The organism is Faunimonas pinastri (genome assembly GCF_900110915.1).
Lineage (GTDB): Bacteria > Pseudomonadota > Alphaproteobacteria > Rhizobiales > Afifellaceae > Faunimonas > Faunimonas pinastri.
Genome location: NZ_FOFG01000011.1, coordinates 1 through 55,806 on the forward strand (window position 1 = coordinate 1; position 55,806 = coordinate 55,806).

A 55,806-nucleotide genomic window follows, 5' to 3' on the forward strand; every position below is an offset into this window, starting at 1 on the left:
GCTGCTGATCACCGCCGGCCAGGCTTCGGACAAAACCGCCGTTCCGGACCTGCTGGTCGGCCTGCCCGCAGCCGGAGCACTCGTTGCGGACCGCGGTTATGACAGCCGCGCTATCCTCGATCTTGTCGCCAAAACAGGTGGACAGGCGCATATCCCCACCCAGAGCCGGGTCCGTGTGCAGCGCTCCGTTGAGCCAGCCCTCTACCGCCGGCGCAACCTCGTGGAGCGGTTCTTCTGCAAGCTCAAACACTTCCGCCGTGTCGCAACGCGCTTCGACAAGCTCGCCCGAAACTTTCTCGCAGCCCTCCTGATCGCCTCAACACGCCTATGGCTGAGAGCTTATGAGTCTACGACCTAGTCGGCCGGTTTCTCGGGGCTTGGCCCCGGCCGTCAGTGAAGCGCGACGGCATAATCCGCAACGGGCGGAGCCTGCTTGATCAACCCTTCGTCCTTCATGAACTGACCGAACCGCTCGTAGCGCGCGACGTCGAGACCCGCAGGGCTCTTGGAAAGACGCGGCCAGGTGTCGGCGTAGGCTCGGCGGTTCAACTCATTCGCCAGATCCGGATGTGACTTGGTGAACAGGGCGAAGGCCTCATCGGGATGGTTGGCGATGAAGAGGTCGGCCTTCTCCACCGCCGCGAGGAAGCGCCGCAGGCGATCATCCTGCAATTCATCCTTGCGCGCGATGAAGATCACCTCGTCGAAGGGAGGCACGCCATGCTCCTCGGGGTAGAAGGCGCGGGCCGGCTTCCCCTGCAACGCCAGTTCGGTGGCCTCGAAATTGCGGTAGGCGCCGACAACCGCGTCGACGCGCCCGGCGAGCAGGGCCGGCGTGAGCGCGAAGTTCACGTCGACGAGCCTCACATCGGACAGAGACAGGCCGACCGTCTCCAGCATCCGCTTGAGCAGGATGTCCTCGAACCCGCCGATGGAATAACCGACCGTCTTGCCCTTCAGGTCGGCAAGCGTCCTGATCGGCCCGTTTTCCAGTGCCATCACCGTATTGAGCGGCGTGTCGACCAGCGTGCCAAAACGGACGACCGGCAGCCCTTCGGCGACTTGCAGATAAAGGTTCGGCTGGTAGGTGATGGCGATGTCGCCTTGGCCGGCGGCGAGCAGCCGGGGCGGGGCGCTCGGGTCCGATGGCGGCACGAGGGTGACGTCGAGGTTCTGCTCGGCGAAATAGCCCTTCTCCTGCGCAACGACCAAAGGCGCGTGCTCGGGATTGACGAACCAATCCAGGAGCAGGGTCAGCTTGTCGGCTGCGGCGGCCGGAGCGACGGCCGAGAAGAACAAGGCGAGGGCGAGACAAAGGCGCAGCACGAACGGCTCCCCGAATTTGGATGCGGATTACCGGTAATCCGATGGGGCATCAGCGCAAGGGCTCCGGACCGGGAGCTCTGTAACATGCGGTAACAATTGTTCATTGCGCTCCTGGGGGAACCTATATTCGCCACGCCCCGTTCAGTTGCCAGTCGAAACAATCAACGGAGCACATCGTGCGTAAGATTATCGCCTCCACTGTTTTCACGGCAGCGACGCTGGCCAGCACGCTTGCCTTCGCCCAGACTACCACCACGGTTCAGTCCACTACCGCACAGCCCGCTCCTGCGGCACAGGGCGCCCAGACCGGCGCTGAAGTCGGTCACGGTGCCGGCAATGCCGTTGGCCATGCGGTCGGCGCGGTCGTCGGCGGTGCCGCCGGTGTGGTCGGTGGTGTAGCAGGCGCTGTGGTCGGTGGCCTGACGCCGCCCCCGCCGGAGGTGAAGACCTACGTTGTGCAGCAGCAGCAGCCCTCCGTCGTCTATCAGGAGAAGGTAGTCGTCGGCCAGCCGCTGCCGCAGACTGTGACGCTCTACCCGATCCCGCAGTACGACGACTACGAATACGCCGTCGTGAACAACCAGCGCGTGATCGTCGACGGTCACAGCCGACAGGTTGTTGAAATCGTCCAGTAATCCTGCACGTCAGCGCAGGTATGGAGCCCCGTCGGCGATGGCCGGCGGGGTTTTTTGTACGCGGCATAGGCTGTGTGTGGCCGCCTTGCCACAGAGGGCAGCGGGAAGGGAAATGTTGATCTGGATCACATGAGGGCCGTGGCGCGACTGCTACCCCGATCCTGCGCCGGCATCGGATTGCGGGATCTTCGTTGCCGCCGGTGCCCGGAGATCCCTGTGGGTTTTGAGATCATGTGGTTCCGTATTGCAGCCCTTTGCTCTGTCGCGCTCAGCCTCGGCGTGACTTCGAAGGTCTTTGCCGCCGACCTGCCGACGCAGCAGACGTCCTTTGCCGGCGACGCCCAGCCGATCGCCTTCAATCCCTGGATGCTGCGGGTCCGCGCGCTCGGTGTGCTGCCGGACGGCGATTCCAGCCTGAAGCTCAACGGAACCAGGCTCGGCGGCGACAAGACCGACATCACCAATACGGTCGTTCCCGAACTCGACATCACCTATTTCTTCACCCGGCATATCGCGGCGGAGCTGATCCTGGGCGCGACGCGGCACAAGGTCGAGGGCGCCGGCTCCATCAAGAGCCTTGGCGATGTCGGCGATGTTTGGCTGCTCCCCCCGACGGTGACCTTGCAGTACCACTTCGACCTGACGCCGAAGATCAAGCCTTATGTCGGCGCCGGCGTGAACTACACCTTCTTCTTCGGTGAGGAATCCAAGGGGATTTTCTCCAACTTCGACGTGCATAATCAGGTCGGCGGCGCGCTGCAGGCCGGTGTGGACTACATGATCAACGATCATTGGGGCCTGAACGTAGACGTGAAGAAGATCTTCCTGAATCCGCGCGTCACCGCCGATATCGACGGCGTCGGCCATGTCTCCGGCCACGTGAAGATCGACCCCTGGCTGGTCGGCGCGGGCGTCACCTACAAGTTCTAAGCAGGAAAAAGGGCACCCGCAGCATTCCTGCGGGTGCCCTTTCGACGATTGGAATGCGCGGATCGGGCCCGCGTGGAAGAAAAGGGCGCCGGATACGAGCTGGAGTAGGGGCCGAGGCCGCAAGGCAAATGGCGCGAATGTCTGGTGACCCCGGCAGGAATCGAACCTGCGACCAATAGCTTAGAAGGCTACTGCTCTATCCGCTGAGCTACGGGGCCAAATCAGACGACTAGTGCGTCCAGGGCTGCCGGCGGGTACGGCTGAAATTGTCGGAATAGGAGATCGTGAAGCGCTTGCGCTCGTGCGGCTCGGCCACGCGATAGGCGACGCCCATGCGCTCGGCGGCGGCGATCGCTTCTTCCTTGGTCGGGAACTTCATCCGGACCTGGGTCTGCGTATCGTCAGAGGAGGTGTAGCCCATCAGCGGCTCGATCGACGGCGCCGACTGGCGCTCGAACTCGAGAACCCAGAGATGGCTCTGCGCCATACCAGAACTCATCGCAGTTTTTGCAGGTCGATAAATCCGGGCAACCATGTCTCAATCCGAAGCAACTGGTCGGGGCAGCAGGATTCGAACCTGCGACCCTCTGCTCCCAAAGCAGATGCGCTACCAGGCTGCGCTATGCCCCGACGCCTGACTGTCTAAGGCTTTCGCCGATTGTGGCTCCTCCGTCAAGCTGAAGCACGGGAATTCGCCCAAAAGGCTTCCATGACGCCCCGGAAAGGGAGGGGAACGGCAGTGGCATGCACCCGTTGTTCCTTCAAACGCCGTCAGGGGCGGGGGGGAGGACCGGGCGATGACAGTGCTGAACGGCAGGAAAGACGGGCCGGCGAAGGTGATCATGCTTCCTTCCGCCGGGGGCGGCATCGGCCACATCGCCCGCACGGCCGCACTGGCGCGGGCGCTTGTGAAGCGGCAACCGGATATCGCGATCGAGTTCGTGCTGGATGCGGAGCGGCTGCGGCCCTTCAATATCGACGCGACGATGGACATGGGCTTCCGCCCGCGCCTGCTGCCGCCGCGCAATTCGGAAAACAGGGCGGGCTTCGTGCGTGCGTGCCTGGGAGATGCCGACCTGGTGGTCGACGATGTCGCGCGCTACCTGCTGCCGCTCCGTCACCATATTCCGAACGCCGCGTGGGTCTCGATCCTGATGCATCCGATCGGCGACGAGCTTTTTCTGGACTGGCCGTTCATCGCGCAGATGGACGCGCTGATCTGGCCCTACGCGCCGGCGATCGGCTTTCCCCAGGAGCTTTCCGGGTTTGAGGCGAAGCTGGTTCATACCGGCCCCTTTCTGGAAACCTCCGAAGTGCCGGAAAAGGCGGCGGCGCGGGAAAGCCTCGGCTTCGGCGCCGACGAGAAGCTCGTCGTCTATGCTCCGCGGGGCTTTCCTTTCGGGCGCGAATTCGGTCACCGGCTTCTCTCCAGTCTCTATCGGTCCGTGGAGAAGCTTCGCACTGAAGCGGACGAGGCGATCCGACTGGTGCTGATCGCCGTCAACGACCGCGAGGATCTGCGTGGCGTTTCCCATCTTCCGGCGAGGCTACCGGACTGGGTGACGGTCAAGGGCGTGGTGCCGGCGGCGGATTCGCTGCTCTACGAACGCGCCGCCGATATCCTCGTCGCGGAAGGCACCAGCACCATGCACGAGGGCGCGGCGCTGGGCACGCCACTCCTCGTCGTGCCCGGCCCCATCAAGGAAACGCAGAAGGTCGCCGCCAGCCTGAGCGAGGCCAAGGCGGCGCGCGTGATGGCGATCGGCGAGGTCACGGCCGAAAGCGTGCAGGCCGTCATGGCCGCCATGTTGTCAGGCGATCAACGTGCCTACACCGACAAGGCACGATCTCTGGTCATGGGAGGTGGCGGAGTGGCCGCTGCCGCCGACCTCGTTCTGGACATCCTGTCCCGGCCCCGCGTGGCGTGGACGCCGTCGATCTATTCCGGGCGGCAGCAGGCGACCGGCGGCCGCCCCTAACCGCCTCCGGAGGTCAGGTTCCCGGTCTTGGGGGCGTCAGGGGAAGAGGTTGTCCTTTTCCCATTCGGAACGCGGGATTTCCCGCTTCACGTCGATCTTCAGGGCGGTCGCGTGGGTGTGGTCCGGCGTCACCGTGCACTGGAACGCGAACTTGTACCACTTGCCCGCTCGGCGGAAGGCACCGGCCGAGCCCGTAAGGCCGTTTGCCGAGATCTTCAGCGGTGCGAGCGCGTCGATCATGGCGTGCTCGGTCGTGCCTTTCTTTTCAGCCGAGGTCTGCTTCATGACGGCCATGTTGCAGACCTGAATCATCCGTGTGGTGGGGTCCATCTTCATCAGCGCTTTGAGAACGCGGGGATCTTTGGTGGCGGCATGGGCCGGTGACAATGCGAGCGCCAGAACGAACGCGGCGCACGGAAAGAGGGCTTTCTGCAAAACGACGATATTCCTCGGATGCTGCGCCCGATGGGGCGGAGAGAACAGGCGGAGTGGGTCAGCGACGCTGTTCCGCCCGCCCAAAATGCGTGTGGCGCACACGGGGTCAAGTCACGGAGCAGCGAGGAACGGCCGGAGCGCCTGCAACTCCCGTCGAGGGCGACCGTTAATCCCGCTCTCGCAGCGGACAGAGGTCAGCAATCATGGCGATCACAACCACCGTCGATCAGGTTACCGATGACCTCACCCGTCTTCGCTTCGTGATGGTGAACCTGTATTTCCTCGGCACCGCGGACAATTGGGTCCTCATCGACGCGGGGCTGCCCGGCAGCAAGACCTCCATCATCGAGACCGCCGAGGCGCGTTTCGGCAAGGGCGCGAGGCCGAAGGCGATCCTGCTGACGCATGGTCATTTCGACCATGTCGGCGCGTTTCCCGATCTCCTGGAGCACTGGGACGTGCCGGTCTATGCGCATTCCGTCGAGCTGCCGTTCCTGACGGGTGCCGCCGATTATCCGCCCCCGGACCCCACGGTCGGCAAGGGCGTGCTGGCGCTTCTGTCCTTCACCTATCCCAACAAGGGGATCGACCTCGGCAGCAAGGTTCACGCGCTGCCGGAGGATGGCAGCGTGCCCTTCATGCCGGAGTGGCGCACGGTGCCGGTGCCCGGTCATTCGGCGGGCCAGGTCGCGTTCTTCCGCGAGCGGGATCGCTGCCTGATCGCGGGGGATGCTTTCGTCACGACAAAGCAGGAATCGCTCTACGCCGTGATGACGCAGGAAGAGGAGGTGAGCGGGCCACCCGCTTATTTCACGCCGGACTGGAGGGAGGCGCAGCGCTCGGTGGAGAAGCTGGTGGCGCTCAACCCGGAAATCGCGGCGACCGGTCATGGCACGCCCATGCGCGGTGAGGAACTCCGGCAGGGCCTCGCGGAGCTGGTCCACCATTTCGACGAGATCGCCGTGCCCGACCATGGCCGCTACGTGCCGGAAGAGAAGAAGGGTTAGGCCTCGATGATCCCGACCCGGATCCACGCCGTCATCGACTGGCTTGCGGTTCCCGCGGTGGAGCTGATGGGGCATTCGCGCGTCTTCAGCGGCCGCGTCCGGCGCCTTTTGAAAGGGAGCGCACGCGCGCATGCGGTCTACGCTGCCGCGACGGATTACGAGCTGGGGGCGGGCATTTTGCCGATGCGCGCGCATCTGGGTGCGGATGCCGCCATCGGAGTTGGGCTGATCGCGGCCGGCCTGTCGCTTCACCGCGAACCCACGCTTGTGCGAATCATGCTGGCCGGCATGGGCATGACGGAGCTCTTGCTGGTTTCACTGACGGACCGGAGACGTCGATGAGGCCGGCGCGCTTCGCGGTGAGCATCGCTGCGGACCCGGATCGTCGGCGCTCGGTGAGCGAATCGAAGCCGTTCATCCAATCGCGGTGACGAGGCGTCACGCCACGGCCGGCAGCCGATTGATGCAACGGAGTGCAGAGCGGGGAGTAGCTGTCCGGTCGCGCGAACAGCGTCAGGCCGCGCGCGAGAGGCACCGGTTCGGTTGCCGCCGTGAGAGAATTTTCCCCGGCTCTGGATTGATGACATCCTGATGCCTTACGAGGAGCAGGCGGCAGCCCGTCGCGACCGGAGGTCGCGGCCGATCTTCACTCCTCCTTCGCACGAACCCGTTCCAGAGCCCGTATGCGAGTTGCACTCTATTATACCCATGCCGCCGAGAACCCCCTTGCCAGGGCCGCCGCTCACTGGCTCGGTCGGGATGCCTTCACCGGGGAGCCGGTCCGGCAATCTGTCGCCGACGGCATCAGCCCGGAACGGCTGGCGGAACTGACGGCCGATCCCCGCCGCTATGGCTGGCACGCCACGCTGAAGGCGCCGTTCCGACTGGCCGAGGGACGTACGCTGCCCGAGCTGGAGCAGGCCGCGGCCGACTTCGCCGCACAGCGCGGACCGCTGCCGCTGACGCTGGACCTGCAACGGCTCGGCCCCTTCTTCGCGCTGACGCCGGCGGGCGACCCGAGCGCGATCAACGATTTCGCGGCCGATGTCGTCCGTGCATTCGAGCCGTTCCGCGCTCCGTTGACCGAGCCTGAAATCGCCCGCCGACGCCGGTCGCATCTTTCGCCGGAGCAGGATCGCTATCTTCTGGACTGGGGCTATCCGTACGTCTTCGACCTTTTCCGGCTGCATATGACGCTGACCGGATCGGTTCCCGACGGCGAGGCAGGTGCTACCGAGCGGGCGCTTCGCCGCCATTTCCGCGACTTTCTGGGAAAGCCCGGACAGCTCGACGCGCTCGCCATCTTCGTCCAGCCGGACGCGTCGCGCGACTTCCTCGTTCATTCCCGCATACCCTTGATCGCCCACGGAGCCGCCTGATGCAGGACACCCTTTTCCGCAATGCCCGCGTCGTCCTTCGCTATCAGGTCCTGCACGGCGATATCCGCATCGAGGACGGGCGTATCGCGGCGATTGAGGAGGGGAGCAGCCAGGGCTCCGCCGGCGAGGACATGGAAGGCGACTGGCTGCTGCCCGGCCTCGTGGAACTCCATACCGACCATCTGGAAACGCATTATGCCCCGCGTCCGGGCGTGCGGCTCAACCCGGTCGCGGCGGTGCAGGCGCATGACGCGCAGATCGCGTGCTCCGGCATCACCACCGTCTTCGATGCGCTTCGCGTCGGCATGGACGAGGATGCCAATCTCCGCAGCGACGACATGCGCCGCCTCGCCGACGCGATCGAGGAGGGGGCGGCCCGCGACTGGCTGCGCGCCGATCACTACATCCATCTGCGCTGCGAGGTTTCCGCGCCGGATGTGCTGCACGGCTTCCGCCTGTTCGAGAACGACGACCGCGTCCGGCTTGCCTCGATGATGGATCACACGCCCGGCCAGCGCCAGTTCATCAGCCTCGAAACGTACCGGAGCTACTACCAGCGCAAGACCGGGATGAGCGACGATGCCTTCGCGGAGTTCGTGAGCAAGCGGCTCGGCCAGTCGGCGGAGTGGTCCGACCGGAACCGGGAAGAGCTCGCCGGCATCTGCAACGCCCGCGGCATCGCGCTGGCGAGCCATGACGACGCCACCGTGGCGCATGTCGCGGAAGCGGTCGAGCACCATGTGCGGGTGGCGGAATTCCCCACCACGCTGGAAGCGGCCCATGCCTGCCGCGACGCGGGACTGAGCGTCCTCATGGGCGGCCCCAACATCGTCCGTGGCGGCTCCCATTCGGGCAACGTGTCGGCCCGCGCCCTTGCCGAGAAGGGGCTGCTCGACATCATTTCTTCCGACTACGTGCCGCTCAGCATGCTGCATGGCGCGTTCAAGCTGGCGGAAATGGTGGAGGCGATCAGCCTGCCGCAGGCGATCGCGATGGTGTCGGCCAATCCCGCGGAAGCCGGCGGCTTCGAGGACCGGGGCGAGATCGCCGTCGGCCGACGGGCGGACCTCGTCCGTGTCCGCGTGGACAGCGACATTCCGATGGTTCGGTCGGTGTGGCGCGAAGGACGCCGCGTGGCCTGAGGCGAAGGCGATGGAGCAGAACCGGAACTCACGGCAGGGGGCAAGTGGCGGCCTCGTCCTCATCGTCGGGCCGAGCGGCGCCGGCAAGGACTCCCTGATCGCCTATGTCCGCGAGCGGGTGGGGGCGAGCCTGCCGCTCACCGTCGCGCGCCGCGTGGTGACGCGCGCCGCTTCCGCCTCGGACGAGGATCATGACGAACTCTCGCCGGATGAATTCGCCCGGCAGGCGGAAGCCGGGGCCTTCGCGCTGCACTGGTCGGCGCACGGGCTGTCCTATGCCATTCCCGTCGGAATACGGGCGGAGCTGGAGGGCGGCCGCGTCGTGGTCGCCAACGTATCGCGTCGGGTGATCGATGCGGCACGCGGCAGCTATCCGCGTCTCATGGTCGTCAACGTGACCGCCCCGGCCGAGATCCTGGCGCAGCGCCTCGCCCGGCGGGGGCGGGAAAGCGAGGCCGAAATCCGCGCGCGCCTCGCTCAGGCAAGGAGCCGCACGGTGGAGGGTGACGACGTGCTCGCTCTCGACAATTCCGGCCCGCTGGAGACCGCCGGGGAGGCCCTTCTGGCCGCGTTGCGGCGCTGGGCGGCGGATATCGGAACCTCTGCCGCAATCCGGCCGGGCGCTCGTGACGCGGAAACAGGATCCACGCCTCGATCCTGAGGCGCGAAATGCGACTCGGACTGGATCTTCAGCGGTCCCCCGGGGTTGTCGTGCAGATCCATTCGGGAGAACTGCATGATCCGCTCGATCCTTCTCGGCGCCGTGGCCGGGCTTCGCTCCATGACGCCGCTTGCCGTGGTAAGTGCTGCCGCCGCGCGCGGACGCCTGCCCACGGATAATGGCGCCCCTCATCTTCTCGCGCGGCCAGCCGTCGCCTCGGCCGCCGCCGCGATGGCGGTTGCGGAACTCGTGGGCGACAAGCTTCCGTCCGCGCCCGACCGGATCATCCCGCCCGGCATGATCGCGCGGATCGCGACAGGCGCCATCGCCGGCGCCTCGATCGCGCCCCGCGACCAGCGTCTGGCGGCCGGCGCGATGGGCGCGCTAGGCTCGATCGCCGCATCCTATCTGGGCTTCAATGCGCGCATCCGGGCCATGGATCGCTATGGCCAGGTTTCCACCGGCCTGGTCGAGGACGCGATTGCCGTCGGCACGGCGATCTGGCTGGTCCGGGGCGCCCGCTCCGGACGAGGCTGGAGGTGGTAGGGTAGCCTCCGGCATAAAGAAAGGGCGGCCTCGGCCGCCCTTCCGTTATTTGCCCTGCCACCAGGTGGTGGGTTCGGGCCCCCAGAGTGACGCCTGTTCCGGATGCTCGACGCGAGCCCAGCGGCCCATCCACTGGCCCGGCGGGTGGAACAGCGGCACCACGTAGAAGCCGGAGATCAGCACCCGGTCGAGCGAGCGGACGGCGCTGACGAAGTCGCCCTGTCCATGAGCCGCGAGCATGGCGTTGATCATCGCGTCGACCGCCGGGCTTTTCACCCCCGAATAACTGAAGCTGCCGGGAGCGTCCGCGGCGGCGGAAGACCAGCGGCCGGCCTGCTCCGTTCCCGGCGAAAGCGACGCGGGAACGAGGATCTGGATCATGTCGTAGTCGAAGTTCTTCACCCGCCGCTCGTACTGGGCGGAGTCCACGTCGTGGATCCGGACCCGGATGCCCGCGAGAGCCAAAGTGCGGCTGAACGCCAGCGCCAGCCGATCCTGTTCACGGGTATTCGTCATGATCTCGAAGGCGAGCGGCTCACCGGTCTTCAGGTTGACCATAAGGCCATTCTTGAGCCCGTAGCCCGCCTGCTCCAGAAGCTCGACGCCCTTCCGCATGTTGTCGCGGTCATGTCCTGAACCGTCGCTTTCCGGAGGGCGATAGGTGCCGTTCATCACGTCCGGCACGACTGCGTCGGGGAAGGGGGCGAGCAGCCGGCGTTCAGCGTCGGTCGCCGGGCGTCCGATGGCCGAGAGCTCGGAGCCTTCGAAATAGCTGCCGGTCCGCTCGTACTTGCCGTAATAAATATTGCGGTTCAGCCACTCGAAATCGAGGAAATAGGTGAGCGCCTGCCGCACCCGCGCGTCTTCGAATACTGGTCGGCGCGTGTTGAAGAAGAAGCCGTTCATTCCCGCCGGGATCTGGATCGGGAACGTATCGAGCACGACTCGACCCTCATGCACGGCCGGAAAATCATAGGCGATCGCCCATCGCGCCGGATCGTTCTCCGGATTGATGTCGAAGAGCCCCTTCTTGAAGGCTTCGAAATAGGCGCTGGCGTCGCGATAATATTCCACACGGACCTGGTCGAAATTGTCGAAACCGCGCTTGGCCGGAAGATTGCGCGCCCAGTAATTCGGATCGCGCTTCAGGGTGACGCTCTTGCCGGGATCGACGGCCGCGATCGTATAGGGCCCGGAGCCGATCGGGATCTTGAGGCTCGACCGGTCGAAGGTGGCGGCATCGACCGCGTGCTTCGGCAGGATGGGCATCAGGCCGATCAGGAGCGGCAACTCCCGGTTCGTGCCGGGCTTGAGGACGAAGCGAACGCCGTGGTCACCGAGTTTTTCCGCTCGGTCGAACAGCTTGTAAGTCTCCCGGTATGGGCGCTCGCGGCCCTTTTCCCGCAGGAGATCGAAGCTGAAGATCACGTCGTCGGGCGTGATCGGAACACCATCGGAGAACTTCGCCTCGGGCCTCAGCTGGAAATCGACGGTCGAAAGATCCGGCGCCACGTCGACCGTGCTGGCGATGAGCCCATACATCGTGAACGGCTCGGCCTTGCTGCGGACAAGCAGGCTTTCCCAGATATTGTTGCCCCAGGTCATGTCCCAGAGCCCGCGAGGCGCCGTTCCCTGCAGAATGAAGGGGTTGAGGCTGTCGAAGCTTCCGACCCCGGCATAGGTGATGGAGCCGCCCTTCGGCGCGTCCGGATTGGCATAGGGAAAGTGCGTGAAGTCGGCGGGCAGGGCAGGTTCGCCGTGCATGGCGATGCCGTAGGTGGGCTCCGCCCAGGCGGCGCGTCCGGCCACGAGGCAGAGCCCCAGCCAGAGGGTGATTCGCAGGAGGCTCTTGCAGGCCGTGGACGTTCTGGCAGTTCTGAAAACGATCACCGGGTTCCTTTCGGGTGCCGGGGCGGCAGATTCGGGTTCGGTGCGGCAGCAAAAACGATGCGCCAATCTGGAATTGCCTGCAAATGCCCGCTAAGGGAAGACGCACTGGCACGTCAATCTGTCGCCGCAATCGGCGGCCACGCACCACCTGTGAACACGCGCCCGCTGCGGCATGCGACGGGCCGGTCAGATATGAGGATTTTCCATGCTTTGGACGCGCAAGTCGTGTGCACCCATTGAGTTGAGCGCGAAGGCCGGTCTGGTTGCTGCTGCTCTTCTCGCGTTCGGAGCGGCACCCGCTCTGGCGGAGAACGCAAAGCAGGCCGCTCCGGCCGCAGGCGCACAGAACGAAGGCCCGCAGCCCGACTGGGTCAAGCTCTGCAGCCAGAACCCGCAGAACAAGCAGCAGATCTGCGTCACGACGCGTGAGCGTCGTGCTGCGACGGGCCAGCTCCTGGCCGCGCTGTCGATCCGCGAAGTCGACACCAAGAAGTATCTCGTGACGGCCGTGCCCCCGGGCATGCTGCTGCGCCCGGGCCTGCAGGTCCAGATCGACGGCTCCAAGCCCACCAAGGCGCAGTACACGATCTGCTTCCCGAACCTCTGCTTCGCCGAGGCCGAGATCAACGCCGACTACGTCAACAACATGAAGAAGGGCAACCAGCTCATCATCACGACGCTGACGCAGGAAGCCAAGCCGATCAACTTCAACATCTCGCTGTCCGGCTTCAAGGGCTCCTACGAAGGCCCGGCCATGGACCCGGCCAAGCTGCAGGCGCAGAACAAGAAGCTGCAGGACGACCTTCAGGCCAAGGCCGAAGCCGCCCGCAAGGCGCTGATCGACAAGCAGCAGCAGCAGAAGTGATCGGTCGGCCCGGCGCTTCTCGCGAAGCCCGGGCCGGACGGACTGGCCTGTTGAATGCGGGAAGCGGCCTTCGGGCCGCTTTTTCTTTTCAGTTCAGCGACTCGCGGCTTTCATAAAGGCCGCCCCTGAACTCGCCGAAGAGCTCACCGATCTGTGGATGCAGTACGGGCCTGCCGCTCTCGTCGGGCAGGAGGTTCTGCTCGGACACGTAGGCGATGTACTTGGAATCATCGTTCTCGGCGAGCAGGTGATAAAAGGGCTGATCCTTGCGCGGACGGATGTCCTCGGGGATCGCCTGATACCATTCCTCGGTATTGTCGAAGACCGGATCGACGTCGAAGACCACACCCCTGAAGGGGTAGATCCGATGACGGACCACCTGTCCCACCTGAAATTTCGCACTACGGATTTGAACCATCTAGACGACCTCTTTGTCGCTTAGTTTGGTTTCTGCCTCATGAAATCAAGGGGACGGCGACGCGGCCGGGAACGTCCCTGCGTAGCTCGCCAGCGGTCGTTCACCCACATCCATTCGCCCGGACGCTCCCGAATCCATCGCTCGAACTGCTTCTGGATCGCCTGGGTCGCGACCTGCACGTCGATTGCGGCGTCCTCGGTCTGCGGCACCGGGATTTCGACCGCCTCGATTCGAAAGCGAACGCCGGGCAGCCGGATCGCACGGCCGACGATGAGCGGCACTCCAAGGCGACGCGCCACCATGGCGGGGAAGGGGTTCGCCGTCGTCTCCTGTCCGAAGAACTGGACGGCCACCCCCCGCGCTTCGCGAAGATCGGCGAGCATCGCCACGGCATTCCCGTCACGCACCCATTCCATGATCCGCTTGGGCGTTTCCCGGCTCTTGGAGAGCATGCCGCCGCCGAAAACCTGGGTGCGGAGGCCCACGACATAGGTGTCCGACAGGGGATTGGAGAGCCTCTGGTAAAGGCCGATGACGGGGAAAAACTCGGAGATGGGCCGACCGGCGACTTCCCAGTTCGCGGAATGCATGCCGGTGATGACCGCGCCTGTTCCACCGCCGCGGAACCGATTGCCGATCTCATCCGGGATATTGTTGTCGAAACGGGAATCATCGGCGATCAGGCGGTCGATCAGGAAGCTCTCGCCGAAGGTGCGGCCGAGATTCTCCCATTGCTCGGCGGCGATCTTCCGGCGGGCGGCTTTCGTCAGGCCCGGGAAGCCGATCTCCAGGTTCCGCATGACCCGCTCGTGGCGATAGGTCAGCGGCGCGGCAACCCGCCAGATTTTCCCCATCAGCCCCGATGCCCAGCCGAGCGGCAGGCAGCGCAGCAGGAAGGCCGCCATGCGCAGTCCCAGGTATTCCACTCGATGGCTGGCCGTCACGTCGCCGGTGCGCTCGATGCTCTTCTTGTTCTTCTTCACGCCGTCCGCCAACGTCCGTCGACCTGGTTCGCTGCGACGGCCCGGATCGACCGCCAGCTAGGGCAGGTGGAGCAATCCGGTCAGCTTGTCCAGTGTCCGAAACGCCACTCTCAGGCGCGAAAAAGAGGGCGTTGCGCGAGACCCTGCCGCATCAGCAGTCGGCGCAGCGGCGGCACCCGCGAAGCGAGGCCGAGCCCGAGGCCGCGCAGGGCCTGGACGGAGATAAAGTCGGTCAGGAGCGAACGATTCAGGATGTCGACCGCCGCCGTGCGTGTCCGCACATCGATCTGGCGCTGGCGGTGATAGGCAGCGATCGCCTCGTCAGATCCGGGATCGCTGCCCCGCCGCAGGACCTTGTCGAGGGCGGCCACGTCGCGGAAACCGAGATTGAGGCCCTGGGCGCCGATCGGCGGAAAGACATGCGCGGCCTCGCCCACCAGCATGACACGGTTGCGGGCGTAGGCATCCACCGTCGCCGCCTTCATGGGATAGACCACGCGGGGGGTGTCGACCGCCATGGTCCCGACGATGGAAGCGGCGCGCTCCTCGGCCCGCCGATTGAAGGCGTCCTCCTGCAGTTCCGAACGCATCGTGGAGATGTCCGGCCGGTCCATCCAGATCAGGCTCATGCGCTGCCCCTTCATGGGAACCAGCGTGAAGGGGCCGTGCTCGGTGTGGAATTCGGTCGAGACATTGCCGTGCGGACGGCCCACCTTGAATGTCGTCACCAGCGCCGACTGCGGATAGGACCATTCGCGCATCTCGATACCGGCGGCGCGGCGCGCCGAGGATCGGGCACCATCGGCGCCCACCACGAGCCTGGCGCGGATCGTCCGATCCCCGGCGAGAATCGACACCATGTCCGATCCCGTCCGGATGTCGTCGGCCGTATGGGGAAGGATGCTCAGCCCATCCTCCGCTTCCGCGGCCTCGGCCAGCGCGGCGACGATCGCCTCGTTGGCGATGTTGTGGCCGAAGGCGGGAAGGCCGATCTCGGAGGCATGGAAGATCGCCTCCGGCGCGCGGAGCAGCCGCCGCGTTCCGTCGACGATGCGCATGCCGACCATCGCCGCCGCGTCGTCCGTCATGCGGTCCCAGACCCCGAGCCGCCGCAGGAAATCGACGGAGCTGCCGAGAAGGGCCGCCGTCCGGCCTGGCGGAAACCGCGCGGGCGGTGCGATGAGCACCGTGCGAAGGCCATGGCGGGCCGCCACGAGAGCGGATGAATATCCGGTCGCGCCGCCGCCGATCACTGCTACGTCGAAGAGGTCTTCAGATCGCTCGCTCATGTCTGAGGCATACCGCTTGTGCAGCCGGACGAAAAGGGAGCCGGGGGGCAATCTGGCCGGCGCCGCCGTCCTTGCTGGCCGGAACCGTTGCAGGACCGGTCCATTGACTCCGCAGAAGGCCTACAGGCGCGAACGCCTGCCGAACGGGAGGTTTCCATGCCAGGAATGCCGAACAAACTTCGCGAAGCGCGGGACCGAAGCGAGGTCAGGGGCGAGGCCATCGGAGCGGTGACGCCCGCGGGTAACGCGACGTCGCGGACGAGGCGGCTCGCGATCATCGGCGCGGGGCTTTTCTGCATCGTCGCGGGAATCGCGACCGCCGCCGCGCAAACGACCGTACCGACGCCGACCCCCGGCGCTCCCGGCGACAATAACGCGGCATCGCCGGTTCCGCCCGCCGCGCCCGGGACGCTCACGCACCAGCTCAGCCAGAGCAACGGCGTCATCGCGCCGCCCGCGACGAGCGATTCAGGGATCAACAAGCCCGCGCCGCAGACCGGCACGACGCCGGTCATTCCGGCACCCGGCGCCGGCTCCAATGGAGCCCAGCCCAAGTAAGCTGGCGCGACATGCATGTTCCGCTCTGCGGCAACGGCCTCCTTCCCGGTGGCCGTTGCTGTCGCATGACGTTTTTAGGGCTGTTCAGTCACGAACTCTCGACTATGAGATAGTCGTGAAAGCTGGCCAGGATCCGCTGGGGCGGCTTCGCAGGACGGGACGAGGGGGCATGCCGTTTCATGGTGAGTTCAGCAGGAGCCGGTTCCGGCGGATCGCTCGTCTGGAGGAGCCGCTCAGGCGGTTGCGGCCGGCCGTTCTGGTGCGGCAACGGCAACTGGAGCTGAGCGTGCGGCAGGGACCTCTCTTCGCCATCCACCTGTTCACCGCGGTAGGCGCGGCGCTCGCGCTGTTCTCCATGGTGGCGGCGCTGCACCATGACTGGAACGCGACCTTCGCCTGGCTGGGTATCGGGCTGATCGTCGACGGCATCGACGGGCCGCTCGCCCGCAAGGCGCGACTGCGTGAGCGTCTGCCGAAATGGGACGGCGCGGCGCTCGATTTCGTCATCGACTACACGACCTATGTGTTCATTCCCGCCGTGATCGTAGCCGAGGCCCTTGGGCTTCCCGGCCTCGTCGGCGCCGGCATGGGTGCGCTGATCACGGTCACCGGCGCGCTTTATTTCGCCGACACCCGCATGAAACAGCCGGATAATTCCTTTCGCGGCTTTCCCGCCGTGTGGAACATGCTGGTCATCGTTCTCTACGCCCTGATGCCGCCTCCTGCGGTCACCATCGCGGCCGTGATCCTGTTCGCCGTGATGACTTTCGTGCCCGTCAGCTTCGTGCATCCGGTGCGGGTCGTGCGCTGGCGGCCGCTGACGCTTCTCGTCATGGCGGTGTGGTTCGTGGCTGCCGCCTGGCTGATCGTGACCGATTTTCAGTCGTCACATACCTTGCGACTCCTCCTCATCGTCACCAGTCTTTATCTCGCGGGCGTCGCTGCCGCGCAGCAGGTGTTGCGTTCGAGATAGGGGAAAAGATGATCGACCTTCTGGCGAATCCAGAAGCCTGGGCCGCGTTTCTGACCCTGACAGTCATGGAGATCGTCCTCGGCATCGACAACGTCGTGTTCCTGTCGCTGCTCGTTGCAAGAGTTCCCGAACCCCAGGCCCAGCGTGCGCGACAGATCGGCCTGGCGCTGGCTTTCGTCTTTCGCGTGATCCTGTTGCTTGGCCTGAGCTGGCTTATCGGCCTCACCCAGCCGGTCGTGACGGTTTTCGGCCAGGGCTTCTCCTGGCGCGATATCATCCTGATCGCGGGCGGCCTTTTCCTGCTCTACAAGGCGACCACCGAGATCCATGGGGACATCGAGGGGCAGCATGGGGATAGTGCGGTCGGCTCCGTCGCCCGATCCTTCGCGCTCATCATCGCCCAGATCGTCGTGGTCGATCTGGTCTTCTCCATCGACTCCATTCTCACGGCGATCGGCATGGCCGATCACGTGGAAATCATGATCGCTGCCGTTCTTGTCGCCATTGTCCTGATGTACGTCGCGTCAGGCCCGATCGCCGGCTTCGTTCACCGCAACCCCACCACCAAGATGTTGGCGCTGGGTTTCCTGCTACTGATCGGCATGGCGCTGATCGCGGATGGCCTGAATTTCCATATTCCGCGCGCCTACATCTATTTCGCGATGGGCTTCGCAGTGGTGGTCGAGGTGTTCAACCTCCTTGCCAAGCGCAGGCGTGTCGCCGGCGGGTAACGCTTGGTGAATTCCTTCGAAAGCCTCTAATTTAAGCTGGCGCGGAAGCGGGCACTTGCCTAACGTCCAGCCTGAATTGAGGGACTTAGAATGCAGGACCTTGCAGCGGCTGCCGCAGATCATGGCGTCCAGCCCTTGCTGCGGGCCGACGGCCTGACCAAGCGGTTCGGCGCGCTCACCGCTTGCGATCACATCCGCTTCGAGATCCAGCCGGGGGAAGTCCATGCGCTGCTCGGTGAAAACGGGGCCGGCAAGTCGACCCTGGTCAAGATGCTCTATGGCGCGCTGGAACCGGACGAGGGGCAGATCGTCTGGAACGGCCAGCCGGTGCGGATCGGCTCGCCCGCCGAAGCGCGACGTCTCGGCATCGGCATGGTCTTCCAGCACTTCTCGCTTTTCGAGGCGCTGAGCGTCGCGGAAAACATCGCGCTGGCGCTGCCGCATCTTCCACGCCGGACGCTCGCTGACACTATTTCCCGCGTCTCCAAGTCCTACGGTCTGCCGCTCGATCCCCGCAGCACCGTTGCCGATCTGTCCGTCGGCGAACGGCAGCGGGTGGAGATCGTCCGCTGCCTTTTGCAGGAACCGCGCCTCATCATCATGGACGAGCCGACCTCGGTCCTGACGCCGCAGGAAGTGGACCTGCTTTTCGTGACGCTCCGCCGCCTTTCCAGCGAAGGCGTGGCGATCCTCTACATCACGCATCGCCTCTCGGAGGTGCTGGCGCTCGCCAATCACGCGACGATCCTGCGCCGCGGCAAGGTGGTGGAGACCGCCGATCCCGCGCAGGAAACCGCCGGCAGCCTGGCGCGCATGATGGTGGGCTCCGAGGTTCTCGGTATCGAGCGTCCGCCGGCCGTGACCGGAACGCGCAAGCCGCGCCTCGTGCTGAGCAATCTTTCGCTGTCGGCGGAAGGCCAGTTCGGCACGCCGCTTTCCGGCATAGACCTGACCGTTAACGCCGGCGAGGTCGTCGGCATCGCGGGTGTGGCCGGCAACGGGCAGCAGGAATTCTTCGATGCCGTGTCTGGCGAGCGTACCGCCGCGACGGACCAGGCCATCCTGATCGACGGCGTCCAGGTCGGCCGGCGCGGTGTCAACGCGCGGCGCAAGCTGGGCGCGGCCTTTGTGCCGGAAGAGCGAATGGGGCATGGCGCCGTGTCCAATTTCCGGCTTTCCGAGAACGTGATCCTGACGCGCCACGCGACCGACAATGAAGTCGCGCGCGGCGGCTTCCTGCATCGCCGTATCGCGCGCGACGTCGAGGAGCGGGTCGGCGAGCGCTACGACGTGCGCCGGTCCACCGCCGATCCCAAGGCGGGCTCGCTGTCCGGTGGCAACCTGCAGAAATTCGTGGTGGGCCGCGAGATCGACCGTTCGCCCGGCGTGCTGGTCGTCAGCCAGCCGACCTGGGGCGTGGACGCGGGCGCGGCGCGGACGATCCGCTCGGCGCTCGTGGATCTCGCCCGCGGCGGTGCGGCGGTGCTGGTGATCAGCCAGGATCTCGACGAGATCTTCGAGATCGCCGACCGCATCGCGGTGCTCTCGGAAGGCAGGCTTTCGACGCTCTATCCGGCGGAAAGCTTGACGATGGAGCGGATCGGCCTGCTGATGGGCGGTATCCATGGTGAGCAGGCCGGTGAGGATGCGCCGGCTGCGTTGAAAGACAGTTCGCATGCGTCTTGAGCTTGTTCGCCGGCCGGAGCCGTCCCGGCTGATGTCCGTGCTGTCGCCGGTGATCGCCATCGTCATGACACTGATCCTGGGCGCGGTGCTCTTCACGGCGCTGGGCGTCAATCCGGCGCAGGCGCTGTACGTCTATTTCGTCGAGCCCGTCACGCAGCTCTGGTCGCTTGAGGAACTCGTGGTGAAGGCGGCGCCGCTGGCGCTGATCGCGATCGGCCTTGCGCTGTGTTACCGCGCCAATGTCTGGAATATCGGCGCGGAAGGTCAATTCACGGCCGGCGCGATCTTCGGCTCGGCGATCCCGATCCTGCTTCCCGACTGGGATTCGTGGATGGTTCTGCCGCTGATGCTCATCCTCGGCGTGATCGGCGGCATGCTCTACGCCGCGATCCCTGCCATCCTGAAGAACCGGTTCGGGGCCAACGAGATCCTGACCAGCCTCATGCTGAGCTATATCGCGCTCCTTGTGCTGGACTGGCTCGTTCGCGGGCCGTGGCGCGATCCCGGCAGCTTCAACTTCCCGCAATCCGTGACCTTCAGCGATGCCGCGACCCTGCCGTTGCTCGTCTCGGACGGCCGGCTCCATGTGGGCGTCCTCTTCGCCGTGCTTGCCGCGCTGATCGCCGCGATCCGGCTGTCCTTCTCCGTGCAGGGCTTTGCCATCGAAGTGGCCGGCAACGCGCCGCGCGCCGCGCGCTTCTCCGGTTTCAGCCAGAAGCGGATCACGCTTTCGGTGTTCCTGATCTCCGGCGGTCTCGCGGGTCTTGCCGGCATCTGCGAGGTCTCGGGCGTGCTGAACCAGCTCCGCCCGGAAATCTCCCCGGGCTATGGCTTCGCCGCGATCATCGTGGCCTTCCTCGGCCGGCTCAATCCGCTGGCGATCCTGCTGGCGGCGCTGTTGCTGGCGCTGAGTTACATCGGCGGGGAGGGCGCGCAGGCGGAGCTTGCCGTATCCTCCACCGTGACCCGGCTGTTCCAGGGATTCCTGCTTCTGATGATCCTCGGCTGCGACACTCTGATCGCCTACAAGATCCGCCTCGTGACGAGCCGGAGCCATGCGAGCGGGGAGGCTGCCCGTGGTTGATTGGCCCGTCGTCGCCGCCATCGTCCTGACGATTGTCACCGCCTCCACGCCGCTGCTGCTGGCGGCCCTGGGCGAAGTCGTGGCCGAGCGATCCGGCGTCCTGAACCTCGGCGTGGAAGGAATGATGGCGATCGGCGCCGTCAGCGGCTTTGCCGCGACCCATGCGACCGGCTCGACCTTCGCCGGCGTGATCGCCTCGGCCATCGGCGGCATGATCCTTGCTGTTCCCTTTGCCGTGCTGGTGATCAATCTCTCGGTGAATCAGGTGGCGACGGGACTTTCGCTGACGCTTTTCGGCCTCGGCGCCTCCGCGATGATCGGCGACAAATATGTCGGCGTACCCGGCATCAAGCTGCCGCAGCTCCATATTCCCGGCCTTTCCGACATCCCGTTCATCGGACCGGTGCTCTTCGGGCAGGACGGGCTGGTCTATTTCTCCGTCGTGCTGACGATCGCAATCGGCTGGTTCCTGACCCGGTCCCGCGGCGGGCTCGTGCTGCGCGCCGTCGGCGACAACCACGATTCCGCGCACAATCTCGGCCTCTCCGTCCTAGGCGTCCGCTGGGCGGCGGTGCTCTTCGGCGGCGCCTGTGCCGGCCTGGGCGGTGGCTATCTGTCGCTCGGCTACACGCCGCTCTGGACGGAGAACATGACGGCGGGGCGCGGCTGGATCGCGGTGGCGCTGGTCGTCTTCGCCAGCTGGCGGCCGGCGCGCGTGCTGGTCGGCGCTTACCTCTTCGGCGCGGTGACGATCCTCGGCTTCCATGCGCAAGGGATGGGCCTGGCAATCCCGTCGCAGTTCATCTCCGCTTTGCCATATCTCGCGACCGTCGTGGTCCTCGTGATCATCTCGGGCAACAAGGCGATGCTCAGGGCAAACACGCCCGCCTGCCTCGGCAAGCCGTTCGTGCCGACGCGATAAAGCTTCTCTGCGGCGACGGGCGGCGGTCGCGGCAGACGATTACGAGCCGTAGGAGTGAGGATAGGTCATGCGTTCAATTCTGATGGTGACGGTTGCCGCCGCCGCGCTCGCGATGGGAGCGACGGGGTCGTTCGCGGCCGACAAGCTGAAGGTCGGCTTCGTCTATGTCGGCCCCCACAATGACGGCGGCTTCTCGGAGCGCCACGATATCGGGCGGCAGGACGTGGAAAAGGCGTTCGGCGACAAGGTCGAGACGAATTACGTGGAAAGCGTCGCCGAGGGCCCGGACGCCGAGCGCGTCATCGAGCGCCTGGCGCGCCAGGGCGACAAGCTGATCTTCACGACGTCCTTCGGCTTCATGGACGCCACGCTGAACACGGCCAAGCGCTTTCCGAACGTGAAGTTCGAGCATGCGACCGGCTTCAAGACGGCCAAGAACATGGGCGTCTACAATGCGCGCTTCTATGAAGGTCGCTACGTCGCCGGCGTGATCGCGGGCAAGATGACGAAGACCAACGTCATCGGCTATCTCGGCTCGTTCCCGATCCCGGAAGTCGTGCAGGGCATCGACGCCTTCACCATGGGCGCGCGCTCGGTCAACCCGAACGTCAAGACCAAGGTCGTCTGGGTCAACACCTGGTTCGATCCCGGCAAGGAAGCCGACGGCGCGAAGGCGCTCTTCGACCAGGGCATCGACGTGCTGATGCAGCATACCGATTCCCCGGCACCGCTGCAGGTTGCGGCCCAGCGCGGCGGCTTCGGCTTCGGTGAAGCCAACGACATGATCAAGTTCGCGCCGAAGAACCAGCTGAGCGCCGTGATCGACAACTGGGGTCCTTATTACGTGAAGGCCACGCAGTCCGTGCTGGACGGCACCTGGAAGTCTGAAGCGGTCTGGGGCGGCTTCGACAGCGGCATGGTGCAGATGGCGCCGTTCACCAACATGCCTGACGATGTCGCCAAGGTCGCGCAGGAGACGGTCGACAAGATCAAGAGCCACCAGCTCAACCCGTTCGCCGGTCCGATCAAGAAGCAGGACGGCAGCGTGGCCGTGGCCGAAGGTCAGACCTTGAGCGACAAGGACCTGACCGGCCTGAACTGGTACGTCGAAGGCGTCGAGGGCGACCTGCCGAAGTAGGCGGCCGATACGCTGCACGATCACGAAGCCCGGCCTCGCGCCGGGCTTTTCTTTTTTTCCCCCGGCACTCAGGCGTTCACTCAGGCGTTTGTCGGTTGGCTCATCGGCGCCAGCGATCGGACCGGCGAATGGGCAAGACGCTCCGTCGCTGCGTGAAGCAGTTCGATCTGCTGACGGATGCGGCCCTGCTCGTTCTCCAGCACTGAGAAACGGTACTCCTCTGAAAAGCTCGGCAGCGGTGCGGGACCGAGTGCCTGAGGGGAGGCGCGTGTCTCCACAGACGAGGCCAGGGCGGAGAGGTCAGCCTCGATCCAGGCGGCGATATCTTCCGTTGCCGCCGTGATCTCGCTGTCTTCCATGTTCTCCTTGATCAGGCTGATCGTGGCGGCCAGGCCTGCCAGCCTCCTGAGCGCGGCGAGGATGGTCATGACGGGCTCGATGATTTCTGCCCGCTTCAGGTGCCGCTCGCTGAGGAGCCGCTGCATCGAGGCTTCGGCATTGTTGCTGGAAAGGCCGGCCTCGCGGCGAACGCGATCCAGCGCGGCGCTCTTGCCGGGAACGAAGCACAGCGCCGCCTTGAGATAATCGCGGTGGATGCGGATCGCGGTGGCGATCTCCGCGGGCAGGCGCGGACCCTGCCAGTTCGGCCAGAGCACCAGTCCGGCGAGAAGCCCGAGCACGCCGCCGATCACCGTATCCAGCGCCCGGATGCCGGCGAGGTTCCCGCCCGTCAGCGTGCCGCCGGTCTGGAACAGTTCGGCGACAAGAATGAATTGCGGCGTCAGGCAAAGGATGAACAAGGCGAAGTTGATCAGCCGAACTGCCATTGCCGCCACGCATAGAGGAAAGATCAGGGCGGTGAGAAGCAGTGGATCGTGGACGAAGTACAGGATCACCGCCGCGATCAACCCGCCGAGGATGGTGGCGAAGACACGTTCGAGCGTCCGCCGCCAGGTATCGACCATGTAGGGCTGCAGCACCGCGACCGCCGTGATGCTGATCCAGTAGCCGCGCGGCAGATGGGCGAAATGCGTGATCAGGACGGCGATCGCGCCGGTCACCGCCACGCGGAGCGCGTGGGAAAAGGCGAGGGACCGAAAACCGAGATTGCCACGAATGCGGGAGATCGCATCGGCCAGCGTCAGCTTGACCTCCGTGGCGTGGCCTTCGGGGGGCGCGGCCAGCGATCCCTCGTGCGTCGTGCCGGCAAGGCTCAGATAGGCAGCGTCGATCCACTGGTCGATGCGATCGAGGAGGCTTGCGACCTGAAGGTGAACGGGATTGTCTCCCGCGATCCCGATCCGGCGGCGCAGGACCTCCATCGCCGTGCCGACGTCGCGAATACCGGTCGGCATCGTGCCGGATACGATCTGCGCGACACCGTCCGCACGGACGGAAAGCCGGCCTAGCACGTGGCGGACCGCGCGTTCCACCTTCAGCCCGGAGGGCTGCGCGCCGTTGAGTTCCAGAAGCTCGCTGAGCGCGATCAGGGAGACGAAGATCTGGTCGGCCTCGGTCACCAGCGCCAGCAATTGCAATGCGCGCTCCGAGCGGCCGGCCCGCGAGCGACGGGTCGCTACCAGCACGTCACGAGCCTGGTCGATGGCTTCTCGCGTCGCGCGCCGGCGCTCCCTGGCGATCTCGCTCCAGCGCTCCGCCGGCACCGATCCCCGGTAGAGGCGACCGATGGCGGCGGCGAAGCCGGCCACCTCCTGCCAGGCTTGCGAGGTGGCGTGCCGGGCCGGGCCATAGGGATAAAGCCGCCAGATGACGAGGGCGAGGAGCATCGCCCAGATGCCACCGACAAAGGCGGCGATCGCCAGGGTGACCGCCGCGTCGAGGCCTCCTCCCGGAGTGGCGACGGCGACCAGGATGGCGAGCGTGGAAAGCAGTCCCGACTGGGCGGCGGCGCTGCCGAAGATGCGCCCCATGTTGACCGCGAATGCCCACAGGAAAACGGCAGTTACGGCCAGCCACCAGACGGGCTCGATCAGCGCACCGAGGAAGGAGGCGAGGGTGGCCAGCACCGCGAAGCCGCCCATGGCCACCACGCGGTCGCGGCCGTTGCCGCCGGGGTCCACGATGCAGGCCCAGAACCCGATGATGGCCACCCAGTTGAAGCTTGGGATATGGGTGATCTCGCCGAGGAGCACGGGAAAGGCGCAGGCGCAGGCGGCCCGCATTCCGGCGGCGATGCTGAGCGCACGCATGTTGAGCGGCAGTGCCCCGGTAATGTGCGGCCGGACGCCCATTGCCCAGGATCGAGTCTTCTGCGGAAGGGTAAAACGCCGCGCTGTCACCGGTTCGTCATTCTCCGTCAATTCGAATCCATGGTGGTCGGCAACGCGCCCCGACGCAATGCTCCGGCTTCAAAGCTGGACGCATCGGCACCAATTCCCGAGCCAGAAAAATGGGCTTCGGGGTGGAACCAAGTAGAGGGAGGGAGATTAGGGGAGCGTAAGCCCGGAGGGGCATTCGACTACGAGGAGTCCAAAATGAAGAAGATTCTGCTCGCTGGCATTGCTGCCCTTGCTATCACTGGCTGCACCACGCAGGATCGAGATACCGGTACGGGCGCTCTGGTCGGCGCAGGTGCTGGCGCGATTATCGGCGGCGTGGCGACGGGCAATGCGGGTGGCGCGATTGCCGGCGCGGCGATCGGCGGCGCGACGGGCGCCATTATCGGTCATGTCTCCAGCCGTCCCGGCTACTGCTATGCGCGCGACTCCTATGGTCGTCGCGTCGTGGTTCAGTGCCCGGCTGGCTACTGAGAATTCCGCTCTGGCCGCTTGGCGGCCAGAGCGTTTTCCTGAGATCTGGAGCCGCCCTCGGGCGGCTTTTTGTTTACCCGCGGTCCGCGCATGACTGCCATGCTTGGTCGCTGCGCGCTTAAGCCGAATGAACTTTCGTCCCGCTCCTTCGTTCATCTTGCCGGAATGCCGGAGCCGGAAGGCTGGAGATGAACATGCGCGCTATGCCGAAAAAACGAGCCTGGATTGTCGGCCTTCTGACATCCGCTGCGATGCTGGCTCCGATCGGCATGGCAGGGCCGGCCGGCGCGGCCAAGCTGCTCCCGAAGGATCGTCCCGCTCACGTGGTGCCGGTGGCCGCCAACGCCACGGACGCGGCCCCGACGCCCGTGCCGGCGACACCCGCGCCCACCGATCCGCAGGCACAACCTCCTGCAGCCGATCAGGCTCCCGCTCCCTCAGATGCCGCTCCCGCCCCTACCACTGAAGGGGCCCAGCCCACCCAGCCGGCGCCGAATGCTCCATCTCCCGATCAGGCGACGCCGGCCCAGCCGGCTCCGGCGCCTTCCGGGCAGGCCGCCGCTCCCGATCAGCCTACGGCACAGACTGCGGGTGCCCAAGGCGTTCTCGCGCCCGATGCCGTCAACAGCGCGCAGTTCGATCCCAAGGCGGAAACGGACAAGAAGCCCAATGCAGTCGTGCTGAAGGCCGAGATCCTGCTGGACCGAGCCGATTCCTCGCCCGGCGTGATGGACGGTATCTTCGGAAGCAACGTGGAGAAGGCGGTCAAGGCCTTCCAGACCACGCATGACCTCAAGCCCGACGGCAAGCTCGGACAGGACCTCTGGAACGCCCTCGGCGCGGATCATGCGGCCCCGCTTTTGGTTAGCTATACGATCACGCCGCAAGATGTCGCCGGACCGTTCACGCCGAACCTGCCGACGGACTATGCCGAACTCGCGAAGCTTCCGCAGATCGGCTACCAGGACGTGGCGGAAATGCTGGCCGAGCGCTTCCATATGGACGAGGGCTTCCTGAAGGCGCTCAATCCCGGCCGCGACTTCAACAAGGCCGGAACGCAGATCGTCGTGGCCGCCGTGAAGCGCCAGCCGATCACGCGCAAGCTCAAGCGCATCGACGTCGACAAGAGCGTGGGCCAGGTGCGCGCCTATGACGATCAGGACAAGCTGATCGTCGCCTATCCCGCCACGATCGGCAGCCCGGAACTGCCGTCGCCTTCCGGCACCCACAAGGTGAAGGGCGTCTCCTGGCATCCGATCTATTATTACGACCCGGACAAGAACTTCAAACAGGGCAACAACACCGAGAAGCTGAAGCTTCCGGCGGGGCCGAACAATCCCGTCGGCGTCGTGTTCATCGCGCTGACGAAGCCGACCTATGGCATCCACGGCACCCCGGATCCCGCCAAGATCGACAAGGCGAGCTCGCATGGTTGCGTGCGGCTGACCAACTGGGACGCTTTGGAACTTGCTCACGCCGTCAAGTTCGGCCTGACCGTCCGCTTCATCGGCAAGGACTGAGCGAATTCAAAGCGGCCCGGGGCGCCGGGCCGCGAAGTCTCAATCGACCGGCAGATCGGCCGGAGGGGAAACCTTCCATCGCATTCGCGTCCGGCCCTTCTGCTGGTTGTGGCGCCAGCGGTCGTTGACCCACATCCATTCGCCCGGGCGATCGCGGATCCAGCTTTCGAACTGATCCTGCACCGCCTGCGTGGCGTACTGTACGTCGCGGAGAGGGTCGGAGCTCCTGGTAATCGGGATCTGCACGGCATCGATGCGAAAGCGGACGCCGCCGAGCCGGACCGTCCGCGCGGCGATCAGCGGAACGCCCAGACGGCGCGCGACCATTGCCGGAAACGGATTGGCGGTCGTCGCCACGCCGAAGAAGGTGACGGGATTGCCGCGTTTCTCCCGCTGGTCGGCAAGCATGGCCACGGCCTTTCCCTCCCGCACCCATCGCATGACAGCAGCCGGAGTGGACGCCACCTTCGGCAGGAGCCCGCCGTCGTAGATGCCGCCCCGAAGGGAAAGCAGGAAACGCTCGGAAGCGGGGTTCCGAAGCTGCTGATAGATGCCGATCAGCGGGTAATGGCGCTTCACGGGCTTCGCCACCAGCTCCCAGTTCGCCGAATGGAGGGAGACGAAGACCGCACCCCGGCCGGGGGCCGACAGCGACGTCAGCAGCTTGTCCGCCTCGCCGATTTCGAACCGGCGCTCGTTCCCGGCGATCCGGTCGAGCGCGAAGGTCTCGGCGAAAGTCTTGCCGAGGTTCTCCCATTGGTCGTGGGCGATCCGTGAGCGCTCAACCGCCGAAAGTTCCGGCATCGCGAGGGCGAGGTTGTCGAGGACGCGTTTATGGCGACGGGTCAGCGGCGCGATCCAGCGCCAGAGCTTCCCCACGGCGGCCGAAGCGACCGATACGGGCACGCATCCGAGCAGAAAGGCGCCGGTGCGAAGCGCCGCATACTCGAGGTTATGGTAGCGGCTGATCTGAACCTCCGGCATCAGGCCATACGAGCACCGGCAGCAGTTCGACTCCTGTCAGGGCTAACGGCTTGTAGGTCGGAAGTGTGGAATCCGTAAGGTGGCATATTGTTACGAACGGTTGCAGGCGTCCGTGCTGGCAAATGACGGGGCGCTGCCCGCGCGCTTTCCGGCGTTCCACCGGGCTGAGGAACTCACCCGGCCTGACGGGTTCCCGCGCCGAGGCTCTGCCGGAAGGCCTCCTTCAGGATTGCGATGAAAGCGAGCGTCAGCTGGCTCTGCGGCGCCTGTGGCGGGCGGACGATGCTGTAGGAAAGGCGGAGGCGCGGGCGAAACGGCCTCACGGCAACCGCGGTGCCATGCTCCGAGGCGACCAGCGGATCGAGCACGGTGACGCCGAGACCCTGCCGGGCCAGCGCACAGCAATTGGCCAGAGACGCCTCGATGGGCGTGCGCGGCGTGATGCCGGCTTGCCGAAGCGCCTGGTCGATCAGCAGGCGGAGGGGGGATCGCCGACCGGGCAGGATCATGCGGTATCGGTCCAGATCCTCGATCCCGATCTCGTCCTGTGAGGCCAGCGGATGGTCCGGCGCCATGACAGTCACCGCCTCGGCTCCGGCGATTTCCTCGCAGGGCAGGTCGTTGCGCTCCCCGCTATAGACCAGCCCGAGGTCGTAGTGCCGGATCGCCACGAGATCGAACACGCGCTCGGTGCTTTCGGTGTCGAAAAGAACGGTGACATCGGGAAAGCGGCGCGCGAATTCCGGCACAACCAGGCGCATGCAGATGCCGTTCAGGGAGGTGACGCTGCCGACGCGCAGCACACCGCCGCGCACGGCGCGAATGTCCTGCGCCACGCGGCCGATCTGCTCCAGCCCCACATAGAGCTGCTCGACTTCGCGATACAGCAGAACGGCTTCTTCCATCGGAATGATCCGGTTGCCGTCGCGCTCGAACAGGGAGAAGCCGATTTCGGCTTCGAAATCGCGTATCAGGCGACTGATGGCGGGCTGCGTGACGTGCATGAGCTGGGCGGCCGCGCTGAAGGCGCCACTGATCATCACCGCCCGAAATGCTTCCACCTGTCTCGGATGGATCCTGAGGGTCATAATATCTGGTGATCGCTTGCCAAGGAATTGCGATTTGCCATCGCGCTGGAGCCCTTTCTACAAGCTCTTCCAGTAAAAAGCATGCGTCGCGCCACGAATGTGCGACCTGGGAGACTGTATGAGAAGGTTGACACTGGCCGTCCTCGCGACCGCCACGATGCTGGCAACCCCGTCGATGGTTCTTGCAGCCGATCTCACCATCGGGCTCGCGGCATCGCCGACCTCCATGGATCCGCAATTCTATGTCGTCGGGCCGAACAGCGCGATGGCCCGCAACATCTTCGACGGCCTCGTCAATCAGGACGAAGCCCAGCGCATCCAGCCGGCGCTCGCGATCTCCTGGAAGCTGGTCGACGACACGACCTGGGAGTTCAAGCTGCGGCCGGGCGTGAAATTCCACGACGGCTCCGACTTTACCGCGGCCGACGTGGTCGCCAGCATCCACCGCGTGCCGCTGGCGGCGAAGAACAGCCCCAGTTCCTTCGTGCCCTACGTCAAGGGCATCGCTTCGGTGGAAGCGGTGGATCCGCTGACGGTGCGCATCAAGACCAAGACGCCGGACGCGCTGCTTCTCAACAATCTCTCCCGCATCGCCATCCTGCCGGCGGCGGAAGAAAAGGTGCCCTCGGGCGATCTGAATGGCGGCAAGGGCGTGATCGGCACCGGTCCGTTCAAGTTCGTGTCGTGGTCGCCGCAGAACAATGTCGTCCTGCAGCGCAACCCGGACTATTGGGGCGAACCTGCCGCATGGGACAAGGTGACGTTCCGTACCTACACCGATCCGAGCGCGCGGGTCGCGGCCATCCTGGCGGGCGACGTCGACATGATCGAGAGCGTGCCGACCGCCGACGTCGGCACGCTTAAGAAGAAGGATTGGCTGCAGGTCGTTTCTGCGCCCAGCAACCGGGTGATGTACCTGCATCCCGACCAGGATCGGGACGTCTCGCCCTTCGCGAAGGGACCGGACGGGTCCAACCCCCTGCGCAAGCCCGAGGTGAGGCGCGCCATGTCGCTGGCGCTGAACCGGCAGGCCCTTGTCGACAAGATCATGGACGGGGAGGGTGCTCCCGCCGGCCAGCTGGTTCCCGAGGGCTACTTCGGCTACGCGCCCGCGCTCAAGCCCGATCCATACGATCCGGGCAGGGCGAAGCAGCTCCTGGCCGAAGCGGGCTACCCCAAGGGCTTCCAGCTCACCTTCCACGCCACCAACGACCGCTATCCCAACGACTCGCTGGTGGCGCAGGCGATCGGCCAGCTTTTCACCCGCGTCGGCATCCAGACCAAGATCGAAACCCTGCCGGGCAGCGTCTATTTCTCCCGCGCCTCCAAGCGCGAGTTCTCGCTGATCATGGGCGGCGCGGCGGTGGAGACGGGCGAGGCTTCCGGCGTGCTCGGGCCGCTGCTGGAAACCTACGGGCCCGGCGCCGGGCAGGGCAATCGAGGCCGATATTCCTCGCCGGAATTCGACGCGGCGCTGCGGGAGGCACGTGCCACGGTGGACGACGCAAGGCGTTCCGAGCTTCTGCAGAAGGCCGCGACCATTTCCATGAACGATCTCGGCGTCATCCCGCTCTTCTTCCTGTCCAATGTCTGGAGCCTGAAAGCCGGGCTCCATTTCGGCGGCCGCACCGATGGTTACACCCTCGCCTATGACGTCAAACCGGGCCCGCAAGCGGAGGCGAAGTAGACATTGAGCGATTTCCGCGGCGTTTTCCCCTATCTCGTCTCGCCGGTAAACCCGGACGGGACGATCCGGCGCCAGGTGCTGGCCGACCTGACCGAGCAGCTGATCGCCTCCGGCGTGCACGGTCTGGTGCCGCTCGGCAGCACCGGCGAATTCGCCTATCTCTCGCACACCCAGCGCTACGACGTCGTCCGCACCGTGGTGGAAGCCGCGAATGGGCGGGTGCCCGTCGTGGCCGGCGTCGCGTCCACGTCCATCGTCGACGCCGAAGCGCAGGCGCGAATGATGGTCGACCTCGGCGCCGACGCGATCGTGGCGATCATGGAGGCTTATTTCCCGGTTCCCGACTCGGGCGTCGAGGCGTATTTCCGCAGGATCGCAGCGGCCGCGAGCGGCCGGCCGGTGGTGCTCTACACCAATCCCAATTTCCAGCGTTCCGACCTCACGTTGCCGGTGATCGAGCGGCTCAGCCACGTTCCCAACATCGAATATATAAAGGATGCCTCGTCCAACACCGGGCGGCTCCTGTCGATCATGGGACTGGTGGAAGACCGCATGAAGGTCTTCGCCGCCTCCGCGCACATTCCGGCCTGCGTGATGCTGATCGGCGGCGTCGGCTGGATGGCCGGTCCGGCCTGCTTGCTGCCGCGTCAGAGCATCGCGCTGTACGAGGCCGCGCGTGCCGGCGACTGGAGCCGCGCGATGGAGTTGCAGCGGCCGCTCTGGCGCATCAACGAACTCTTTGCCCGCCACTCGCTCGCCGCCTGCATAAAGGCCGGACTTGAGCTTCAGGGCTTCCCCGTCGGCGATCCCGTGGCACCACAGGCGCCGCTCGGCGATGCGGCGCGGGCCGACCTTGCCGACGCGCTTCGCGATCTCGGCGCGCTCTGACGCGCCGCTCCTCATTCAGGCTGGATCGATCTTGACCTCTCTCCCCATCATCATCGACTGCGATCCCGGCGTCGACGACGCCATCGCGCTTCTGCTGGCGCTTGCCTCGCCGAAGCTCGACATCCGTGGCGTCACGGTCGTCTGCGGCAACGTCCCGGTTTCCGCGACCTCGCGGAACGCGTTGCAGATCCTCGAACTCGCGGGCCGGTCCGATATCCCGGTCTATGCCGGCTGCCCTCGTCCGCTGGTCGTCGCGCCGATCTACGGCCAGTTCCACGGTGTGGGCGGCCTCGGCAAGACCGAGTTGCCCGCCCCGTCCCACGATGTCGCGCCCGGTCACGCCGTGGACTTCCTGATCCGCCAGCTGGAGCATGCGTTGGCCGCGGACCAGCAGATCACGATCTGCACGCTGGGGCCGATGACCAATATCGGCGTGCTCCTCCGCATGCGGCCGGATCTGGGCCCCGCGATCGCGCGGATCGTTTCCATGGGCGGCGCCTACCGCGAGGCGGGCAACCGCACCATGACGTCGGAGTTCAATATGCTGGCCGATCCGCACGCGGCGAGCATCGTTTTTTCCTCCGATATCCCGATCGTCAGCATCTCGCTGGATGCCACGCATCAGGTCATGGCGACGCCGGAGCGGGCGCAGCGCTTCCTGCCCTACAAGGGTCGGGTGGGCGAGACGGTCTCCGCATTCCTGTCGCACTGGGACCGCAACGATCCGCGCCGCTACGGTTCGCGCGGCGGTCCGATGCACGACCCGCTGGTGACCGCCTTCCTGATCGCGCCGCACCTCTTCGAGACGGAGCGGGCGCGGGTTTTCGTGGAGCATTCCAGCCCGCTCTGCCTCGGCCAGACGGTCGCCGACCGCTACGGCAAGTCCGGCGAGACACCGAACGTGGATATCGTCACGAAGGTCGATGCCGAGGGCTTCTTCGCGCTGTTGGAAGAGCACCTTGCGCGCTATTCGCCGGTCGAGGCGTAATGACCGCGATCATCATGGACGCCGATCCCGGCGTCGACGATCTGGCGGCGATCCTGCTGGCGCTGGCGAGCCCGGAGCTCTCCGTGCTCGGCGTGACGACCGTGGCCGGCAACGTGCCCGTCGAGGCTTCCGCCGCCAATGCCTGCAAGGCTCTGGCGCTCGCCGGGCGGAAGGACGTGCCCGTCTTCGCCGGCTGCTCCCGTCCCCTGGTCCGGGCGCAGATCTTCGGCAAGCACGCGTATCTCGGCGCTTTTCCGGACCATGTGGTACCGGCCACGGACAAACGGCCCGAACCCGCTCACGCCGTCTCCTTCATCGCCGACGCCGCCCGGCAGGCGGTCGCGTCCGGCACGCCGCTGACGATCTGCGCCACCGGGCCGCTCACGAACCTCGCGATGGCGCTGACCCTGGACGAGAACGTCAAGGCCGGTATCGCCCGGATTGTCATCATGGGCGGCGCCTTCACCGCACTCGGCAACCGTGCGCCGTGGGCGGAGATGAACATGCTCGCCGATCCGCACGCGGCGCATGCCGTGCTGGCGAGCGGCGTGCCGGTCTCGCTGTTTCCGCTGGACGTGACCCTTCAGGCGCTGGTGGAGGACAGTCACCTCCAGCGCATGCGGGAAGGGGCCGGACGGGCGGGCAGGGCGCTGGCCGATCTCTTCCAGCTTTCCGACCGCAGCGATATTGACCGCTACGGCCGGCCGGGCGGCCCGATCCACGACATCATGCCGGTTGCCTTCCTGCTCGCGCCGGAGCTTTTCGAGATGCGTCATGCGGCGATCGGCGTGGAAACCGGCGACCACACGATGGGGCACACCTACGCCGATTTTTCCGGCGAAGCGGCTGCGGCCGGTTCGGCGGAGATCGCGCGCCGGGTGGATGACCAGGCGCTGCTCTCGCTTCTGCTCGATCGACTTGAAACCTATGCGTCGAAGAACGCTTCGACTGCGGAGATCCGGCCATGACCGCCTATCTTCTGCGCCGGCTCGGGCAGACCGTCGTGACGCTCTTCGTCATGTCGCTGCTGGTCTTCATCGGCCTTTACATGATCGGCAATCCGGTCGACGTGCTCATCAGTTCCAGCGCGACCCCGCAGGAGCGGCAGGCGGTGATCGCGGCGATGGGCCTCGATCAGCCCCTCTGGTTCCAGTACTGGACCTTCCTGAGCCATGCGCTCACGGGCGATCTCGGCAAGTCGTTCGTCTATAACCAGCCGGCGCTCCGGCTGATCCTTTCGCGCATGCCGGCGACGCTGGAACTCGCGTTCTCCGCGCTCGTCCTGGCGCTTGTCTTCGGCATTCCGCTGGGCCTCCTGGCGGGGCTGAAGCCGAAGGCGCTGGTCTCGCGCGTCATCATGGTGTCCTCCATCCTCGGCTTCAGCCTGCCGACCTTCTGGATCGGCCTGATGATGATCATGCTCTTCAGCGTGAAGCTCGGCTGGCTCCCCGCATCGGGACGCGGCGACACGGTGAACGTGCTGGGCGTGCCGATCAGCATCCTGACCCTCGACGGCCTTCGCCACATCGCGTTGCCCGCACTGAACCTCGCGCTCTTCAAGATCTCGCTGGTGATCCGGCTGACGCGGGCCGGCGTGATCGAGTGCATGCAGATGGAATATGTCCGCTTCGCCCGCGCCAAGGGCGTATCGGAAGCGCGGATCGTCACCGTCCACGTGCTGAAGAACACGCTGATTCCGCTGATCACCGTGATCGGGCTGGAATTCGGCTCGGTGATCGCCTTCGCGGTCGTCACGGAAACGATCTTCGCATGGCCCGGCATGGGCAAGCTCATCATCGATGCGATCTCCGTGCTCGATCGGCCGGTCATTCTCGCCTACCTGCTGATGACGGTCGTGCTGTTCACGCTGATCAACCTCGTGGTCGATATCTTCTATTCGGTGGCGGATCCGCGCGTCCGCCTTGGGGAGGCCGCAGAATGAGCGCCACGACCGAAACACCGCACGCAGACGCCGCGCTGATCGACGCTGCGCTGATCGACCCGAATGTCGGAGAGGAGATGCCGCCGGAGCCGACGCGGCCGGTCATCCTCTTCCTGCAGCGGCTGCTGGCGGACAGGATCGGCCTTGTCGGCGTGCTTCTCGTCGGCGTGCTGGTGCTGGCCGCGGTCTTCGCCCCGCTGCTCGGCTGGCAGAACCCCTACGACCTGTCGCAGCTTGACTTCCTCGACGGTCGTCTGCCGCCCGGCTCGCATTCCTCCACCGGCATGACCTTCCTGCTCGGCTCCGACGACCAGGGCCGCGATCTCTTCAGCGCCATCCTCTTCGGCCTGCGCACCAGCCTTCTCGTCGGCGTGGTCAGTGCCGTCATCGCGCTGGTCATCGGCGCCGCGGCCGGTCTCGTCAGCGCCTATGCCGGCGGTCGGATCGATACGCTGATCATGCGCATCGTGGATATCCAGCTTTCGTTTCCGGCGATCCTGATCGCGCTGATCCTGCTGGCGATCCTGGGACAGGGCGTCGACAAGATCATCCTCGCGCTCGTGGTGACGCAATGGGCCTATTACGCCCGCACGATCCGCGCTTCCGCGCTGGTGGAGCGCCGCCGCGCCTATGTCGATGCCGCGCGCTGCCTGGCGTTGCCGCCGCGCAAGATCGTCTTTTCCCACATCCTGCCGAACTGCCTGCCGCCGCTGATCGTAGTCGTCACCATGCGCATCGCCTATGCGATCAGCCTGGAAGCGACGCTCTCCTTCCTCGGCATCGGCCTGCCCGTGACGCAGCCTTCGCTCGGGCTCCTGATCGCCAACGGTTTCAAGTACCTCATGTCCGGCGATTACTGGATCTCGCTCTTTCCCGGCCTCGCGCTGCTGCTCCTGATCGTCGGCATCAACCTGATCGGCGACACCCTCCGCGACCTGCTGAACCCGAGGATGCATCGATGACACCCGCAGCCAACGCGGAGAAGATGCTTGTCGTCTCCGGCCTGGAGACCCGCTTCAACACGTCCAGGGGGCCGGTCGCGGCCGTGCGCGACGTCAACATCGAGGTCGGGCGGGGCGAGATCGTCGGGCTCGTGGGCGAATCCGGCTCCGGCAAGTCGGTGACAGGCTTGTCGCTGATGGGGCTCATCGATGCGCCCGGCGAGATCACCGGCGGACGCATCCTGCTGAACGGCGAGGATCTCCGGTCCGTCGGGGGCAAGCGGCTGCGGCAGCTGCGCGGCGACCGCATCGCGATGATCTTCCAGGATCCCATGATGACGCTGAACCCGGTCCTGCGCATCGACACGCAGATGATCGAGGCGATCCGCGCCCATGACCGGAAGATCAGCCGGGAGGCGGCCCGGCAACGCTGCCGGGATGCGCTGGGCCTCGTCGGCATTCCCTCGCCGGACGAGCGGCTTCTCGCCTACCCCCACGAGTTCTCCGGCGGTATGCGCCAGCGCGTGGCCATCGCCATCGCCATGTTGAACAATCCCGACATCATCATCGCGGACGAGCCGACCACGGCGCTCGACGTGACGATCCAGGCGCAGATCCTGGCGGAGATGCAGAAGCTCTGCCGCCAGCGCGGCACGGCGCTGATCTGGGTGACGCACGACCTCACCGTCGTCGCCGGCCTCGCCGACCGCGTCTACGTCATGTATGCCGGCAGCGTCGTGGAGCAGGGGCCGGTGGACGCGCTCCTCGACCGGCCTATCCATCCCTATACGGATGGGCTGATCCGCTCGATCCCCTCGCATAACGAACCCGGCCGGCCGTTGCACCAGATCCCGGGCATGACGCCGGCGCTCGACCGCATGCCCCAGGGTTGCCGCTTCCATCCCCGCTGCGCCCGCCGCACGGAGGGCTGCCTTTCCGAGATCCCGCTGATGGATTTCGGCGGCGGTCGCCGCGCCCGCTGCATCCACCCGCTCGTGGAGGGCTGATCATGACCGAACCGCTTATCAGGGCCGAGAAGCTTTCCCGCCGCTTCGCCAGGACGCCCGACTTCGCCGCCCGTCTAGCCAGTCGCTTCGGCGCGGGCGCCAAGCCGCGCGTGGTCCATGCCGTGGACGAGGTGGATCTCGCGATCGGGCAGGGCGAAGTTGTCGGGCTCGTCGGCGAATCCGGCTGCGGCAAGTCCACGCTCGGCCGCATCATCGCCGGCATCGACCGGCCGACCAGCGGCCGCGTACTTTATCGCGGTGAAGACGTCGCGAAGGCGGAGGGCGACCACGCCCGCCATATCGCGCTCAAGGTGCAGATGATCTTCCAGGATCCTCTGGACTGCCTCAATCCGCGCTACCGGATGGGCGACATCGTCGGCGAGGCGCCGAAGTTCCACAAGGTCGTGCCTGCCCGGGAGATCGACGCCCATGTCGACCGGGTGCTCAGCCAGTGCGGCGTCGACACCCGCATGAAGGATCGCTTCCCGCACCAGTTCTCCGGCGGCCAGCGTCAGCGCATCGGCATTGCCCGCGCTCTGGCGGTGCGGCCGGAGATGATCGTCTGCGACGAGTCGGTGGCCTCGCTCGACGTCTCGATCCAGGCGCAGATCATCAACCTCTTCATGCGGCTGCGCGAGGAACTGGATCTCAGCTACCTATTCGTCAGCCACGATATCGGCGTGGTGCGCCACATCGCGGACCGGGTCGTCGTGATGTATCTCGGCCGCGTGGTGGAGGAGGGATCGGCGGGCGAACTGTTCGCGGAGCCGAACCATCCCTATACGCAGGCGCTGCTGCGCGAAGTGCCGCGCCTCGACAATCGCCATGCGAGCTTCAACCCGCTGAAGGGCGAGCTGCCGTCGCCGCTTTCGCCGCCGTCGGGCTGCCACTTCCATCCGCGCTGCCCCTTCGCGATGGAGCGTTGCCGCGTGGAACGTCCGGCGCTGAAGGAGATCGCGCCCGGCCGCCGCTCCGCCTGCCATCTGAACGACATGGCTGCCGTCAACCGGCCGGCGGCATAAGCGACCGACGCGCGTGGGCTGTACCGGCGGGATGACGAGAACGTCGCCCCGCCGGAATGCCGGTCAGAGCGCGTTGGCGGCGCTGAGGACGGCCTTTACAGACGCGGTTGCGATATCCGTGTCGATGCCGACGCCGTAGATCCGTCGATCGTCCGGCGTGCGGCATTCCAGATAGGCGACGGCCTGCGAGTCGGAGCCGCGCTTCAGCGCGTGCTCGTGATAGTCCACCACCTCGATGCCGAAGCCGCAGCGTTCGTTCAGCGCGGCGACCGCACTGGAGATCAGCCCGTTGCCGCGACCGGTCACGGTCGCTTCTTCCCCATCGATGCGGACGCGGCCGACGAAGACGCGATCCTGACCCGTCCGTCGCGGGCCCGGCTCCTCGTATTCCACGAGGTCGAAGCGCTGCTCGCCGGCGAGATGGTAGCTTTCCTCGAAGGCCGACCAGATATTGGCCGCCGTCATTTCCCGGCCGGTCCGGTCGGCGATGTCCTGCACCTTGCGGCTGAAATCGATCTGGAAGCGGCGCGGCAGCTGCAGGCCCTTGTCCTGCTCCAGCACCCAGGCGACGCCGCCCTTGCCGGACTGGCTGTTGACGCGGATCACCGCCTCGTAGGTCTCGCCGAGATCGGCGGGATCGATCGGCAGGTAGGGCATCTCCCAGACGCCGTCATTGCGCTTGGAATGGGCCGAGAAGCCCTTCTTGATCGCGTCCTGATGCGAGCCGGAGAAGGCGGTGAAGACGAGTTCGCCCGCATAGGGGTGGCGCGGATGGACGGGCAACTTGTTGCAATGCTCCGCCGTGCGAACCACGCGCCGCATATCGCCGAAATCGAGACCGGGATCGATGCCCTGCGTGTAGAGGTTCAGCGCCAGCGTCACGAGATCGACATTGCCGGTGCGCTCGCCATTGCCGAAGAGGCAACCCTCCACCCGGTCGGCGCCGGCCAGGACGGCGAGTTCCGTCGCCGCGACCGCCGTGCCGCGATCGTTGTGCGGGTGGACGCAGATCACCACGGAATCGCGACGCGAAACGTGGCGGCAGAACCATTCGATCTGGTCGGCATAGACGTTCGGCATCGCCACCTCGACGGTGCCTGGCAGGTTCAGGATCACCGGGCGCTCCGGCGTCGGCTGCCAGACGTCGAGCACGCGTTCGCAGATCTCCAGCGCGAAATCCGGCTCCGTGAAGGAGAAGGTTTCCGGCGAATACTGGAAGATCCACTCTGTTTCCGGCCGCTTCCGGGCTTCGCGCAGCATGATCTTCGCCCCGGCGACGGCGAGGTCGACGATCTCCTGCTTTTCCATGCGGAAGACGACGCGGCGGAAGAGCGGCGCCGTGGCGTTGTAGAGATGGACGATCGCCCGGCGGGCACCCGTGAGCGCCTCGAAGGTCCGCACGATCAGGTCCTCGCGCGACTGCGTGAGCACCTGCACCGCGACGTCCTCGGGGATGCGGTTACCCTCAATCAGGCCGCGAACGAAATCGAACTCCGTCTGCGAGGCGGAGGGGAAGCCGATCTCGATTTCCTTGAAGCCGACCTCGAGCAGCATGTCGTAGAAGCGCATCTTCTTCTCGACATCCATCGGATCGGCGAGCGCCTGATTTCCGTCGCGCAGGTCGGTCGAGACCCATCGCGGGGCCTTGGTCATACGGCGGGAGGGCCATTGCCGGTCCGGCAGGTCGATGCCGGATTCGAAGGGGCGGTACTTGGTCTCTGGATTCGTCAACATAGCGGGTCTTCACTGAGCTGGTATTCGGAATGGGGGGTCGAATACGGCAGAGCTACAGCCGTCGGGCAGCCGTCAGTCCCGACGACCGTCGATAAGTCGCAGAGCCCGGAAAAGGATCAGAGACGCCGGAAAGATCGGCTCAAGGCAGGAGATGAAAGATCGGTCGGTGACCATGATGATGTCCGCACAGGCAACGTTCAAACGACAGAGATCCCGCCTTCCTCAGAAGGTCGGGCCGGAAAGTCGAAGAAGTGCACCGTTGCGGAATGTCATGACTTGCCGTTTTTCACAGCGGCGCGTCCGTGTCAACCCGCAGGGAGCCCCCGCGCGTGGGCCCGGTGCAGGCACGAGGCGAGGACGACGAAGCGTCCGCGTTACGCAGAGCAGGACGCTGCCGGGAGAAGCTGCGCGGAAACGGCCGTCTTCAACCGCTGGGGCTCCGCTCTGAACACCGCATTGGGAGCGCCTGCCGCCGCCCAGACGAAGTCATGCTCCAGGAGGCCGGGATCCATGAAAATCGGGATCGGAGCGATGTGCCCCAGCGGCGACACACCGCCGATCGCGAAGCCGGTGACCTCGCGCACCCGCTTCGCGTCGGCCCGCTCCAGCTCTCCGCCCACGGCGTGGCCGGCTCGTTCGAGGTCCACCTGACGATCGCCCGCAACGAGCAGCAGGACGAGTTCGCCTGTCGCTTTTTTCTGGAAGACGAGAGACTTGACGATCTGCGCCTCCGAGCAACCGCAAGCGGACGCGGCCTCGCGGGCGGTGCGCGTGCTCTCCGGCATGGTCAGGATATCGATGTCGAGGCCAGCACCTGCGGCTGCCTCCTTGACGCGCGTCGTGCTTTTCATCCTCGTCCCCATGCACTTTGTTTGAATGTTCCTCCGAACGATAAAAGCGACCCATGCCGCGAGGCAATGCCTTGGCTTGCCCCGACGCTTTGCGATGTCTCGCCTCGCTGCGCGTCAGCTTCCGGGGAACACCGGCGCGAAGCGGAGGCCCACGCCCAGTCTGTTCCATGCGTTGATGGTGGCGATGGCTGCCGTGAGGAAGATCGCTTCCGCCTCCGAGACGTGCAGGCGCAGCCGGCCGAAGGCGTCTTCCGGGGGCGATGCGGAGGGCAGGGCGGTCAGGAGTTCGGCCCATTCCAGGGCGGCTTTCTCCCGGTCGGAGAACAGGCCGGCATCCCGCCACGCGGCGAGGAGGTCGAGTTTGGCGGCCGCGACGCCGATCTTGCGCGCGATGTTCAGATGGTGCTGCACGCAGAAAGCGCAGCCGTTGATCTGCGAGACGCGCAGCTTCACCAGTTCGGTGAGTTGCTTCTCCAGACCGGAAGCGTCGACGGCCTTGCCGAGCGCCAGCAGCCCGGCCTCGATGCCCGGCGCTGTGGACGCGAAGGTCTCGTAATCGACGTTCGCGGCGTGGGACATGGTTGGCTACTCCGGGGGAAAACGGTAATATCAGACCTCGGACATGATATCAGAGTACTGAGAATATGCGCAAGGTGCCGGAGGCGGGCGAGGGCAAGCGGGGCGAGGGCGGCTATCTCGGCTACCTGCTCAGGCAAGCGGCCGCCGCTTATCGTAACCGGGCGGAGCGGGCGCTCTCCGACCTTGGCCTGACGCAGCCGCAGTTCTCGGTTCTCACGATGGTGACGGCCTATCCGGGCCTGTCGAACGCGGACGTGGCGCGCCTCTCGCTGCTGACCCCGCAAACCGCCAATGTGATCGTCGTCAATCTGGAGAAGAGCGGCGCGATCCGGCGCACGCCTCACGCGGTGCACGGCCGCATCCAGCAGATCGAGGTGACCGAGCATGGCGCGGCGCTTCTCGCCGTTGCCAGGGAGCGAATCCAGGCGCTCGAAGGGGAATTGACGGACGACATGCCCCCCGACGAGGAGCGCATCGTCCGCAAGTGGCTCGTCGGGGTGGCGGAAGGCGGCTGATCCGGACTGCCCGGAATTGCGGGCTTTGTATTCGGCTGGAAGAGTACCGACGCGGCGGCCACGACCGCATCGGCAGGATCAGCTATCGCGGGAGACTGCCTTTGCGTCACCGCAGGGCAAAGCGAGCGGCAGCGACCGGTCAGCGCGGTCGGGCAGCGTGCCCGGCTGGCGTTTTCATCGCCACCCATCCGGAAGAGCGGGGCCGGGATCCTGCAACGGGCCGACGTAAAGTCCCGCCTGCTTCCGGGACGAAGCGACGTCCTCCGCACTCATCGAGTCGAAGGCCTTTCTCGCTCCGGCGACATATTCGGCCCGGGTTCTGTCGACCAGCGCGCTCCACAGTTTGGCGGTCATGTTGGAGGGCCGCTCGCCGTAGAGCGGGAAGTGGCTTTCGTAGGCCATAGCCCGCTCCACCACGGCTTTCCAGGCCCCGACGTCGCTGGCGATCCAGCCGTTGACCTGCGGTCCGAGACCGTCGTTGATGGAAGCGCGCAACGCGCTGGCGCCGTCGCCGTTCTGATCGGCGAGCGCCCAAGGCCGCGTGCGCTCCTGGAAGACATAGAACCAGAAGGTTGCCTGCAGACGCGCTCCCTTCGCCCAGAGCGCCTGTACCGCCGTTGCGTAACTGAAGGGGTCGGCAAGCTCCGGGTGGGCGAGGATCTGGTCCGTCGGCAATGCCGTCGTGCTCGGTTCGGCCGCACTCATGTCCGGTATCGGCTCCTCGGCCCGCAGGCCGGACCCGCTGAGGACGAGAATCGCGAGGCCGGTGGCAACAGCCAGTCCTGCTTTCCTGATCGCTGACATCGGCAGATCCTTCCTTGTCCTCTGGTGGGCCGCGCTTCGGCGCCGTGCTGCGATCCCGCGAGGGGCGCCGGTGACGAAAAGGCCGAGCTTCGCCCGACTGCGGACCTTGACTCGATAGACCACAGAGGCTCCTTATAACGATACAACATCCATTATTCTGGAATGGACAGAACGTGGCACTTCCGATCCGACAGCAACTTGGCCTGCGCCCGATCATCAATGTTTCCGGCACGATGACGGGGCTTGGAGCATCCATCGTCGTCTCGGAGGCGGTGGAGGCCATCACGGCCGTCCTGCCGGAATTCGTGGAGATTTCCGATCTCCAGCGCAAGGCCAGTGCGGTCATTGCCCGCCTCTGCGGTTCGGAAGCCGGTTTCGTCACGGCGTCCTGCAGCGCCGGTATCACGCTTTCGGTCGCGGCCTGCATGACGGGCAGCGATCTTTCGGCAATCGAGCGGCTGCCGGATACGACGGGCCTGAAGAACGAAGTCCTGATCCAGACCGGCCATATGGTGGGCTACGGCGCGCCGGTAGAGCAGGGGATCCGGCTGGCCGGGGCCGGGGTGGTGCCCGTTGGGCAGGCGACGCATGTCGCGGGCTATCAGCTTGCGGGCGCCATCACCGAGCGGACCGCGGCGGCCGTCTACGTGATTTCGCACCATGCCGTTCAATACGGAATGCTGCCGCTGAAGCAGTTCTGCGACATCGCGCATTCCAAGGGCGTGCCGGTGATCGTGGACGCGGCATCGGAATACGATCTCAGGGGCTTTCTGGAGGCGGGCGCCGACATCGCACTCTACTCGTCCCACAAATTTCTGGGCGGTCCGACCGGTGGCATCGTCGCCGGCAGCAAGGATCTGGTCCGCGCCACGTATCTCCAGAATAATGGCATCGGCCGTGGCATGAAGGTCGGCAAGGAAGGCATGGTCGGCACGATCGCCGCGCTGACGGCCTGGGAGAAGCGGGACCACGAGGGCATCCGCAGGCGCGAAAAGGCGGCGCTGGACCTTTGGCTTCAGCGGCTGAACGGACGACCGGGGGTTGTCGTGACGATCGATCCCGATCCCACGCATAACCCGCTCGACCGGCTCAAGGTTTCCGTCGAGCCACAGGCTGCGCACATCACGGCCTGGGATCTCGCAGATGCGATGTCCCGCGGCACGCCGCCGATCATCGTGCGCGATCACGAGGTGGAGCACGGCTATTTCTATCTCGATCCCTGCAACCTGCACGAGGGCGAGGAGACGGTCGTCGCGGACCGGCTGACGGAGGAACTGGACAAGGCGCGCGCCTCCAACGAGATCATCGCCAGCGACCTCGGCGAGCGGCTGGCCCGCCGGGAAGCGAGCATCACGGCCTGGCCGGACTGAGGGCAGCGGGAGCGGGCGAGCCATCCAGGTGGTTCGCTTGACCCGACGGCGCCCCGCGACCATGTGCTTCCATCGCGAAGCTGGCGGGCTTAGGATCGACCGGACATGAAACAGCAGGTGCCCGGGAGTTCAGCGCGCATGGAAGAGCTTGTCGGGATCGGAGCCGATCCGGTCCCCAATCCGGGGCAAGATTCCGAACGTCAGCCGCGCCGACGCGTCAGCGGCATCGACCGCGCCGTGCAGATCCTCGACTATCTCCAGGAAACCGGGCGCGCCGCGACTGGCTACGACATCGCCCGCGCCGTGCGGGCGCCGGTCTCCACGGTCTATTCCGTCGTGGACGATCTCGTGGACAAACAGATGCTGGCTCGCGGCGTCGACGGGACGATCTGGTTCGGTGCGCGGCTCTATCATTACGGACTGGCCTATGCGCGTTCGCTGGATCTCCTGACGGTCGCCACGCACGAGATGCACGAACTCTGCCGCGAGGTGGGCGAAACCGTCCAGATCTGCGGCCGGGACGGCGACATGATGGTGGTGCTCGCCATGGCGGAGGGCCCCGGCCATTTCAACGTGACTTCGCGCGTCGGCACGCGGGTGCCGCTGAACTGGACGGCGTCGGGACGCCTGCTCGTGTCGCATCTGCCGGCAGCGGAGCGGGTGGAAATCTTTCGCAGATCGGCCCGGGCTTCACCCACGGGCCGGGCCGAGATCGATCCGGAGGCGCTGGCGGATGCCGCCGCCGCGTCTCTGGCCGCGCGCCTTTCCATCCAGTCCGGCGAGTCCGATTACGCGGTCGCCTGCATCGCCTCGCCCATTCGCGACCCCGATGGCCAATGCGCCGCGACGGTCTCGATCGTGCTGCCGGAATTCAAGGTCCAGCAGGATCGCGAGCGATTCGTCGGTGCCGTCCTGGAATCGGCGCGGCGCATCGAGGCAAGCCTTGGCTGGGGCGATGTGGTCGGCGGCCGGCGCACGTCCGGCCCGCTCTGAGCAAGCGGCAGTTCTGCCGCTTCAGTCCGCCACTTCGACGATCGCTTCGATTTCCACCGTGATGTTGCCGGGAAGGGAGCCGAAGCCCACGGCCGAGCGCGCGTGCTTTCCGGCCTCGCCGAAAACGGCCACCATCAGGTCCGAACAGCCATTGATGACGGCGGGATGCTCGGCAAAGTCAGGCGTGGCGTTCACCATCCCGAGGAGCTTCACGATCCGGCTCACGCGGCCGAGATCGCCAAGCGCCTCGTGCATCACCGTGATCAGGTTGAGGCCGGTGATCCGGGCATGGCCGTAGGCCTGTTCTGTCGAAACATCGAGCCCGACCTTGCCCTTGTGCATCCGCCCATCGGCGGCAAGCGGACCTTGTCCCGAGAGAAAGAGCAGCGAACCGCTGCGGACATGGGTGACGAAGTTCGCGATCGGGGCCGGCGGCTTCGGCAGGGTGAGGCCCAGCGCGGCAAGGCGCTCGTAAGGTGTTTCCGTGGACGGCGAAGCGGAGGTCTGTGTCATTCTTGTCTTTCTAGAGGATGCCGGCTGCAACGAGTTCGGTCTGGCGGATGCAGGCCGACGCGTGGCTCGGGCCGATGGGATCGAGAGGCGGGACGATTTCGGCGCAAGCGTCCCCCGCATAGGGGCAGCGCGTGCGAAAGACGCAGCCGGAGGGCGGATCGAGCGGGCTCGGAATGTCGCCGTTCAGGATCAACCGCTCGCGCTTGAAGTCGGGATCCGGCACCGGCGCGGTGGAAAGCAGCGCCTTGGTGTAGGGGTGCCGGGGACGGGCATAGACCGAGCGGCTCGGACCGCTTTCCATGATGCGCCCGAGATACATGACGACGACGTCGTCGCAGAGATATTCCACGACTGTCAGGTCATGCGCCACGAACAGGATGGTCAGGCCGAGGGACTGCTGCAAATCCTGCATCAAATTGAGGATCTGCGCCTGTACCGAAACGTCGAGGGCGGAGACTGGCTCGTCGGCCACGATGAAATCCGGCTCCACGGCGAGCGCCCGGGCGATGCCGATGCGCTGGCGCTGGCCGCCGGAGAATTCGTGCGGAAAGCGGCGCGCGTGTTCGGGTGAAAGTCCGACCATGGTGAGAAGCTCGGCGATACGGGCGGGGCGCTGCTTTCCCCTGGCCAGCCCGTGCGCGTCCAGCGCTTCGCCCAGAATGCCCGAGACGCGCATACGCGGGTTCAGGCTGGAATAGGGGTCCTGGAAGATGATCTGCAGGCGCCGGCGATAGGCCTTCATCTCGTGGGGGGATAGGCCGAAGAGATCGACGCCGTCGAACACCGCCTTGCCGCCGGTCGGCTCGACGAGCCGTAGCAGGCAGCGGCCGGCCGTAGTCTTGCCCGAGCCGGATTCGCCGACGAGGCCCGTGATCGTGCCGCGGCGCACGGAGAACGTGACGTCCTCCACGGCGCGGACGACGCCGCCGTTGCGGCCGGGGAAATGCTTCTTGAGCCCTTCGACGCGAAGCAGCGGAGCGGAATCCTGTGCGGGAGTGGCGGACATGCGGCTCACATGATCTCGTGGCGGATACAGCGGCTGAAATGATCCGGCCCCGCCGGGAAGAGCGGCGGGCGGCCCGCGCGGCATTCCGGGATGGCGTAGCCGCAGCGCGGTTCGAAGACGCAGCCGGGGGGTAGCGCCGTTATGGAGGGTACCGTGCCGGGGATCGGCGTCAGCCTTTGCCGCTCGCTTCCGGCAAGGTCGCGCCCGGGATTGGGCGTGGAGGCCAGGAGGCCCTTTGTATAAGGGTGCTTCTGGTGGGCGAAAAGCGTGCGCACCGAGGCCTGCTCCACGACGCGGCCGGCATACATCACCACCACGTCATGGGCGATTTCTGCGACCACGCCGAGATTGTGCGTGATGAACAGGATCGACATGCCGAGCTCGCTTTGAAGGCGGCGGAGCAGGTCGAGGATCTGCGCCTGCACAGTGACGTCAAGCGCGGTCGTGGGTTCGTCGGCGATCAGCAGCGAGGGCCGGCAGGCAAGCGCGAGCGCGATCATCACGCGCTGGCGCATGCCGCCCGACATCTGGTGCGGATAATCGTCGAGCCGGGTGGCGGCCGCAGGGATCTCGACCAGGTCGAGCAACTCGATGACCTGACGTCTCGCTTCCGCCCGGCCGACCGGCTGATGCAGCGTGATCATCTCGCCGATCTGGTCGCCCACCGTGAACAGCGGATTGAGGCTGGTCATCGGCTCCTGGAAGATCATCGCGATCTCCCGGCCGCGGATGCGCCGCATTTCGCGCGCGCTCAGCCGGGCGAGGTCGAGAACCCGGCCGTCGCGGGCGCGATAGAGGATACGCCCGCCCGCGATTTGGCCGGGCGAACTGAGCAGGCGCATGATGGAGAGGCTGGTGACGGATTTCCCCGAGCCGGACTCGCCGACGATCGCCGCCGTCTTTCCGCGCGTCAGGGAAAAGGTCACGCCCTCGACCGAGCGGGCCACGAACCCGCGAAAGACGAAATGCGTCTGCAGGTCTTCGACCGACAGGATCACGTCTTCGGGGAGATCGGTCACTGGATATGCCCACCGCAATGGGGGCACTCGCTGCCAACGCCGGCGGCCGGTGCGTGAGGCCGGTGTCGCGATGCCGCGATGGCCTCGTTGCCGAGGACCACGTAGCGCGGCTCGATCATCCGCGTCAGCCGCGAGGCATGACCTTGCGAGTCCCGGATGACGACGTCCTCGTCGACCACGTCGAAGATCGTGAACTCGGCGCGCTGGCCGACCGAGAGGAGGTTCTGCGTCGGCAGGCCGATGGAGTTCATCGGCGCGGTTGTCGACGCCTCGATCACGGCCTCGAAGGGCATGCCGACCGACATCAGCTTGGACATGGTCGTCGCCATGTCCCAGACCGGACCGTCCAGCGACCGGAGATGGAGATCGGTGGAGATCGAATAGGGCATGAGGCCGCGCTGGATCGCGATTTCGGCTACGCGGAAGGAGAAGGACGCGCCGCCATGGCCGACGTCCAACCGGATCCCCTCCGAGGCGCAGCGCTCCGTCAGCGCGAACAGGTCGTCGTCCTCGACGATGGAGCCGGCGGCCTTGCCGTTGAAGCAATGGGTGATGATGTCGCCCGGCCCCAGCACCTCAAGGACCTCATCGTAGAGCGGCGGCGGCTCGCCGACATGCACCATCAACGGCAGCTTCAGGATCTTGGCGACCTTCTTGGCGATCTTGACGGGGGTGATGCCCCAGGAGCCGAGGATGACGCCGCTGGCACGGCACTTGATGCCGATGATCAGGTCGCGGTTGGCCTCGACGCATGCGATCGTGCGGTCGATGTCGATGGAGCGCATGTCGATCAGTTCGCTGACGCGATTGCACGCGACCAGGCCGATCGACCCGATATTCAGGAAGGCGAGAATGCGCTCCTTCGCGGGCTCGATGATGAACTCGCGGAAGCCGTGGAAATTAGCTTCGCCCGCCGAGCCCGCGTCCACGATGGTCGTGACGCCGCGCTTCACCCCGGCCTCCGTCGGACGGATGGAGATATCCGTGCCGCCATGCCAGACATGGGCGTGGAGATCGATCCAGCCGGGCGAGACATAGGCGCCCTTGCCGTCGACCTGCTGCGCGGAACCGTCGAAGGGACCCGCGCCGATGCGCTCCACCTTTCCATCGGCGCCGATCAGGATGTCGGTCGCCGAACCGGGGATGCCGTCGAACGCGACGGGCTTCACGTTGCGGAGAAGGAGCGCTCCGGCTCCTGTGCCTGAACTCTGCATGTCTAGAGGTCCTTGGAGAGGCGGGGGTCCAGCATGTCGCGCAGGCCGTCGCCGACGAGCTGCAACGAGAGGACGGAAAGAACGACGGCGAGGCCGGGGAACATCATGATCCACCCGGCGGAATCCATGAACTGGCGGCCCTGGCTGATCATGGTGCCCCAGGTGGGCGTGCTCGGCGCGACGCCGACGCCGAGAAAGGAAAGGCCGGCCTCCGCGAGCATCGCGTTGGCGAAGATGAAGGTCCCTTGCACGAGAATGGGCGAGGCGAGATTGCGCAGGACGTGGTTTGCCATGATGCGCGGGGTGGAAACGCCGAGTGCTCGCGCGGCCTCCACATAGGGCAGCTCGCGGATCACCAGCGTGGACGCGCGGATGATGCGGGCGAGGCGTGGCGCATAGACGATGCCGAGCGCCAGGATGACGTTGCTTGCCGACGGCCCCAGCGCCGCCACCAGGGAAATGGCGAGCAGGATGTCGGGGAACGCCATCATCGCGTCGATGACCCGGGCGATGGGCCCGTCCAGGCGGCGGAAGAAACCCGCGAGCAGGCCGAGGATCACGCCGAGAACCGTGGAGACGATGACGACGGAGAAGCCCACCGTCAGCGAGGTGCGGCCCGCAACGATGACCCGGGAGAAGACGTCCCGGCCGAAATCGTCGGTGCCGAAAAGGTGCTGCGCGGAAGGTGGCTTCAGGCGGTTGGCCAGCGAAAGCTTTGCCGGCGCGTAGGGCGCGATCCAGGGCGACAACAGGGCGGCCGCAACCACGACGATGAGGATGATCGCGCCGAAGAGCACGGTCTTGCGGCGGACGAGCAGCCCAAGGAACGAAGCGCCGCCATAGGCTGCGGGGGATGAAGCGACGGCGGCCATCAGTAGCTCACCCGCGGGTCGACGACGAGATAGAGCATGTCGATGGCAAAATTGATCAGCACGTAAAGCGCGGCGATGACGAGGAGAGCGCCCTGAATCACCGGGTAATCGCGCCGCGTCACGGCCGAGACGATGAGGCTGCCGACACCGGGCAGGCCGAACACCGTTTCCGTGACGATCGCGCCGGAGATCAGCAGCGCCGTGGTCAGGCCGATCACCGTCAGGATCGGGATCAGCGCGTTCTTCAAGGCATGTTTCAGCACGACGCGGGCCTCGCCCATGCCCTTGGAGCGGGCGGTGCGGACGTAGTCGTCGCCCAGAACGTCCAGCATCGAAGCGCGCACGAAGCGGATGATGAGGGCGGAGTTGACGAGCCCGAGCGTCACCGCCGGCTGCACCAGATGATGCATGCGGCTCAGGAAGCTGTCACCGGGACCGCCATAGCCGGAGGTCGGAAACCAGCCGAGCTTGACCGCGAAGAATTCGATGAAGACCAGCCCCAGCCAGAAGCTCGGGATGCTGGCCGACAGCATGGCGAGCGTCGTCACCACCTGGTCGAAGACCGAGCCGCGCTTGTAGGCGGAAAGGATGCCGACGGGCAGGGCGATCGCGCAGGCGATCAGGATGGAGAAGATCGTGAGGAAGAAGGTCGGTTCCGCCCGCTGTCCCAGCGCGGTCAGCACCGGTTCGTTCAGAAAGATCGACTGGCCGAGATCGCCCCGGAGCAGGCCTCCCATGAAGTACAGGTACTGCACCGGGATCGGCTGGTTCAGCCCCAGCCTGATCCGCAGGTCCGCGATGTCGGCGGCCGTCGCGTCCGGTCCCAGCATCACGGCAGCGGGATCGCCGGGTGTCACCCGCACGATCACGAAGACGACCGTCGCCACTATGAAGAGGACGACGATCACCCCGATGATACGGTTGAGGATGTAGCGAGCCATGGAGCCTCGAAGGGGAAAAAGGGCACCGCGTTTCACGGGAGGCGGTGCCGGCATTCGATCGGGAGCGGGCTACTTCTGCAGGTACGCGTTCCAGAAATACGGCCACGAGGCCTGGTTCACGTCCTTCAGCTCCGGTGAAACGGCCGCGAGAGCGTTGAAGTCGCCCACCTTGTACATCGGCACCTCGTCGAAGGTGACCTGCTGCACCTTGGAGAAGAGCGCGGCGCGCTTCTTGGGGTCGGTTTCCGTCACGAAGGGCTCGATCGCCGCGTGCTTGGCGTCGGTCGCCCACCAGCCGGGGGAGGAATCCTGCATGTAACCGTTCAGCGCGGGCTCCGGCAGGAACGGGCTGTGAGTGATGAACATGTCCCACAGCTTGGGATCGGCGCGGCGCTGCGTCAGCGTCGCCCAGTCCACCACCTGCATGTCGACCTTGAAGCCCGCCTGCTCAAGATAGGCCTGCGCGACCTGCGCCATCTTGTAGTGGAATTCGTACTGCCGGCTGGTGAGGATGCGGATCGGCTTGCCGTCGTAGCCCGCCTTCTTCAGCAGCTCCGCCGCCTTTTCCGGGTTGCCCTGGTTATAGGCCTCCGTGCCGGCATCGCTGTGCCAGGCGAAGCCTTCGGGATAGAGCGAGCCGTCGACCGTGAAGAACTCCTTGGAGCCGAAGGCCGCCAGCAGCATGTCTTCCGAGTTCATCGCCGCCTGCACCGCCTTGCGGATCTGCAGGTTGGAGAGCACGCCTTCCTTGGTGTTCATCATGAAGACGGGCCAGCCGAACGGCTTCAGGATCATGGCCTTGTCCTTGCCGCCCTTCACCTGGTCGTAGGATTCGACCGGCAGCGAGTCCGCATAGGCGAACTGGCCGGCGATCGCGCCTTGCACGCGGGTGTTCGGGTCCGGCACCGGGACGAAGCGGATCTCGTCGAGATATTGATGCCGCGCGCCGCCATAGCCGTTCGGAGCATCGGAGCGGGATTTGTAGCCATCGAAGCGGACGAGCTGGATGTACTGGTCGGGCTTGCGGTCCTTCAGCATGTAGGGACCGGTTCCGATCACCTTCTTCAGCGGCATGTCCTGATCGTCTGAAGGCAGGATGATGGCGGCGGAATTGTTGAAGGCAAGGAGCGAGAGCAGGGGGGCATAAGGCTGCTTCAGCGTGATCTTCACGCCGAGATCCCCGTCCGCCTCGATCGACTGGATGTCGGACGCCGTCTGCTTGCCGCGCGAGGCGACCTCTTCCCAGCGCTTCAGGGACGCCACCACGTCTTTCGACGTCATGTCGCTGCCATCCTGGAATTTGACGCCGGAGCGCAGCTTGATGGCATAGATCTTGCCGTCCTGCGAGATGTCCGGCATCGCTTCGGCCAGGAGGGGGACGACGTTCCAGTCCTTGTCGAAGGTGTAGAGTGTCTCGAAGATATGCTGGGTGATCATCCCGACGAGGTCGGCCGTCGACGTCATGGGATCCAGCGTCGGCGGCTCGCCCACGGTCGCCACGTCGATCACGCCGCCCTTTACGGGCTCGGCCATGGCCGGCGAGCCCAGAAGGGACACGCTGGTGAAAAGGAGCGCTCCAGCGCCCAGCAGACCATGTTTCATGACGCCCCTCTATCCCATTATAGTGAAACAGAACTTATTGTTATGGAAGGACAGGCTAGTCGCGGTCAGGACGGGGTGTCAACTGGCAGGCTTCTCAGGACGAAATACTCAGCGCCCGATCTCCCATTTCGGGGCTTTTCTCCGAAACGAAAGAAGCCCCGCGAGGGCGGGGCTTCGGGATGTCGTGGCTGGTTACCAGCGCTCGTAGCCCTGGCGGTAACCCCGCGGGGGCGGACCGCCGCGCCAATGATGCGGCCGGTGGTGGCCGTAGGCCCACGGCGGGGGCGGCGGCGGCGGGGGACGATGATAGTGGCGATGATGGTAGCCGTAGCCGTATCCCGGCGGGGGCGGCGGAGGCGGGCCATTGCGGTAGTAGGGCTGGGCTTCGGCGGCCGTTACCGATCCCAAGGTCACAACTGCGGCAACAGCCAGCCATTTGATCCCGGACGTCAGTTTCATGTCTTCCTCTCGCTTCAGCGATGAGTGTCCAACCCTCTGCGGGGCGACCGGTTCCCGCCGGCGACGCCCGCGCGATAAGGGGACGGGCAGACGAGCGACAATCCGTGCGGCAGGAACCGAACTCCGCGTCCACACCTCAACCGGTCATTCATCGTGCCTGGGGAATGTCGCGCGAGTAACGGAACTTTTCCGCATTTCGTCTAAGCCTCGGCAGGCGCGTTCTGCTCCCGGTGCTGCGGATGGACCTTTCGACCCTTTACGACCTGATCGTGGGCACGCTGCTCGTCGCGGCCGCGATGACCTTCTGGGAGCGCCGCCTTCATCCTGCGCGCTCGCGCGAACTCGCCGTCTGGGCGCTGAGCTATGTGTCCTTCGCCGCCGGATGCGTGGTGGCGATGAACCGTTACCATTTGCCCGGCATCAGCGGATGGGCCTTGGCCAACCTGATCATGGTGCTGGGCTATCTGCTGTTGCATCACGGGGTCGCGAGCTTGGAGGGCAAAAGGCGGTTTGCCTGGTCGGCCGCGGTGCTGGCGGTGATCGCCTTGGTCTGGACTGTGGGCGGGGATCGCTTCACGGGCGCTTTCTGGAATTATCTCGCCTCGTTGCCGATCGCGGCCGTTTGCGGAATGACGGCCTGGACGCTGCTGCGAAGCCGGGTGACGCGAGCCTTGGCGGTGCGCCCCTTGGCCGTGGCGATCTTCGCCGTCCATGCGGCATTCAATCTCGCCCGGGCCTTCCTCGCGCCGGTGATGGTGTCTTTCTATGGCGAGAGCCTGCTGCCGGTACTCGCCAAGGCCACGATGTACGAGGGTGTGCTCTATTCGGTCGCGGTGCCCATGGCCCTCATCGGGATGGTCCGGGAAGAAGCGCAGGGCAAGCTCGCAGCCGCCGCCCACCTGGACTACCTGACCGGCCTGCATAACAGGCGCGGGTTCTTCGAGAAGGGCGGGCAGGTCATCGACCGCTGCGGGTCAGGTCGCTCGGTTTGCCTGCTTGCCTTCGACCTCGACCACTTCAAGGCGATCAACGATCGCTATGGTCACAAGGCCGGCGACGACGTTTTGAGGCTCTTTGCGGACGTCGCGCGGGAGACGCTCGGACCGGAGGCCATTCTCGCCCGGATCGGCGGCGAGGAGTTCGCCGCGCTTATGATCGGTCAGGAAGCGGAAGGCGCCAGGCCGATTGGCGAGAACGTTGCACTTCGGTTCGCGGAGGCGGCAGCCCATGCCGACCGTCTGGCTATTCCGGCGACGGTGAGCATCGGTCTTGCCGAGCTGAGTGCCGGAAGCCCCGACCTTCAGGCGCTGCTCTCCACGGCGGATCGCGCGCTCTATCAAGCGAAAGCGCTCGGCCGGAACCGTGTCGAGGTCGCGGACCCACAGCGGCGTGGCCGTTGCTGCCTGACGTGACCCCCGGCTTCGCCGGGGCGACGACGCGATGTGCCTCCGGGAAACCGACAACCCGCGCCGCCGTGGCGATCCCGGCTTCGCCGGCGCGGTTTCCCACCTCGATGGCGCGGTACCGGAAGAGCTGCGCGTCACCCGTCGGCGATCGGTCGGCTGTACGATATGCCCGGTGCTGACGCGCCCGTCGGAACGGCGTCCCCGCTCCTAGGAGGCGGTCGCGAGCGACTGCTGGCCTTGAAGCCAGTCCGCGATCAACAGTGCGATGCTCCGGCTGTTGCGGTCGGCCATCATCATGTGCCCGTTTCCGCAGATGCCATGGTTTGCCAGCCACACGAACTCGGCGCCGAGATAGTCGGCCGTTGCCTTATCGATGTGGCGGGGGTGCCGTGGATCGCACTCCGGGCTGACGATCAGGGCTGGCCGTGCGCCCACCTGTGCCGGGTCCCTGATGGAAAGTCCTTCGCCATCGACGTTGAAGCGCTCGTTGATGATGCGCGGGCTCTCGGGAACGACGCTGCGGAAGAAAAGCTCTCCCGCGCGCTCCGGCGCCTGCGGGCCAGAGAACCAATATTCCGTGACGAAGGCCTCGTCGACGAGGAAGAGTTCGTCCCGGGGAGCCATGATGGGAAAGCCCGCGTCGGGATCGGCGGTGGCCTCCAAGGCTTGCAATGATCCGGGATCGAGCGACGGCACGAGGTTTGCGGGAGGGCCGGCCGCGACACCGACAAGCCCCTTGACCAGATCCGGGCATTCTTCCGCCAGCGACCAGATCAGCGGGCCTCCCGCCGAGTGCGCCAGGAGCACTGAAGGCCCGATATCCGTCAGCATTTCCGCGATGGAGTTGCGAACGTCGCGGCTCGAGAGATTGAGGAAGTCTGCCCGCATCGGCGACCTCCCGTGGCCCGGCCAGTCGATCACGAAGACCTCTATCCCGGCCCGGGCGAAGTCCTGTGCCCAGCCGCGTCTTCCATCCGGGGTTATCGTGAAACACGTCCCGGTATTGCAACCGCCGTGGATCATGATCACCGGATAGCGGAGGGTCCGCTGCTGTGGGATGAAACGGTCAGCATAAATCGGATGCTGCCTGGTGCCCGAGAACAGGCTCTGAACTTCGATGGTCTGGTCCACGCTGTCGGCATTCCTGAGAAACAGCGGCCTTAATGGCCCGCATGTCGCCTGACGTCCAGACGTTCCTGAACGGCAGGCGACGCCCGCGTCGGCGACTTCGGGATTACCTCTGGTACCGCCGGGTCCGATCCCGGGGAGCGAGGAAAGCAAAGTTCTTTTCGAGTGGGGAATGTTGTTCATCGCTGCCGGTGAAAGCTGTCTGAAAGCTTGGTTCTGAAAGGGTGGGTGTCAGCGCACCGTCAGAGTGCGCATTTCGAGGGGGGCTGCGGTGCCGCGCTGCGTTGTAAGCCGGCGGACAGCGCGCGATTTTCTCACTTGCTCCCCTCCACTCCGGGCGTCGCGAAGCGGCGCCAGCCGGGGATTGCTTCATCGCCTCTCCGGTCATCGAGTGAAGGAAGCAAGGAAGAGAACATGGGTGGAAGAAGAAGCCCCGGGTTTGCAACGCCTCGGGGGACAAAGGCCTGGCGCCGCCTGTTCGGCGGCGCGCTGATCGCCGCCGCATCCGGCTGTGCCGTTCCGGCTCTGGCGGCCGGATCCTGTGAAGACCTGAGATCGCTGCAGCTGCCGCACATGACGGTGAAATCCGCCTCCCGGATCGCGCAGGACGGTTTCCGTCCACCGGCGTCCGAAGGAAAGGAAAGCACCGCGCTTACAGGGCCTGCCTTCTGTCGCGTCGAAGTCGAAGCCGCACCTACCCCCGATTCGCAGATAGGGCTCGAAGTCTGGGTTCCCGAGGGCGCCGCCTGGAACGGGAAGCTTCTCGGAGTGGGCAATGGCGGCTATTCCAGCGTGCTGGATTACAAGGAAATGGCTGCGGCCCTCCGTCGGGGCTACGCTGCCGTTGCCACCGATGACGGCCACCAGGGGGAGGACCTCCGTTTCGTGATCGGCCATCCCGATCGCATCGCGGATTGGTCGGACCGATCCATTCACGTGATGACCGACGCGGCCAAGCTGATCGTGAGAGACCTCAACGGCCGTCTGCCGGAGCGTTCCTACTTCAAGGGATGCTCGACGGGTGGCTTCCAGGCCATGGCGGAATCCCAACGCTACCCGGCTGACTATGACGGGATCATCGCGGGCGCCCCCGGCTATGCGAGGACTAATCTGAGCGCCAGTTTCCTGTGGGCCTGGATCGTCAATCACGACGCCGAGGGCAAGGAGATCCTGACCAGGCCGAAACTGCCGCTGATCAACAAGGCGGTCGTCGCGGCGTGCGACGAACTGGACGGCGTCAAGGACGGCCTGATCGGCGACCCCGGCCAATGCCACTTCGATCCTGCGACGCTCCTTTGCCAGAACGGCGACGCGGATGATTGCCTGACATCGGCTCAGGTGGATGTCGTGCGCAAAGTCTATGCGGGGCCGCACGATCCAAAAAC

At 65.7% G+C, this 55,806-nt stretch carries 55 protein-coding genes and 2 tRNA genes (1 of these 57 only partly in view); 33 read left to right on the forward strand and 24 right to left on the reverse strand.

The features are described from left to right. The coding region (locus BMY25_RS21210; protein ID WP_238858332.1) for a transposase at positions 1–358 on the forward strand (358 nt) is incomplete at its 5' end. A 32-nt stretch (positions 359–390) separates the two neighbouring features. Here BMY25_RS21210 and BMY25_RS14095 read toward each other — a convergent pair. Continuing rightward, positions 391–1,326 carry an ABC transporter substrate-binding protein gene (locus BMY25_RS14095; RefSeq protein WP_092497641.1) on the reverse strand — a complete coding sequence of 312 codons (936 nt, stop codon included), beginning with the start codon at positions 1,324–1,326 and terminating at the stop codon, positions 391–393. Positions 1,327–1,499: 173 nt separating this feature from the next. On the opposite strand from BMY25_RS14095, the gene BMY25_RS14100 reads away from it, so the two are divergent. Next, entirely contained in the window at positions 1,500–1,961 is a 462-nt protein-coding gene (locus tag BMY25_RS14100; protein ID WP_428976972.1) for a DUF1236 domain-containing protein, read from the forward strand. A 216-nt stretch (positions 1,962–2,177) separates the two neighbouring features. Next, positions 2,178–2,891: an OmpW/AlkL family protein gene (locus tag BMY25_RS14105; protein ID WP_238858344.1), complete on the forward strand. Its 714-nt coding sequence runs from the start codon at positions 2,178–2,180 to the stop codon at positions 2,889–2,891. Positions 2,892–3,033: 142 nt separating this feature from the next. Here BMY25_RS14105 and BMY25_RS14110 read toward each other — a convergent pair. From BMY25_RS14110 to BMY25_RS14120, 3 genes are all read right to left on the reverse strand, one after another. Beyond that, a tRNA-Arg gene (locus tag BMY25_RS14110) sits at positions 3,034–3,109 on the reverse strand. 11 nt (positions 3,110–3,120) lie between these two features. Beyond that, positions 3,121–3,426 (reverse strand): ETC complex I subunit, encoded by a 306-nt coding sequence (locus BMY25_RS14115; RefSeq protein ID WP_092497647.1) that lies wholly within the window; start codon positions 3,424–3,426, stop codon positions 3,121–3,123. A gap of 18 nt (positions 3,427–3,444) precedes the next feature. Continuing rightward, positions 3,445–3,521: transfer RNA gene (locus BMY25_RS14120), tRNA-Pro, on the reverse strand. A 167-nt stretch (positions 3,522–3,688) separates the two neighbouring features. Here BMY25_RS14120 and BMY25_RS14125 point away from each other — a divergent pair. Continuing rightward, entirely contained in the window at positions 3,689–4,870 is a 1,182-nt protein-coding gene (locus BMY25_RS14125) for a glycosyltransferase (protein ID WP_092497649.1), read from the forward strand. A gap of 36 nt (positions 4,871–4,906) precedes the next feature. Here BMY25_RS14125 and BMY25_RS14130 read toward each other — a convergent pair whose 3' ends face one another. Continuing rightward, positions 4,907–5,305, reverse strand: coding sequence for a DUF930 domain-containing protein (locus BMY25_RS14130; protein ID WP_092497651.1), 399 nt, complete (start codon positions 5,303–5,305; stop codon positions 4,907–4,909). A 203-nt stretch (positions 5,306–5,508) separates the two neighbouring features. Between BMY25_RS14130 and BMY25_RS14135 the strand changes: the two genes are divergently transcribed. From BMY25_RS14135 to BMY25_RS14160, 6 genes are all read left to right on the forward strand, one after another. Further along, positions 5,509–6,312, forward strand: a complete 804-nt coding sequence (locus BMY25_RS14135; protein WP_092497653.1) for an MBL fold metallo-hydrolase — start codon at positions 5,509–5,511, stop codon at positions 6,310–6,312. A gap of 6 nt (positions 6,313–6,318) precedes the next feature. After that, positions 6,319–6,654, forward strand: a complete 336-nt coding sequence (locus BMY25_RS14140) for a hypothetical protein (protein ID WP_092497655.1) — start codon at positions 6,319–6,321, stop codon at positions 6,652–6,654. Positions 6,655–6,995: 341 nt separating this feature from the next. Then, entirely contained in the window at positions 6,996–7,691 is a 696-nt protein-coding gene (locus BMY25_RS14145) for a DUF1045 domain-containing protein (protein ID WP_092497657.1), read from the forward strand. Then, positions 7,688–8,833 carry an alpha-D-ribose 1-methylphosphonate 5-triphosphate diphosphatase gene (locus BMY25_RS14150; protein ID WP_092497660.1) on the forward strand — a complete coding sequence of 382 codons (1,146 nt, stop codon included), beginning with the start codon at positions 7,688–7,690 and terminating at the stop codon, positions 8,831–8,833. The genes BMY25_RS14145 and BMY25_RS14150 overlap by 4 nt, the downstream gene beginning before the upstream one ends. Before the next feature lie 10 nt (positions 8,834–8,843). After that, complete coding sequence (gene phnN / locus BMY25_RS14155) at positions 8,844–9,494, forward strand: phosphonate metabolism protein/1,5-bisphosphokinase (PRPP-forming) PhnN (protein WP_092497662.1); 651 nt, start codon at positions 8,844–8,846, stop codon at positions 9,492–9,494. 75 nt (positions 9,495–9,569) lie between these two features. After that, entirely contained in the window at positions 9,570–10,040 is a 471-nt protein-coding gene (locus BMY25_RS14160; protein ID WP_092497664.1) for a DUF4126 family protein, read from the forward strand. 45 nt (positions 10,041–10,085) lie between these two features. Here BMY25_RS14160 and BMY25_RS14165 read toward each other — a convergent pair whose 3' ends face one another. Further along, positions 10,086–11,930, reverse strand: a complete 1,845-nt coding sequence (locus BMY25_RS14165) for an extracellular solute-binding protein (RefSeq protein ID WP_238858345.1) — start codon at positions 11,928–11,930, stop codon at positions 10,086–10,088. A 205-nt stretch (positions 11,931–12,135) separates the two neighbouring features. On the opposite strand from BMY25_RS14165, the gene BMY25_RS14170 reads away from it, so the two are divergent. Continuing rightward, positions 12,136–12,795, forward strand: a complete 660-nt coding sequence (locus BMY25_RS14170) for an invasion associated locus B family protein (RefSeq protein WP_092497666.1) — start codon at positions 12,136–12,138, stop codon at positions 12,793–12,795. 88 nt (positions 12,796–12,883) lie between these two features. Here the strand turns inward: BMY25_RS14170 and hspQ are convergent, their stop codons facing one another. From hspQ to BMY25_RS14185, 3 genes are all read right to left on the reverse strand, one after another. Next, positions 12,884–13,213, reverse strand: coding sequence for a heat shock protein HspQ (gene hspQ, locus BMY25_RS14175; RefSeq protein WP_092497668.1), 330 nt, complete (start codon positions 13,211–13,213; stop codon positions 12,884–12,886). A gap of 20 nt (positions 13,214–13,233) precedes the next feature. Continuing rightward, positions 13,234–14,196: a lysophospholipid acyltransferase family protein gene (locus BMY25_RS14180; protein ID WP_143061977.1), complete on the reverse strand. Its 963-nt coding sequence runs from the start codon at positions 14,194–14,196 to the stop codon at positions 13,234–13,236. A 110-nt stretch (positions 14,197–14,306) separates the two neighbouring features. Next, the gene (locus BMY25_RS14185; RefSeq protein WP_092497672.1) at positions 14,307–15,485 is read right to left on the reverse strand and encodes an FAD-dependent monooxygenase; all 1,179 of its coding nucleotides are present in this window, start codon (positions 15,483–15,485) and stop codon (positions 14,307–14,309) included. Positions 15,486–15,641: 156 nt separating this feature from the next. Here BMY25_RS14185 and BMY25_RS14190 point away from each other — a divergent pair, with 156 nt between their 5' ends. The 7 genes from BMY25_RS14190 to BMY25_RS14220 all read left to right on the forward strand — a co-directional run bounded on the left by BMY25_RS14190 (position 15,642) and on the right by BMY25_RS14220 (position 22,577). Next, the gene (locus BMY25_RS14190) at positions 15,642–16,043 is read left to right on the forward strand and encodes a hypothetical protein (RefSeq protein WP_143061978.1); all 402 of its coding nucleotides are present in this window, start codon (positions 15,642–15,644) and stop codon (positions 16,041–16,043) included. Positions 16,044–16,329: 286 nt separating this feature from the next. After that, entirely contained in the window at positions 16,330–17,016 is a 687-nt protein-coding gene (locus tag BMY25_RS14195) for a CDP-alcohol phosphatidyltransferase family protein (protein ID WP_238858346.1), read from the forward strand. A gap of 8 nt (positions 17,017–17,024) precedes the next feature. Then, complete coding sequence (locus BMY25_RS14200; protein WP_092497676.1) at positions 17,025–17,747, forward strand: TerC family protein; 723 nt, start codon at positions 17,025–17,027, stop codon at positions 17,745–17,747. Between the two features lie 90 nt (positions 17,748–17,837). Further along, a complete protein-coding gene (locus BMY25_RS14205) occupies positions 17,838–19,433 on the forward strand; it encodes an ABC transporter ATP-binding protein (protein WP_092497678.1) in 1,596 nt (531 codons plus the stop codon). Continuing rightward, positions 19,423–20,517: an ABC transporter permease gene (locus BMY25_RS14210; protein WP_092497680.1), complete on the forward strand. Its 1,095-nt coding sequence runs from the start codon at positions 19,423–19,425 to the stop codon at positions 20,515–20,517. Before BMY25_RS14205 ends, BMY25_RS14210 begins: the two co-directional genes overlap by 11 nt. Further along, a complete protein-coding gene (locus BMY25_RS14215; protein ID WP_092497682.1) occupies positions 20,489–21,439 on the forward strand; it encodes an ABC transporter permease in 951 nt (316 codons plus the stop codon). Before BMY25_RS14210 ends, BMY25_RS14215 begins: the two co-directional genes overlap by 29 nt. A gap of 67 nt (positions 21,440–21,506) precedes the next feature. Then, positions 21,507–22,577, forward strand: a complete 1,071-nt coding sequence (locus BMY25_RS14220; protein WP_092497684.1) for a BMP family ABC transporter substrate-binding protein — start codon at positions 21,507–21,509, stop codon at positions 22,575–22,577. A gap of 80 nt (positions 22,578–22,657) precedes the next feature. On the opposite strand, the gene BMY25_RS14225 is transcribed toward BMY25_RS14220, so the two are convergent. After that, positions 22,658–24,787, reverse strand: coding sequence for an FUSC family protein (locus tag BMY25_RS14225; protein WP_177176868.1), 2,130 nt, complete (start codon positions 24,785–24,787; stop codon positions 22,658–22,660). Between the two features lie 285 nt (positions 24,788–25,072). Here BMY25_RS14225 and BMY25_RS14230 point away from each other — a divergent pair, with 285 nt between their 5' ends. Further along, positions 25,073–25,348: a YMGG-like glycine zipper-containing protein gene (locus BMY25_RS14230; protein WP_092497688.1), complete on the forward strand. Its 276-nt coding sequence runs from the start codon at positions 25,073–25,075 to the stop codon at positions 25,346–25,348. Positions 25,349–25,542: 194 nt separating this feature from the next. Further along, on the forward strand, positions 25,543–26,868 hold the full coding sequence (locus BMY25_RS14235; RefSeq protein ID WP_177176869.1) for a L,D-transpeptidase family protein: 1,326 nt from the start codon (positions 25,543–25,545) through the stop codon (positions 26,866–26,868). Between the two features lie 39 nt (positions 26,869–26,907). On the opposite strand, the gene BMY25_RS14240 is transcribed toward BMY25_RS14235, so the two are convergent. Further along, positions 26,908–27,852, reverse strand: coding sequence for a lysophospholipid acyltransferase family protein (locus BMY25_RS14240; protein ID WP_092497692.1), 945 nt, complete (start codon positions 27,850–27,852; stop codon positions 26,908–26,910). 173 nt (positions 27,853–28,025) lie between these two features. Beyond that, positions 28,026–28,913, reverse strand: coding sequence for a LysR family transcriptional regulator (locus BMY25_RS14245; RefSeq protein ID WP_177176870.1), 888 nt, complete (start codon positions 28,911–28,913; stop codon positions 28,026–28,028). A gap of 145 nt (positions 28,914–29,058) precedes the next feature. On the opposite strand from BMY25_RS14245, the gene BMY25_RS14250 reads away from it, so the two are divergent. The 8 genes from BMY25_RS14250 to BMY25_RS14285 all read left to right on the forward strand — a co-directional run bounded on the left by BMY25_RS14250 (position 29,059) and on the right by BMY25_RS14285 (position 37,415). Continuing rightward, the gene (locus BMY25_RS14250; RefSeq protein ID WP_092497696.1) at positions 29,059–30,627 is read left to right on the forward strand and encodes an ABC transporter substrate-binding protein; all 1,569 of its coding nucleotides are present in this window, start codon (positions 29,059–29,061) and stop codon (positions 30,625–30,627) included. A 3-nt stretch (positions 30,628–30,630) separates the two neighbouring features. After that, entirely contained in the window at positions 30,631–31,515 is an 885-nt protein-coding gene (locus BMY25_RS14255) for a dihydrodipicolinate synthase family protein (RefSeq protein WP_092497698.1), read from the forward strand. 31 nt (positions 31,516–31,546) lie between these two features. Further along, positions 31,547–32,503: a nucleoside hydrolase gene (locus tag BMY25_RS14260; protein ID WP_092497882.1), complete on the forward strand. Its 957-nt coding sequence runs from the start codon at positions 31,547–31,549 to the stop codon at positions 32,501–32,503. Continuing rightward, on the forward strand, positions 32,503–33,471 hold the full coding sequence (locus tag BMY25_RS14265; RefSeq protein ID WP_092497700.1) for a nucleoside hydrolase: 969 nt from the start codon (positions 32,503–32,505) through the stop codon (positions 33,469–33,471). Before BMY25_RS14260 ends, BMY25_RS14265 begins: the two co-directional genes overlap by 1 nt. Further along, positions 33,468–34,445 (forward strand): ABC transporter permease, encoded by a 978-nt coding sequence (locus BMY25_RS14270; protein ID WP_092497702.1) that lies wholly within the window; start codon positions 33,468–33,470, stop codon positions 34,443–34,445. Before BMY25_RS14265 ends, BMY25_RS14270 begins: the two co-directional genes overlap by 4 nt. Before the next feature lie 77 nt (positions 34,446–34,522). After that, positions 34,523–35,407, forward strand: a complete 885-nt coding sequence (locus tag BMY25_RS14275) for an ABC transporter permease (protein WP_092497884.1) — start codon at positions 34,523–34,525, stop codon at positions 35,405–35,407. Beyond that, positions 35,404–36,393 carry an ABC transporter ATP-binding protein gene (locus BMY25_RS14280; RefSeq protein ID WP_177176871.1) on the forward strand — a complete coding sequence of 330 codons (990 nt, stop codon included), beginning with the start codon at positions 35,404–35,406 and terminating at the stop codon, positions 36,391–36,393. The genes BMY25_RS14275 and BMY25_RS14280 overlap by 4 nt, the downstream gene beginning before the upstream one ends. Before the next feature lie 2 nt (positions 36,394–36,395). Continuing rightward, entirely contained in the window at positions 36,396–37,415 is a 1,020-nt protein-coding gene (locus BMY25_RS14285; RefSeq protein ID WP_092497704.1) for an ABC transporter ATP-binding protein, read from the forward strand. A gap of 63 nt (positions 37,416–37,478) precedes the next feature. Here BMY25_RS14285 and leuA read toward each other — a convergent pair whose 3' ends face one another. From leuA to BMY25_RS14300, 3 genes are all read right to left on the reverse strand, one after another. Then, complete coding sequence (gene leuA / locus BMY25_RS14290) at positions 37,479–39,149, reverse strand: 2-isopropylmalate synthase (RefSeq protein WP_092497706.1); 1,671 nt, start codon at positions 39,147–39,149, stop codon at positions 37,479–37,481. A gap of 374 nt (positions 39,150–39,523) precedes the next feature. Continuing rightward, positions 39,524–40,000, reverse strand: coding sequence for a YbaK/EbsC family protein (locus tag BMY25_RS14295; RefSeq protein WP_092497708.1), 477 nt, complete (start codon positions 39,998–40,000; stop codon positions 39,524–39,526). A 114-nt stretch (positions 40,001–40,114) separates the two neighbouring features. Then, positions 40,115–40,579 carry a carboxymuconolactone decarboxylase family protein gene (locus BMY25_RS14300; protein ID WP_092497710.1) on the reverse strand — a complete coding sequence of 155 codons (465 nt, stop codon included), beginning with the start codon at positions 40,577–40,579 and terminating at the stop codon, positions 40,115–40,117. A gap of 65 nt (positions 40,580–40,644) precedes the next feature. Here BMY25_RS14300 and BMY25_RS14305 point away from each other — a divergent pair, with 65 nt between their 5' ends. Then, positions 40,645–41,094: a MarR family winged helix-turn-helix transcriptional regulator gene (locus tag BMY25_RS14305; RefSeq protein WP_092497712.1), complete on the forward strand. Its 450-nt coding sequence runs from the start codon at positions 40,645–40,647 to the stop codon at positions 41,092–41,094. A gap of 174 nt (positions 41,095–41,268) precedes the next feature. On the opposite strand, the gene BMY25_RS14310 is transcribed toward BMY25_RS14305, so the two are convergent. Beyond that, positions 41,269–41,898, reverse strand: coding sequence for a hypothetical protein (locus BMY25_RS14310; protein ID WP_092497714.1), 630 nt, complete (start codon positions 41,896–41,898; stop codon positions 41,269–41,271). 173 nt (positions 41,899–42,071) lie between these two features. Here BMY25_RS14310 and BMY25_RS14315 point away from each other — a divergent pair, with 173 nt between their 5' ends. Both BMY25_RS14315 and BMY25_RS14320 read left to right on the forward strand, forming a co-directional pair. Then, positions 42,072–43,268 (forward strand): aminotransferase class V-fold PLP-dependent enzyme, encoded by a 1,197-nt coding sequence (locus BMY25_RS14315; RefSeq protein ID WP_092497716.1) that lies wholly within the window; start codon positions 42,072–42,074, stop codon positions 43,266–43,268. A gap of 138 nt (positions 43,269–43,406) precedes the next feature. After that, positions 43,407–44,261, forward strand: coding sequence for an IclR family transcriptional regulator (locus BMY25_RS14320; RefSeq protein WP_092497718.1), 855 nt, complete (start codon positions 43,407–43,409; stop codon positions 44,259–44,261). 21 nt (positions 44,262–44,282) lie between these two features. Here the strand turns inward: BMY25_RS14320 and BMY25_RS14325 are convergent, their stop codons facing one another. The 7 genes from BMY25_RS14325 to BMY25_RS14355 all read right to left on the reverse strand — a co-directional run bounded on the left by BMY25_RS14325 (position 44,283) and on the right by BMY25_RS14355 (position 51,428). Continuing rightward, complete coding sequence (locus tag BMY25_RS14325; RefSeq protein ID WP_092497720.1) at positions 44,283–44,774, reverse strand: RidA family protein; 492 nt, start codon at positions 44,772–44,774, stop codon at positions 44,283–44,285. Between the two features lie 10 nt (positions 44,775–44,784). Beyond that, positions 44,785–45,780, reverse strand: coding sequence for an ABC transporter ATP-binding protein (locus BMY25_RS14330; protein WP_092497722.1), 996 nt, complete (start codon positions 45,778–45,780; stop codon positions 44,785–44,787). Positions 45,781–45,785: 5 nt separating this feature from the next. After that, positions 45,786–46,799, reverse strand: a complete 1,014-nt coding sequence (locus tag BMY25_RS14335; RefSeq protein ID WP_092497724.1) for an ABC transporter ATP-binding protein — start codon at positions 46,797–46,799, stop codon at positions 45,786–45,788. Beyond that, positions 46,796–48,013 carry an amidohydrolase/deacetylase family metallohydrolase gene (locus BMY25_RS14340; RefSeq protein WP_092497726.1) on the reverse strand — a complete coding sequence of 406 codons (1,218 nt, stop codon included), beginning with the start codon at positions 48,011–48,013 and terminating at the stop codon, positions 46,796–46,798. Before BMY25_RS14340 ends, BMY25_RS14335 begins: the two co-directional genes overlap by 4 nt. A gap of 2 nt (positions 48,014–48,015) precedes the next feature. Beyond that, positions 48,016–48,885 (reverse strand): ABC transporter permease, encoded by an 870-nt coding sequence (locus tag BMY25_RS14345; RefSeq protein ID WP_092497728.1) that lies wholly within the window; start codon positions 48,883–48,885, stop codon positions 48,016–48,018. Further along, positions 48,885–49,826, reverse strand: a complete 942-nt coding sequence (locus BMY25_RS14350; protein WP_177176872.1) for an ABC transporter permease — start codon at positions 49,824–49,826, stop codon at positions 48,885–48,887. Before BMY25_RS14350 ends, BMY25_RS14345 begins: the two co-directional genes overlap by 1 nt. A 69-nt stretch (positions 49,827–49,895) precedes the next feature. Next, complete coding sequence (locus BMY25_RS14355; RefSeq protein WP_092497730.1) at positions 49,896–51,428, reverse strand: ABC transporter substrate-binding protein; 1,533 nt, start codon at positions 51,426–51,428, stop codon at positions 49,896–49,898. A gap of 728 nt (positions 51,429–52,156) precedes the next feature. On the opposite strand from BMY25_RS14355, the gene BMY25_RS14365 reads away from it, so the two are divergent. Then, complete coding sequence (locus tag BMY25_RS14365; RefSeq protein WP_238858347.1) at positions 52,157–53,299, forward strand: GGDEF domain-containing protein; 1,143 nt, start codon at positions 52,157–52,159, stop codon at positions 53,297–53,299. A gap of 201 nt (positions 53,300–53,500) precedes the next feature. On the opposite strand, the gene BMY25_RS14370 is transcribed toward BMY25_RS14365, so the two are convergent. Continuing rightward, the gene (locus BMY25_RS14370; RefSeq protein WP_092497734.1) at positions 53,501–54,604 is read right to left on the reverse strand and encodes an alpha/beta fold hydrolase; all 1,104 of its coding nucleotides are present in this window, start codon (positions 54,602–54,604) and stop codon (positions 53,501–53,503) included. A gap of 231 nt (positions 54,605–54,835) precedes the next feature. Here BMY25_RS14370 and BMY25_RS14375 point away from each other — a divergent pair, with 231 nt between their 5' ends. Then, positions 54,836–55,806 carry the 5' portion of a tannase/feruloyl esterase family alpha/beta hydrolase gene (locus BMY25_RS14375; RefSeq protein ID WP_092497736.1) on the forward strand. It continues 709 nt past the right edge of the window, so only the first 971 of its 1,680 coding nucleotides appear in the window; its start codon is at positions 54,836–54,838; its stop codon lies beyond the right edge, outside the window.

Excerpts from the sequence above, each read along its gene's own strand:
- BMY25_RS14115 (WP_092497647.1), bottom strand. The coding sequence starts at position 3,426 with ATGGTTGCCCGGATTTATCGACCTGCAAAAACTGCGATGAGTTCTGGT.
- BMY25_RS14125 (WP_092497649.1), top strand. The coding sequence starts at position 3,689 with ATGACAGTGCTGAACGGCAGGAAAGACGGGCCGGCGAAGGTGATCATG.
- BMY25_RS14135 (WP_092497653.1), top strand. The coding sequence starts at position 5,509 with ATGGCGATCACAACCACCGTCGATCAGGTTACCGATGACCTCACCCGT.
- BMY25_RS14140 (WP_092497655.1), top strand. The coding sequence starts at position 6,319 with ATGATCCCGACCCGGATCCACGCCGTCATCGACTGGCTTGCGGTTCCC.
- BMY25_RS14145 (WP_092497657.1), top strand. The coding sequence starts at position 6,996 with ATGCGAGTTGCACTCTATTATACCCATGCCGCCGAGAACCCCCTTGCC.
- phnN (WP_092497662.1), top strand. The coding sequence starts at position 8,844 with ATGGAGCAGAACCGGAACTCACGGCAGGGGGCAAGTGGCGGCCTCGTC.
- BMY25_RS14160 (WP_092497664.1), top strand. The coding sequence starts at position 9,570 with ATGATCCGCTCGATCCTTCTCGGCGCCGTGGCCGGGCTTCGCTCCATG.
- BMY25_RS14170 (WP_092497666.1), top strand. The coding sequence starts at position 12,136 with ATGCTTTGGACGCGCAAGTCGTGTGCACCCATTGAGTTGAGCGCGAAG.
- hspQ (WP_092497668.1), bottom strand. The coding sequence starts at position 13,213 with ATGGTTCAAATCCGTAGTGCGAAATTTCAGGTGGGACAGGTGGTCCGT.
- BMY25_RS14185 (WP_092497672.1), bottom strand. The coding sequence starts at position 15,485 with ATGAGCGAGCGATCTGAAGACCTCTTCGACGTAGCAGTGATCGGCGGC.
- BMY25_RS14190 (WP_143061978.1), top strand. The coding sequence starts at position 15,642 with ATGCCAGGAATGCCGAACAAACTTCGCGAAGCGCGGGACCGAAGCGAG.
- BMY25_RS14200 (WP_092497676.1), top strand. The coding sequence starts at position 17,025 with ATGATCGACCTTCTGGCGAATCCAGAAGCCTGGGCCGCGTTTCTGACC.
- BMY25_RS14205 (WP_092497678.1), top strand. The coding sequence starts at position 17,838 with ATGCAGGACCTTGCAGCGGCTGCCGCAGATCATGGCGTCCAGCCCTTG.
- BMY25_RS14210 (WP_092497680.1), top strand. The coding sequence starts at position 19,423 with ATGCGTCTTGAGCTTGTTCGCCGGCCGGAGCCGTCCCGGCTGATGTCC.
- BMY25_RS14215 (WP_092497682.1), top strand. The coding sequence starts at position 20,489 with ATGCGAGCGGGGAGGCTGCCCGTGGTTGATTGGCCCGTCGTCGCCGCC.
- BMY25_RS14220 (WP_092497684.1), top strand. The coding sequence starts at position 21,507 with ATGCGTTCAATTCTGATGGTGACGGTTGCCGCCGCCGCGCTCGCGATG.
- BMY25_RS14225 (WP_177176868.1), bottom strand. The coding sequence starts at position 24,787 with ATGCGTGCGCTCAGCATCGCCGCCGGAATGCGGGCCGCCTGCGCCTGC.
- BMY25_RS14230 (WP_092497688.1), top strand. The coding sequence starts at position 25,073 with ATGAAGAAGATTCTGCTCGCTGGCATTGCTGCCCTTGCTATCACTGGC.
- BMY25_RS14235 (WP_177176869.1), top strand. The coding sequence starts at position 25,543 with ATGCGCGCTATGCCGAAAAAACGAGCCTGGATTGTCGGCCTTCTGACA.
- BMY25_RS14240 (WP_092497692.1), bottom strand. The coding sequence starts at position 27,852 with ATGCCGGAGGTTCAGATCAGCCGCTACCATAACCTCGAGTATGCGGCG.
- BMY25_RS14250 (WP_092497696.1), top strand. The coding sequence starts at position 29,059 with ATGAGAAGGTTGACACTGGCCGTCCTCGCGACCGCCACGATGCTGGCA.
- BMY25_RS14265 (WP_092497700.1), top strand. The coding sequence starts at position 32,503 with ATGACCGCGATCATCATGGACGCCGATCCCGGCGTCGACGATCTGGCG.
- BMY25_RS14270 (WP_092497702.1), top strand. The coding sequence starts at position 33,468 with ATGACCGCCTATCTTCTGCGCCGGCTCGGGCAGACCGTCGTGACGCTC.
- BMY25_RS14275 (WP_092497884.1), top strand. The coding sequence starts at position 34,523 with ATGCCGCCGGAGCCGACGCGGCCGGTCATCCTCTTCCTGCAGCGGCTG.
- BMY25_RS14280 (WP_177176871.1), top strand. The coding sequence starts at position 35,404 with ATGACACCCGCAGCCAACGCGGAGAAGATGCTTGTCGTCTCCGGCCTG.
- BMY25_RS14285 (WP_092497704.1), top strand. The coding sequence starts at position 36,396 with ATGACCGAACCGCTTATCAGGGCCGAGAAGCTTTCCCGCCGCTTCGCC.
- leuA (WP_092497706.1), bottom strand. The coding sequence starts at position 39,149 with ATGTTGACGAATCCAGAGACCAAGTACCGCCCCTTCGAATCCGGCATC.
- BMY25_RS14295 (WP_092497708.1), bottom strand. The coding sequence starts at position 40,000 with ATGAAAAGCACGACGCGCGTCAAGGAGGCAGCCGCAGGTGCTGGCCTC.
- BMY25_RS14300 (WP_092497710.1), bottom strand. The coding sequence starts at position 40,579 with ATGTCCCACGCCGCGAACGTCGATTACGAGACCTTCGCGTCCACAGCG.
- BMY25_RS14305 (WP_092497712.1), top strand. The coding sequence starts at position 40,645 with ATGCGCAAGGTGCCGGAGGCGGGCGAGGGCAAGCGGGGCGAGGGCGGC.
- BMY25_RS14310 (WP_092497714.1), bottom strand. The coding sequence starts at position 41,898 with ATGTCAGCGATCAGGAAAGCAGGACTGGCTGTTGCCACCGGCCTCGCG.
- BMY25_RS14320 (WP_092497718.1), top strand. The coding sequence starts at position 43,407 with ATGGAAGAGCTTGTCGGGATCGGAGCCGATCCGGTCCCCAATCCGGGG.
- BMY25_RS14325 (WP_092497720.1), bottom strand. The coding sequence starts at position 44,774 with ATGACACAGACCTCCGCTTCGCCGTCCACGGAAACACCTTACGAGCGC.
- BMY25_RS14330 (WP_092497722.1), bottom strand. The coding sequence starts at position 45,780 with ATGTCCGCCACTCCCGCACAGGATTCCGCTCCGCTGCTTCGCGTCGAA.
- BMY25_RS14340 (WP_092497726.1), bottom strand. The coding sequence starts at position 48,013 with ATGCAGAGTTCAGGCACAGGAGCCGGAGCGCTCCTTCTCCGCAACGTG.
- BMY25_RS14345 (WP_092497728.1), bottom strand. The coding sequence starts at position 48,885 with ATGGCCGCCGTCGCTTCATCCCCCGCAGCCTATGGCGGCGCTTCGTTC.
- BMY25_RS14350 (WP_177176872.1), bottom strand. The coding sequence starts at position 49,826 with ATGGCTCGCTACATCCTCAACCGTATCATCGGGGTGATCGTCGTCCTC.
- BMY25_RS14355 (WP_092497730.1), bottom strand. The coding sequence starts at position 51,428 with ATGAAACATGGTCTGCTGGGCGCTGGAGCGCTCCTTTTCACCAGCGTG.
- BMY25_RS14370 (WP_092497734.1), bottom strand. The coding sequence starts at position 54,604 with ATGAACAACATTCCCCACTCGAAAAGAACTTTGCTTTCCTCGCTCCCC.